We start from the raw sequence: 56,256 nt of genomic DNA, 5'->3' as shown, positions 1-56,256 counted from the left end.
GAACTGCGCGAGCTGCGCCGCGGCGATCATGCCCGCGGGCCCCGCGCCGACGATCAGGACGTCCATCTCGTCGGGAAGCTCCGGCGAGCGGTCGAGCCCGATGCCCTCGGCCGGCTGCACGCGCGGGTCGCCGGACACGTAGCCGTGGTGGTGGAACTGCACGCGATCTCCCTCGATCCTCGCCCTGCGCCCGCGTCGTCGCGGGTAACGCCCGTGATCGCATATCGAACACGCTGTTCGCTTATCGATCACGGAAAGTCTACGAATGCCTAAGGACGACCGCAACCGATTAGGATCGTGCCCGTCCGGCCGACGATGTTGAGGCCGGTGCTCGAAAAAGGGGCACGAAGCACTGCCGATGACGGCGGCGAGACACATACGGAGTATCTGACCCGGTGCCGCACGCACGGCGCCTGCCGGCTCGTCCACCCCGTCTCGAAAGGCATCCGATGCCGTCTGTCTCCGCGCATGTCGCCGCCGCCCTCTCCCGCCACATCGACCAGGTGTTCGGTCTGATGGGCAACGGCAACGCCTACTTCCTCGACGCCCTGCTGCGCGACACCGGCACCGCCTACACCGCCGTGCGGCATGAGGCCGGCGCCGTCGTCGCCGCCGACGCGCACTTCCGCGTCTCCGGCCGGATCGCCGCGGCGAGCACCACCTACGGCGCCGGGTTCACCAACACGCTCACGGCACTGGCGGAGTCGGCCCAGGCCCGCATCCCGCTGGTGCTCGTCGTCGGCGACCAGCCGACCGCGGGACCGCGCCCCTGGGACGTGGATCAGATCGCGCTCGCCTCGGCCGTGGGAGTGCGCACCTATACGGTCGGCCGCCTCGACGCGGCGGCCACTACGGTCATCGCGATCGAGCACGCGCTCGCCAACCGCACCCCCGTTGTGCTCGCGCTTCCCTACGACACCCCGACGCTCGAGGCGGGTCCCGTCCCGGACCTGCCCGAGCCGCGCCTCCCCCGGCCGATCGCCCCGACGCCCGACGGCCGGGCGGCGATCCGCCGCGCGGCACTCGCCCTCGCCGGCGCCGAGCGGCCCGTTCTGCTCGCCGGGCGCGGCGCCTGGCTCGCCGGAGCCGGCGACGCGCTCGGGCGCCTCGCGGACGCGGCGGGGGCTGTGACGGCCACCACCGCACTCGGACGGGGAGTGTTCCCGGATCACGCCCACGACCTCGGCGTCACCGGCGGCTTCGGCGCGCCCGCGGCGATGGAGCTCATCCGCACCGCGGACGTCGTCGTCGCGATCGGCGCGAGCCTCAGCCCCTTCACGATGCGCTTCGGCGAGCTGCTCGCCCCGGAGGCGCGGCTCATCCAGGTCGACATCGCCCCGACCGCCACGCACCCTCGCGTGGGCGAGTACGTCCGCGGCGACGCGCGCGTCGTCGCCGAACTGCTCGCGGACGAGGTCGCGGCCGCGCACGCGACGGCGACGTGGCGCGACGGTCTCGACGTGGCGGCCCTGCGCCGCCAGGTCGTCGAGGGCGAGTTCGCCCCCGACGGCCGCCTCGATCCGCGTGCCGCCGCGGCCCGCATCGGCGAGCTGCTGCCCGAGAACCGGGTGGTGGTGAGCGACGGCGGGCACTTCATCGCCTGGGCGAACATGTTCTGGCCGGTGGCATCGCCGGGCCGGATGATCATGATCGGCACGGCGTTCCAGTCGATCGGGCTCGGCTGGCCGAGCGTCGCTGGCGCGGCCCAGGCGGACCCGGACGCCGCGATCGTCCTGACCACGGGCGACGGCGGCGGGCTGATGGCGCTCGCCGACCTCGAGACCGCCGTGCGCAGCGCGGCCGGTCGCGGCCTCGCCGTTGTCTGGAACGACGCCGCCTACGGCGCCGAGGTGAACCTCTACGGTCTCAAGGGCCTTCACGAGGGGCCCATGCGGATCCCTCAGGTCGACTTCGCCGCGCTCGGTCGCGCCGCGGGCGCCGAGGGCGTCGTCGTCGAGCGCCTCGCCGACCTCGACCGGCTCGCTGCGTGGGCGGCCGAGCCCGTCGCGACGCGCCCGTTCCTCGTCCTCGACCTCCGCATCTCCGGATCGGTCATCGCCCCGTACCAGCACGAGGTCATCCGCTTCAACAGCTGACCCGCGCACGAGAAGGCCGCCCCGGCAGAGCAGCCGGGGCGGCCTTCACGTGGAGCACTGCGCGAGCGCGGAGGCGCCCCCGCCGTCACTTCCAGATGTAGATGCGCTTCTCCTGGTTCGCCTCGTTCGCCGGCGAGAGGTCGATCCCCTTGCGGTCACGCAGCAGCAGCGTGCCGAGCATCGACACCGCGACGGTGCCGAGGAGGTACCAGGTGATGCCCGTGGTGGAGCCCGTCGACCCGAGGATCGCCGTGGCGATCGTGGGGGCGAACGCGCCGCCGAAGATCGAGCCGATCGCGTAGGCGATCGAGACGCCCGAGAAGCGCACGGAGGCGGGGAACAGCTCCGAGTACCAGGACGACTGCGCGCCGTAGGTCAGGCCGAGACCGAGGCCGAGCAGCACGACACCCGCGGTCAGCCCGCCGATCGTGCCGGTGTTGACCAGCGGGAACAGCGCGACGACCGTGAGGGCCAGCACGATCCAGCCGCCGATGTAGACCGTGCGCCGGCCGAAGCGGTCGGACAGGATGCCCGCGGCGAGGGTCGTCACGAGCCAGGCGACGGCCGAGGCGACGATCGCCCACTGCACGGCGGCGGGGTTCAGCGCGAGCGGACCGTCGGGGTTGCTCGCGTAGTTCTGGATGAAGCCGCCGGTGGTCATGTAGCCGACCGCGTTGTTGCCGACGAACACGAAGGCCGCGAGGAGCACAAGCGGCGCGTACCGGGCGAAGAGGCGCACGACCGGGATCTTCGCCTGCTCGCGACGCTCGGCGATCTCCTCGAACACCGGGCTCTCCTCGACCCGCCGACGCACCCAGTAGCCGACGAAGATCAGCACGAAGCTCAGCAGGAAGGGCACGCGCCAGCCCCAGGCGAGGAAGCTCTCCTGGTCGGGGGTGATGAGGCGCATGACGCCGACCACGGCGCTGGCGAGCAGCAGGCCGATCGGCACGCCGATCTGCGGCATCGCGCCGTACAGACCGCGGCGGTTCTTGGGCGCGTGCTCGACGGCCATAAGCACCGCGCCGCCCCACTCGCCGCCGGCCGACAGGCCCTGCAGGATGCGGAGGAACACGAGCATGATCGGGGCCGCGACGCCGATCGCGGCGTACGTCGGAAGCATGCCGACGAGCATCGTCGCGCCGCCCATCAGGATGAGCGTCGCGACCAGCATCGGCCGGCGGCCGATCTTGTCGCCGAAGTGCCCGGCGAGGAACGCCCCGAGCGGGCGGAACAGGAAGCTCACGCCGATCGTGATCGTCGACCAGATCGGGGCGAGAGACTCGCCTGCCGGCTGGAAGAACAGCACCGCGAAGACCGAGCTGGCGGCGAAGGCGTAGGTGAAGAAGTCGTACCACTCGACGGTGGTGCCGACGACGGTGGCGACGACCACGCGACGACGGTCGACGGGACTGGCGATGGTGCCGGTGGGGGTGAGCGTGCCGGGGGCTGCGTCTCGGGATGACATCTGACCTCCCTTGGTCAAAGGCATGCGGCGCATCGTCGCGCCGGTTCGAGGGAAGGACTCCGCGAACGGGCTGTTCGCATATGGAACACCCTGTTCGCATACGGAATCGGGCGATCCGGATGCGACGCTACACCACGCGCGACCGCGGAGCCAGCACAAAGCGACCGATCGGTCAGTATTGTTGCCTGAGGTCCTCAGCGCCGTCGCGAGCGTGCCAGCCGCGCGCGAGCGAACGGAGCGAACCCGTGCGAGCGAAGCGAGCGTGCCCCGGATGGGGCCCCGCAGCGCGAAGCGCTGCCGGCGATGGAGCGAAGCGACAGCGCCCTCGCTCGCGAGTGTCCGGCGCGCCAGCGCCGGCGCGAGCGTGCGAGCCGCGAAGAATCAGAAACCCTCGCCGATGAGCTCGATGAGCTCCTCGCGCTCCTCGATGGGCAGGAAGGCCGCCGCCGCGGCGTTCAGCTGGAAGGTCTCGAGGTCGTCGAGGCCGTAGCCGAAGGCGGCGACGAGCTGGGCGAGCTCGCGCGTCAGCGAGGTGCGGCTCATCAGGCGGTTGTCGGTGTTGACCGTCACGGCGAAGCCGAGCTGGTACAGCAGGTCGAACGGGTGGTCGTCGAGCTGCTTCCCCCACGCCGCGATGGCGCCGGTCTGCAGGTTCGACGACGGCGACAGCTCGAGCGGGATCTCGCGGTCGCGCACCCAGCGCGCGAGGTCGCCGAAGCGCACGCGCACCTCCTCGCCCTCGCGGGCGACGACATCCAGGTCCTCGGCGATGCGGACGCCGTGGCCGAGCCGCAGGGCGCGGCCGTCGAGCAGCGCGGAGCGGATCGAGTCGAGGCCCGCTCCCTCCCCCGCGTGGATGGTCGTCGGCAGGAACGCCCCGCTGACGATGTCGATCGCCTCGCGATGGCCGGAGGCCGGGAAACCCTCCTCGGGGCCGGCGAGGTCGAAGCCGACGACGCCCTCGTCGCGGAAGTCCACGGCGAGGCGGGCGATGTCCGCCGACCGGCCGTTGTGGCGCAGCGCGGTCAGCAGCTGCCCCACCCGGATGCTGCGGCCGGCGTCATCCGCGGCGTCCTCGCCCTCCTCGATGCCCTCCTGGACGGCCTCGACGGCCTCCTCGAGGGTCAGCCCGCCCTGCAGGTGCTGCTCGGGCGCCCAGCGCACCTCGCCGTAGATCACGCCGTCCTCCGCGAGATCCTCGACGAACTCGCGCGCCACGCGCGTGAGGCCCTCGCGGGTCTGCATGACGGCGGTCGTGACGGCGAACGTCTCGAGGTACTTCTCGAGCGAGCCGGCCTCGCTCTGCCGCCCGAACCAGGCGGCGAGCCGCGTCGGGTCGGTCTCGGGCAGATCGATTCCCGCCGCGTCGGCGAGCTCGACGATCGTGTCGGGCCGCAGGCCGCCGTCGAGGTGGTCGTGCAGCGACACCTTCGGCAGGCTGCGGATCGACACGCCCTCCACGCGGGCGTCTCCGAACGGATCGATCATTGTGCGCTCCTCGCGGTCGGTGTCCGCCCCGGCGAGCCGGCGGCGAGTCGAGAGCCCCCTCGGGGACCGTCGGTGTTCAGGATGTGGCCGCGATGCGCTCGCGCACAAGCGGAGTGCCCTCGGGCGCGGCGTCGCCGAGCTCCCACGCGCCGTCGAGCGCGTCGAGGGCGCGGGTGAAGCGGCTGTCGTCCGGCCCGCCCAGGGTGAACAGCGGCTGGCCCGCGGCGACGCGGTCGCCGGGCTTGGCGTGAAGGTCGATCCCCGCCGAGTGAAGCACCGGATCCTCGGCGCGGGCGCGGCCGGCGCCCAGGCGCCACGCGGCGACGCCGAAGCCGTAGGCGTCGAGGCGGGTGACGTACCCGTCGCGCGGCGCCACCACCGTGTGCGTCTCGTTCGGCACGGGAAGCGCGGCATCCGGATCGCCGTCCTGCGCCTGGATCATCCGGCGCCACGCGTCCATCGCGCGGCCGTCGCGCAGCGCGGCCGCCACGTCGGCGTCCGGCTGACCCGCGAGGGCGAGCATCTCGCGCGCGAGCGCCACGGTCAGCTCGACCACGTCGGCGGGGCCGCCACCGGCGAGCACCTCGACCGACTCGCGCACCTCGTTGGCGTTGCCGATCGCGAGCCCGAGCGGCGTGTTCATGTCGGTCAGCAGCGCCGTGGTGCGCACGCCCGAGTCGGTGCCGAGCTCCACCATCGTGCGGGCGAGCTCACGCGCCCGGTCGAAGTCCTTCATGAATGCGCCGGATCCGAACTTCACGTCGAGCACGAGCGCGTCCGTGCCCTCGGCGATCTTCTTCGACATGATGCTCGACGCGATCAGCGGGATCGCCTCGACCGTGCCGGTCACGTCGCGCAGCGCGTACAGGCGCTTGTCGGCGGGCGCGAGGCCCGAGCCGGCGGCGCAGATCACCGCGCCGATGTCGCGCAGCTGCGCGGTCATCTCGTCGTTCGTGAGCGCCGCGCGCCACCCGGGGATCGACTCGAGCTTGTCGAGCGTGCCTCCCGTGTGGCCGAGGCCGCGGCCCGAGAGCTGCGGCACGGCGACGCCGAACGCCGCCACCAGCGGTGCCAGCGGCAGGGTGATCTTGTCGCCCACACCGCCGGTGGAGTGCTTGTCGACCGTCGGCTTGCCCAGCCCGGCGAAGCTCATCCGCTCCCCCGACGCGATCATCGCATCGGTCATCACGCGGATCTCGTCGCGGTCCATGCCGTTGAGCAGCACGGCCATCGCGAACGCGGCCATCTGCGAGTCGGCCACGTAGCCGCGCGTGAACGCGTCGATCATCCAGCGCAGAGCGTCCTCGTCGACCCGGCCGCCGTCGCGCTTCGCGCGGATGACGTCGACCGCGTCGAAGGGCTCGACCGCCGCCGTCCCGGTGAGGGTGTCGCTCATCGTCCTGCCTCCTCGAGGTCGCGGGGCCCGAAGGCATCCGGCAGCACCTCGTCGATCGTGCGGATGCCCGAGACGGTCTCGAGCAGCATGCCGGGGACCGCGTGCTCGAACAGCAGCTGGCGGCACCGGCCGCAGGGCATGATCGTCGCGCCCGTGCCGTCAACGCACACGAAGGCGACGAGCTGGCCGCCGCCGCTGCGGTGGAGCTCGGACACGAGCCCGCACTCGGCGCACAGCGTCACGCCGTACGCGGCGTTCTCCACGTTGCAGCCGGACACGATCCGGCCGTCCGACGCGATCGCGGCGGCGCCGACCTTGTAGCGCGAATAGGGGGCGTAGGCGTGGTGCATGGCCTCGGTGGCGACGGCGCGGAGCTCGTCCCAGTCGATGTCGCCCGACCACGCGGTGGCGTCTGTCATCTCATCCCTTGATATACGGCTTGCCCGCGGCGGCGGGGCCCCGCGACTGTCCGACGAAGCCCGCGACCGCGAGGATCGTCACGACGTACGGGAGCATCTGCATGAACTGGCCGGGGATCGGTGATCCCAGCACGGTGAGCAGGTTCTGGAGGTTGGTGGCGAAGCCGAACAGCAGGGCCGCCAGCGCCGCGCGGATCGGGTCCCACCGGCCGAAGATGACGGCCGCGAGCGCAATGAAGCCGAGGCCGTCGGTCATGTCCTCGCCGAACTGCGGCACCGACACCAGCGTGAAGTACGCGCCGCCGGCACCGGCGATGACGCCCGCGAGGCTGACGTTCCAGAACCGCGTCGCGTTGACCTTGATGCCGACGGTGTCGGCGGCCTGCGGGTGCTCGCCGACCGCGCGCAGGCGCAGTCCCCAGCGCGTGCGGTACAGGCCCCACGCGACGAGGGCGACCGTGATGAACATCAGGTACACGATGAACGGCTGGTTGAACAGCACCGGCCCGAGCACGGGGATCTCCACCAGGCCGGGGATCGGCAGGCGCGGGAACGTCGCGGGGCGGTTCAGCAGCTCCTCATTCGGCACCAGCAGGATGCCGTAGAGGAAGCCGGTCAGGCCCATCACGAGGACGTTCAGCACGACGCCGACGATGACCTGCTCGACAAGGTACTTGATCGCGAACACAGCGAGCACCAGCGAGACGAGCACGCCGCCGATCATGGCGCCGATGAGTCCCACGTAGGGGTTGCCGGTGAGGCTGCCGAGCACGGCGGCGCTGAACGCGCCGAGCAGCAGCTGACCCTCGATCGCGACGTTGACGACGCCCACGCGCTCGCCGATCACGCCGCCCATGGCGCCGAACACGATCGGCACCGAGATCGAGAGCGCACCCGCCAGCAGGCTCACGACGGGCACGAGCCCGCCCGCGCCGGCCCAGGTGAGGAACGCGAACAGCGCGAGCACGCCGAAGGCGAGCGCGACCCAGACGCGGGGCGTCCGGTAGCGCCACGCCTGCACGGACGCGTATGCCGTGAGCGCGAGCAGGAGCACCACGACGACCCAGACCGTGGGCCCGGCGGGAACGCTCACGTCGCCGAGGGCGAGCAGCGCCTCGCCGCCGCTCAGGCGGAACGTGGTCACGCCGTCGCGTGCGCCGAACAGGAACAGCGCCGTGAGCAGAGCCGTCGCGATGCCGAGGGTGACGGGCACCTTCGGATGCCGCACGCTCACCGCGGCGGTCGCGGCGCTCTCGGGGATCGTGGTCACGGCACTCACTGGGCCACCGCCTTCCGCAGGGCCTTGGCTCGCGCCTTGGCGCTCTTCTCCGCGTCGTCCTTCGGCAGGAAGAAGATCGTCCGCACCAGCGGCGGCGCGGCGACGAACAGCACAACGAGCGCCTGCACAACGAGCACGAAGTCGACGGGGATGCCGGCCGCCTGCATCTGGTACGCGCCCGCCTTCAGCGCGCCGAACAGCAGGCCCGCCGCGAACGTGCCCCACGCGCGGCTGCGGCCGAGCAGCGCGACGGTGATCGCGTCGAAGCCGAAGCCCGCGTCGATGTGCTGGTTGAAGCCGCTGGTCACGGCGCCCTGCACCTGGTTCATGCCGGCGAGACCGGCGAGGCCGCCGGCGAACAGCATCGCGTAGATGTAGATGCGCGGCACCGAGATGCCCGCCGCGCGCGCCGCGTGCGGGTTCTCCCCCACCGCCCGCATCCGCAGGCCCAGGCTCGAGTGCTCGAGCAGCCACCACACGAACACGGTCGCGAGGATGACGAACAGGAAGCCGAGGTCGAGGTTCGGGAAGGCCGGCCCGAGATCGGGGAAGACGGCGCCGGACGGAGTGGGGTTCGAGATCGGCTGCGTGGTGCCGGCCTTCTGCAGCACTCCCTGCGTGCTGACCATCCACTCGACGAACAGCACGCCGACGTAGTTGAGCATGATCGTGAGGATCACCTCGTGTGCACCGGTGCGCGCCTTGAGCACTCCCGCGATGCCGGCCCAGATCGCGCCGCCGATGATGCCGCCGAGCAGCGTGATGGGAAGCTGCAGCGCGAGCGGCAGGTCGAGGCGGAACGTCATCAGCGCGGTGAACGCGACGCCGAAGACGATCTGGCCCTGGGCGCCGATGTTGAACAGGCCGACGCGGAACGCGACCGCGACGCCGAGCCCGGCGGCGATCAGCGGGGCGGCGGCGCCCAGCGAGTTCGTGAGCGAGCGGATGCCGCCGACGAAGTCGTCCGCGCGGGTGTTGAAGATCGCGCCGCGGAACAGCGCCTCGTAGCCGCCGGCGACGGCGGACCAGATCGCGGCGAGCGTGTCGCCGGGCCGCGCGAAGAAGTACCCGGCCGACTCGGCCACGTCCTCGTCCGTCACCGCGATGAGGATGCCGCCGACGACGAACGCCGCGACGAGCGCGAGCACCGTCGTGACGACGCTGCCGCGCAGGATCTCGCGGAGGACCGTGTTCGACCTCGGCGCCTCGGCCGCGGTGTGGGGCTGTGGCGCCTGGGGCGCCGGAAGGGTCTCGCTCACTTCGACTCGCTCCGCTCGCGCAGTGCGTCGCCTGCGGCGTTCTCGTTCTCCTGTGCGCCGGCCATCATCAGGCCGAGTGTGTCGCGCGGTGTGTCTGCCGGGACGATGCCGACGATCCTGCCCCGGTACATCACCGCGATCCGATCGGCGAGCGCCGTGACCTCGTCGAGCTCGGTCGACACCACGATCACCGCCACTCCCGCGTCGCGCGCGGCGACGATCCGGGAGTGGATGAACTCGATGGATCCGACGTCGACGCCGCGGGTGGGCTGGGAGGCGAGCAGCAGACTCAGCTCGCGGCTCATCTCGCGAGCGACGACCACCTTCTGCTGGTTTCCGCCGGACAGCGTGCCCGCGGGGGTCAGCGGTCCCTGGGCGCGGATGTCGAACTCCTCGATCCGATCGCGCGCGAATCCGTCGAGCGCGCGGCGCATCAGTGTGCCGGCCCTGACGAACTCCGGCGACGACGAGCGGTCGAGCACGAGGTTCTCGGCGATCGACATGCCGCCGACGAGGCCGTCGACCTTGCGGTCCTCGGGGACGAAGCCGACGCCCGCGTCGAGGATGTCCTTGACCCCCTCGCCGACGAGCTGGCGGCCGTCGAGCGTGATCGATCCGGTCACGTGGGACTGGAGCCCCATGAGGGCCTCGGTGAGCTCGGTCTGGCCGTTCCCCTGCACGCCGGCGATCGCGAGGATCTCCCCTGGCCGCACGTCGAAGCTCACGTCGTCGACGACCACCGCGCCGGAGGCGGTGCGCACGTGCAGATCGCGCACCTCGAGCCCGCCCTCGCCGGGCGAGGCGGGGCCCTTGTGCACCGTGAGCTCGACCGCGCGGCCGACCATGAGGGCTGCGAGCTCGGCGTTCGTCGACTGCGGGGACGCCTCGCCGACGACCGTGCCGCGGCGGATGACGGTGATGCGGTCGGCGACCTCGCGCACCTCGCGCAGCTTGTGGGTGATGAAGACGATGCCCGTGCCGCCGTCGCGCAGCTGGCGCATCATCGCCATCAGCTCGTCCGTCTCCTGCGGCGTCAGCACGGCCGTCGGCTCGTCGAACACAAGCACCTCGGCGTCGCGCGCGAGCGCCTTGATGATCTCGACGCGCTGCTGCACGCCCACCGGCAGGTCCTCGACGAGCGCATCCGGGTCGACGTCGAAGCCGAAGCGGTCGGCGATCTCGCGCACGCGCGCACGCGCGGCGTCGAGGTCGAGCCGGCCGAGGCGCGTCGACTCGTGACCGAGCGCGACGTTCTCGGCGACGGTGAAGACCGGCACCAGCATGAAGTGCTGGTGCACCATGCCGATGCCGGCGGCCATCGCGTCGCCGGGGCCGCGGAAGCGCTGCGGCTGGTCGTCGAGGAGGATCTCGCCCTCGTCGGCCTGATAGAGGCCGTACAGGACGTTCATCAGCGTCGACTTGCCGGCGCCGTTCTCGCCGAGAAGCGCGTGGATCTCACCCGGTTCGACGGTCAGGTCGATGTGGTCGTTTGCGACGAGGCTGCCGAATCGCTTGGTGATTCCGCGGAGCTCGAGCTTCATGTGGGCACCCTACCGTGCGGGTCTGGATGGGAAACGGAAGCAGGCACAGCACGAGGGCGACCGGACCGTGGCGGCCCGATCGCCCTCGTCGCACCTGCGGATTACGGGGAGTTCGGCGACTCGACGGTGATCTCGCCGGCGACGATCTGCTCCTGCAGCGCGGCGATCTCGTCGAGCGTGCCCTCGGGCAGCTCGGCCTCGAAGTCGTGGAAGCTCGAGAGCGCGACGCCCTCGTTCTCCAGCGTGCCGACGTACGGCGTGACGTCGAACTCGCCACCGGCGGCGGCGACGGTGGTGTCGAACACCGCCTGGTCGATCGCCTTCAGGATCGACACGAGCGTCAGGTCGGCGAGCTCCGGGTCCTTGACGGCGAGGTCGCTGTCGACGCCGAGGAGCTTGACGTCCGCTCCACCGTCGCGGATCGCGGCCGCGGCGCTGGTGTAGATCGGGCCGCCGACGGGAAGGATCACGTCGACACCCTGGTCGAGGATGCCCTGCGCGGTCTGGCGAGCGACGTCGTTGGCCTCGAAGCCGCCCGTGAACGAGCCCTTCTGCGCCTCGACGTCCCAGCCGACGACGCCGACCTCGGCGCCCTTGTCCTCGTTGTACTTCTCGACGCCCAGCTGGAAGCCGTCCATGAAGACCTTCACCGAGGGGATCTCGCCGCCGCCGAAGGTGCCGACCTTGTTGCCGCCGGCCTGCGCCGACCAGGCCGCCGCGGCGTAGCCGCCGAGGTAGGCGGCCTCCGCCGTGTTGAAGACGAGGGGCTTGATGTTCGGCGCGTCCGTCTCGCCGTCGAACTCGAGGTCGGCGTAGTCGTCGATGATCGCGTACTCGACGTCGGGGTTGGCGAGGGCCGACTCGACCGTGGCGGCCGCGAGGTTGAAGCCGACCGAGATGATCAGGCTGCAGCCGTTCGAGACGAGCGTCTCGAGGTTCGGCGCGTAGTCGTTCGCGGTCGTCGACTCCATCTCCTGGGCCTCGATGTCCAGCTCCTCGGCGGCGCGGTCCATGCCCTCCTTGGCGGACTGGTTGAACGAGCGGTCGTTCCAGCCGCCCTCGTCCGAGATGAGGCAGGGGATGAAGTCGTCGGCGGGCTCGGGTGCACCCGAGCCGCTGCCGGCGGGCTCCTCCTCCGGGGCGGTGCCGCAGCCGGCGAGAAGGATCGCCGACGAGACGATCGCGAGACCGGCGAGCGCGGCCTTCCGGGTGGTCCTGATCACACTGTCCTCCATGAAAGAGCTTCGGCCCGGCGTTGAGCGGGGCGTGCGCGACCCCGTTAGGGTGCGGGGCGATACGCACACGGTACAGAACGACAACCGCGCATATTGCACGGAGGGCACCGCTGAAACGCGATAGTTACAAACCCGTCTCAGAGGGATGCCATCCGCCTCGCAGGGCGGAAGTCCGCCGCGGGCTCAGAGCACGCGGTCGTCGCCGCGCGACTGCAGAGTGCCGACCACGCTCTTCACACGCTGCGCGTGCTCGCTGGTGGTGACGAGCAGCGCGTCCTCGGTGTCGACGACGATGAGTCCCTGCACGCCGACCACGGCGATGACACGGTTGGTCTGCGAGACGACGAGCCCCGTCGACTCGTCGGCGAGCACCATCTCGTTCCGGCCGAGGATCGACATGCGATCCGGACGCCCGCCGGAGATCAGCTTGGCGAGGCTCGCGAAGTCGCCGACGTCGTCCCAGTCGAAGTGGCCGGGCACAACGGCGAGGCGGCCCTTCTCGGCCGCGGGCTCGGCGACGGCGTAGTCGATCGCGATCTTCTTGAGCCCCGGCCAGATCCGGTCGGTGACCTCGGCGCGGCGGTCGGTGTCCCACGCCTCGGCGATCTCGAGGAGCCCGGCATGCAGCTCCGGCTCGTTCGCCGCGAGCTCGGCGAGCAGCACGTCGGCACGGGATATGAACATGCCGGCGTTCCAGAGGAAGTTGCGATCGGCGTAGTACTTGCGGGCCGTGTCGAGGTCGGGCTTCTCGACGAACTGCTCGACGATCGCCGCCATCGGGGCGCCCTCGACGTCGATCTCGTCGCCCTTCTGGATGTAGCCGAATCCGACGGACGGCTCGCTCGGTGCGATGCCGATGGTCGAGATGTAGCCGGCCCGCGCCAGCGCCACCGACTGGCGCACCGCGAACTCGAACGCGCGCTGGCGGGAGATGTGGTGGTCGGCCGCGAAGGATCCGATGATCACGTCCGGCTCGCGTCGCTGCAGGATCGCCGCCGCCAGCCCGATCGCCGCGGCCGACTCGCGCGGCGACGACTCGATGAAGACGTTGCCCTCGGGGATGTCGGGCAGCTCGTCCTCGACGCGATGCTCGTGCGCCTTGCCGGTGACGACGGCGATCCGGTTCGGTCCGGTCAGCGGCAGCAGGCGATCCCACGTGTTGCGCAGCAGCGAGACGCCCGACCCCGTGAGGTCGTGAAGGAACTTCGGCGCCTCGGCACGGGACAGCGGCCAGAGCCGGGAGCCGACGCCTCCCGCGGGGATCACTGCGTAGAAGTCCTCGATCGGCTCAGCCATGACAGCGAGATTATCTTCTCCGCGCGTCCCGCATGGTCCCCTCGGCGGGGACGACGGTTTATCTCGACGTCGAGATAGTTAGGTTCCCCTTCATCGCGGCGTTCGCCGAGGGCGAAGTAGAGTTGGTGGGCCCACGGACGCTCCGCGTGCCATCCGGGCGAGAGACCTCGCAACGACAGGGAGGAACGACGTGTCCGCTCCTACGCGCACGACATTGTCGGTCAAGGAGACCACTTCGAAAGTCCCCCGAGGAACCCTTTACCGGGGTCGCGAGGGAATGTGGTCGTGGGTCCTGCACCGCATCACCGGTGTGGCGATCTTCTTCTTCCTCCTTGTGCACGTGCTCGACACCGGCCTCATCCGCATGGCCCCCGAGGCGTACGACGCCGTGATCGGCACGTACAAGAACCCGATCATGGGCCTCGGCGAGATCGCACTGGTCGGCGCGATCCTGTTCCACGCCTTCAACGGGCTGCGGATCATCCTCGTCGACTTCTGGGCGAAGGGCGCGATGTACCAGCGCCAGCTCTTCTGGGGAGTCATCGCGATCTGGGTCGTGCTGATGGCCGGCTTCGTGCCGCGTCAGCTGATCAACACGTTCTCGCACATCGGAGGGGGACACTGATGACCGCCGACACGCTCGCCGCGCCGCGCGCGCCGCACCGGGCTCCCCGCAAGGGCGTCAACCTCGAGAAGTGGGGCTGGATCTACATGCGCGTCTCCGGCGTGCTGCTGGTCGTGCTCATCCTGACCCACCTCATGGTGAACCTCGTCCTCCCGGAGAACGGCGTGCACGCGCTCAACTTCGCGTTCGTGACGGGCAAGTTCTCCACGCCGTTCTGGCAGTGGTGGGACGTGCTCATGCTCTGGCTGGCGCTCATCCACGGCGGCAACGGAATGCGCACGATCATCAACGACTACGTGCACAACCAGAAGGTGCGCACGACGCTGGTGGCCGTCGTCTGGATCGTCGTGGCCTTCATGGTGCTCGGTGGCACGTGGGTCGTCTTCTCGTTCGACCCGTGCTTCGACGGCCTGGGCAACCCGTTCCAGCACGAGGCGGGCAGCATGCTCGCCGAAATGTGCGCCGCTCAGTAACCGTCGTCCGACGAAGAGATCCAGGAATATGACGATCCAGACCAGCGAGTCCGTCGTGCGCGACGGCGTCCACTACCACCAGTTCGACATCGTGATCGTCGGCGCCGGCGGCGCCGGCATGCGCGCGGCGATCGAGGCGGGCCCCGGCGCGAAGACCGCGGTGATCACGAAGCTCTACCCGACCCGCTCGCACACGGGCGCGGCGCAGGGCGGCATGGCCGCGGCGCTCGCGAACGTCGAGGAGGACTCCTGGGAGTGGCACACCTTCGACACCGTCAAGGGCGGCGACTACCTCGTCGACCAGGACGCGGCGGAGATCCTGGCGAAGGAGGCCATCGAGGCCGTCATCGACCTCGAGAACATGGGCCTTCCGTTCAACCGCACCCCGGACGGCAAGATCGACCAGCGCCGCTTCGGCGGGCACACCGCCGAGCACGGCAAGACGCCCGTGCGCCGCGCCTGCTACGCCGCGGACCGCACCGGCCACATGATCCTGCAGACGCTGTTCCAGAACTGCGTCAAGCTCGGCATCAACTTCTTCAACGAGTTCTACGCGCTCGACCTGATCACCGTGAAGGACGCCGACGGCAAGACGCAGATCGCCGGCGTCGTCGCCTACGAGCTGGCCACCGGTGAGCTCCACGTCTTCCACTCGAAGGCCGTCATCTTCGCGACCGGCGGCTTCGGCAAGATCTTCAAGACCACCTCGAACGCGCACACGCTCACGGGCGACGGCGTCGGCATCGTGTGGCGCAAGGGCCTGCCGCTCGAGGACGTGGAGTTCTTCCAGTTCCACCCGACGGGCCTCGCCGGGCTCGGCATCCTGCTCACGGAGGGCGCCCGAGGCGAGGGCGCCATCCTGCGCAACGCGTCAGGTGAGCGCTTCATGGAGCGCTACGCCCCCACCATCAAGGACCTCGCACCCCGCGACATCGTCGCCCGCTGCATGGTGCAGGAGGTGCGCGAGGGACGCGGCGCCGGCCCGAACAAGGACTACGTGCTTCTCGACTGCACGCACCTGGGCGCCGAGGTGCTCGAGACGAAGCTCCCCGACATCACCGAGTTCGCGCGCACCTACCTCGGCATCGACCCCGTGGTCGAGCCGGTGCCCGTGATGCCGACCGCGCACTACGCAATGGGCGGCATCCCGACCAACAACGCCGGCGAGGTGCTGGCCGACAACGAGACCGTCGTGCCCGGCCTGTACGCCGCCGGCGAGTGCGCCTGCGTCTCGGTGCACGGCGCCAACCGCCTCGGCACCAACTCGCTGCTCGACATCAACGTCTTCGGCAAGCGCTCCGGCCGCAACGCGGTCGAGTACGTCAAGACCGCCGACTTCGTGCCGCTCCCCGAGGACCCGGCCGCCGGCGTCCGCGAGATGATCGAGGGCATCCGCAACTCGCAGGGCACCGAGCGCATCGCCGACATCCGCAAGAAGCTGCAGGACGAGATGGACGACAAGGCGCAGGTGTTCCGCACCGAGGAGAGCCTGACGGACGTGCTCGGCACGATCGCCGAGCTGCGCGACCGGTACCGCAACATCTACGTCGACGACAAGGGCAAGCGGTACAACACCGACCTGCTTGAGGCCGTCGAGCTGGGCTTCCTGCTCGACATCGCCGAGATCGTCGCCTACGCCGCGCGCAACCGCCGCGAGAGCCGCGGCGGCCACATGCGCGAGGACTACCAGACGCGTGACGACGAGAACTTCATGCAGCACACGATGGCGTACCTCACGGGCGACCCGCACTCGTCCGACCCCGAGGACCACATCAAGCTCGATTGGAAGCCCGTCGTGTTCACCAAGAACGACAAGGGCGAGTTGAACTACCCGCCGCTGGAGAGGAAGTACTGATGGCCGCCACCGCCGTCGTCGCCGACACCACCGAGACCGCACCCGCCGAGTCCGCGGACCCGGCGATCCAGTCGTACCTCGTCACCTTCATCATCCGGCGCTTCGACCCGGAGAAGGACAGCGAGCCGCGCTGGGTCGACTACGACGTCGAGATGTACTCGACCGACCGCGTGCTCGACGCCCTCCACCGCATCAAGTGGGACCAGGACGGATCGCTCGCGTTCCGCCGCTCGTGCGCCCACGGCATCTGCGGCTCGGACGCCATGCGCATCAACGGCCGCAACCGCCTCGCCTGCAAGACGCTGATCAAGGACCTCGACATCTCGAAGCCGATCTACGTCGAGGCGATCAAGGGCCTGCCGCTCGAGAAGGACCTGATCGTCGACATGGACCCGTTCTTCGACGCCTACCGCGAGGTGCAGCCCTTCCTGCAGGCGTCGTCGAAGCCCGAGAAGGGCAAGGAGCGCCTGCAGACGGTCGCCGACCGCGCGATCTTCGACGACACCACGAAGTGCATCCTGTGCGCCGCGTGCACCTCGTCGTGCCCCGTGTTCTGGACCGACGGACAGTACTTCGGCCCCGCCGCGATCGTGAACGCGCACCGCTTCATCTTCGACTCGCGCGACGACGCGGGCGACGCGCGCCTCGAGATCCTCAACGACAAGGAGGGCGTCTGGCGCTGCCGCACGACCTTCAACTGCACCGAGGCCTGCCCCCGCGGCATCGAGATCACGAAGGCCATCGCCGACGTGAAGCAGGCAGTGATGCGCGGCACCGAGAGCCAGAAGAAGTCGCTCAAGCTGCTGCACGCGTCTTAATCGCTCACGCCTCCCGCATCCGCTCGGGCACCCTTCGGGCGCCGCTCGCGTCTGCGGACGCTGTCGCTCACGCTCCATCGGCGGGCGTGAGGTGGCGGGCGCACGAGCGCCCGCACGCTCGCGCGCTGAGCGCGCTCTCACAGGCGCTGCAGTCGTTCGTTGTGCACAACACCTGGTCGTTGAGCGGATCTTCGCGAGTCGACGCCCTGGGAACCTCGCCGGCGCCCCGTGCCTCTCGTCCACAACCCCGGTTTTAGCCGATCTGATTTCACACCCCTGATCTGCGGTTTTGAGTCCGTTGAATGTCGGTGGCCCCTGCAAGACTGGTCCCATGACAGCTCAGGTGATCGCCCCGGCCCCGTGGATCCCCACGGCCGAGGAGAACGCCCGCGCGTCCGCCCTGGTGGATGAGTACGTCGAGGCCGAGGCGCAGATCGCGCGGCTGCGCGCCCGCCAGGCAGAGATCCTCGTCGGCCTGACGGAGATCGCCGCCGCCCAGGGCCACCGCAGCGGCTCCGAATCCGACTACGACTTCGCCACCCGCTCCATGGCCGCAGAACTCGGCGTCGCCGCGAGGATCCCGGACGGCACCATCCGCAGCAGGATGGCCGGTGCCACCACCCTCGTCACCGAGTTCCCCGGCACGTTCGCCGCCCTCCAGGACGGCCGGATCAGTGAAGGCCACGCGCGCACCATCGTCACCGCGGGCGAACGGCTGGACGATGACTCCCGCGCCGAATACGAGCACATCGTCCTGCCCCGTGCCGAGGTCATGACCGTGGGCCAGCTGCGCGCCCTGGCCAAGGCGGTGGCCGAGCGGATCGACCCGCTCCCGATCGCCGCACGCCATGAGGAGGCGATGGCCACCCGTGGCGTATGGGTCTCCCCGTTGGAGGACGGGATGGCGCAGTTGCTGATCATCACCCCCGCCACCGCCGTCTACGCCATGCACGACCGGCTCACCCAGATGGCCACGCGGAACAAAGCCATCGCCCGCGCCGCCTGCGCCGGAGACGACCGCACGCTCGACCACCACCGGGCCGACCTCATCGTCGACCTCGTCCTGACCGGCACCCCCACCGCCGGCGAGGGTCTGGACGCCATCCACGCGGTTGTCCAGGTGACGATCCCGGTGGACACGGTCACCGGGATCGGAGAGGACGCGGCGTTCCTGGCCGGATACGGGCCCATTCACCCCGACACCGCCCGCCGGCTCGGGGCACGAGCCCCCACGTGGGTGCGGCTGTGGCAGAACAAGCAGACGGGTGCCCTCGAAACCGTCGACGCGTACACCCCGACCGCGGCGCAGCGGAGGTTCCTGGCAGCGAGGGATGAGCACTGCCGGTTCCCCGGCTGCCGGCAGCCCGCACGAAGATGCGACGTCGACCACACCGTCCCGTACTCCGAAGGCGGACCCACCGCCGTCGGCAACACCGCCCACCTCTGTGAAGCCCATCACCGGTTGAAGCACCACTCCCCGTGCGGCATGCGGCAGGGGCCGGACGGGCTGATCGAGTACATCAGCCCGCTGGGACGCGTGCATGCGTACAAGCCGACCCCCGTCGTCCGGTTCGAAGCCGAAGCCGAGGTCGTGATGCCCGACCTGCGGATCGGGGAGGATGCGCCGTTCTGAGCGGGGCTCGGACTCGCCACACCGGAGGGAATGTCGGGGGGCCTTGTTACCGTGAGAGCATGCCTCGCTCGGTTCGCATCGCCTCTGTCAACGTCAACGGGATCCGGGCCGCCGCCCGCAACGGGATGGCCGCGTGGGTCGAGGCCGCGCAGCCCGACATCATCACGCTGCAGGAGGTGCGGGCCGAGCTCGAGCACCTCGAGGCCGCCCTCCCCGGATGGCGCGTCGTCGCCGACGCCTCGCTGCAGAAGGGACGAGCGGGCGTCGCGATCGCGAGCCGCGAGGAGTGCTCGATCTCGCGCGTCGAGCTCGGCGACGACGGGCTCGAGTCGAACGGCCGCTGGATCGAGGCCGACTTCGAGTTCGGCGACGAGACACTGACGGTGGTCAGCGCGTACGTCTTCACGGGCGAGGCCGAGACCCCGGCAAAGCAGGACCCGAAGTGGGCGTTCCTCGACGCGATGGAGCGACGCCTTCCCGAACTGTCGGCCGATGGCGGGCTCGCGCTCGTCACCGGCGACCTCAACGTCGGCCACCGCCCGCTCGACATCAAGAACTGGCGGGGAAACGTCGCCAAGGCCGGATTCCTCGCCCGCGAACGCGCCTACTTCGACCGCTTCCTGACGCCCGAGGGCGAGCCGGTCACCGGCCAGGAGGGCCTCGGGCGCGGCAAGGTGGCCGAGCTCAGCGACACCCGCGCCTTCAGCGAGGGCGCCACGGGCCTCGGCTGGGTCGACATCGGTCGCGCGGCCGCCGGCGAGGTCGACGGCCCGTACTCGTGGTGGTCGATGCGCGGCAAGGCGTTCGACAACGACTCGGGCTGGCGCATCGACTACCACCTTGCCTCTCCGGCCCTGGCTCCCCGCGCCTCGGGCTACCGCGTCGACCGCGCCCCGTCGTACGACACCCGGTGGAGCGACCACTCCCCCGTCGTCGCCGACTACACGGTCGGCTGAGCAGAAGCGAGCAAATAGGATCAAGTGGTGACGAAACAGCGCCTCTACTCCGGAATGCAGCCCTCCGCCGACTCCCTCCAGGCCGGCAACTACATCGGGGCTCTCCTGCAGTGGCGCAAGATGCAGGACGAGTACGACGCGTTCTTCTCGGTCGTCGACCTGCACGCCCTCACCCAGCCGAACGACCCGGCCGAACTGCGCGAGAAGACGCGCCGCACCGCCGCGCAGTACATCGCGGCGGGCATCGAGCCGTCGCGCTCGACGCTCTACGTGCAGTCGCACGTGCGCGCGCACGCAGAACTGGCGTGGATCCTGTCGACCATCACGGGCTTCGGCGAGGCCGGGCGGATGACGCAGTTCAAGGACAAGTCGCAGCGCTACGGCGCCGACGCCACCAGCGTCGGGCTGTTCACCTACCCGGTCCTGATGGCGGCCGACATCCTGCTGTACAAGACGGACGTCGTGCCCGTGGGCGACGACCAGAAGCAGCACGTCGAGCTGACGCGCGATCTGGCCGAGCGCTTCAACGGGCGCTTCGGCGAGACGTTTGTGGTGCCCAAGCCGGTGATCCAGGCCGAGACCGCCCGCATCTACGACCTGCAGGAGCCGACGTCGAAGATGTCGAAGTCGGCCGAGTCGCAGGCAGGCGTGCTGTGGCTGCTTGACGAACCGAGCGTGACCGCGAAGAAGATCATGCGCGCCGTGACCGACAGCGACGGCACGGTGCGGTACGACCGCGCCGAGAAGCCGGGTGTCTCGAACCTGCTGACGATCTACTCGGCGCTGACGGGCCGTCCGGTCGCCGAGATCGAGGACGAGTACGCGGGCCGCGGCTACGGCGACTTCAAGAAGGGCCTGCGCGACGTCGTCGTGGCCGAGTTCGAGCCGGTGCGCGCCCGCGCGCTCGAGCTGCTCGACGACCCGGCCGAGCTCGACCGCGTCCTCGCCGCGAACGCCGACCGCGCGGCCGAGGTCGCCGACGCGACCCTCGCCACCGTCTACGAGCGCGTGGGTCTTCTCCGTCGTGGGTGAGCCGGTCGTCCTCCGGACCGCCCGCCTCACCCTCTCGCGCCCCGTCGACGCGGATGTCGACGCGATCTTCGACGCCTGCCAGGATCCGCTGATCCAGCAGTACACGACGGTCCCCTCGCCATACGCGCGCGATGACGCCGAGAAGTTCGTCGCGCTCGCGGCCCACTGGTGGGACGTCGGATCCGAGCTGGTGTGGGCGATCCGCGACGCCTCGGGGCTCGCGGGGATGATCGGGCTGCACCGGATCAAGGACGGCGCCGCCGAGCTCGGGTACTGGCTGGCACCGCAGGGCCGCGGTCGCGGCTACATGGGCGAGGCCGCGCGCACCGTCGTCGACTTCGCGTTCGGACCGCTGCGGCTCGAGCGCCTCGAGTGGCACGCGGTCGTCGGGAACACGGCGTCGGCGCGGGTGGCGCAGGACCTCGGCTTCCGGCTCGAGGGCATCCGCCGTCGCGGCCTCGCCGGGCACGGCCCGCGTGTCGACGGCTGGATCGCGGGGCTCCTCTCCACCGATCCCCGCACGCGCCAGGCCTGGCCGATCTGACCCGCAGCCAGGGCATTCCGCGCCCCGATCGGCACGATACCCCCGCCTGGGCGTTCACGTATGCCCCCTTGACCCGCTTCCGCGGGCTCGGTAGGCCGGGATGCACGACCCGGCGCAGGTGTCGCCGGGCGTGCACCTCAGGGGAGGTACTGATCATGGATCTGCCTGGTATCGGAGCCGGGCTCGGTGCGACGCTCGCCGGAGTCGGCGCGTTCGTGCTGCAGCTCATCGTGTTCCTGGTCATCCTGCTGATCGGATGGCTGATCGCGAAGGGCGTCGTCAAGGCGCTCACGTTCCTGCTGAACAAGATCGGGTTCCAGCGCGTGCTCGACAGGTCGGGCCTGACGAAACTGCTCGCCCCGACGGGCATCAGCGCGATCGATCTGCTGCTGAAGCTGATCTACTACTTCATCCTGCTCATCACGCTGCAGCTGGCACTCGGCGCGTTCGGCCAGGACAACCCCGTCTCTCAGATCGTGAACGACATCGTGGCGTTCATCCCGAGCGCCCTCGTCGCGGTCGTCATCGTGATCGTCGTCTCGGCGATCGCGAACGTCGTCGGCGATCTGCTGCGTCCGGTCCTGTCGAGGTTCTCGTTCGGGCCGCTTCTGACGCGGATCGTTGTGATCGCGATCATCGCGCTCGGGGTCATCGCCGCGCTGAACCAGATCGGCGTCGCCGTCACCGTCACGATGCCCATCCTCATCGCCGTGCTCGCCGCCATCGTCGGCGTTGTCGTCGTGGGTGTCGGCGGTGGGCTCATCAAGCCGATGCAGTCCCGCTGGGAGGGCTGGCTCGGCGCGCTCTCGCATGAGGCGGCGAAGGCCCCGGCCCCGGCGGCTGCCACCCGGGCCACCACCCCGGGTGCTGCCACCCCGACGACTGGCGCCCCGCCGGCCGGCGCCCCGAGCGACCCGGCCACCGCGCCGACCCGCCCGAACCCGGCCGCGCACGACGTTCCCCCGGTCCCGCCTGTGCCGCCGACGCCGCCGCTCACGCGCCCGGGCGAGACACCGCCGGCCTGACGCGCTCCGCGACGCGGCCCGCACCGGTCTCGGTGCGGGCCGCGTTGTGCGCGCGACCCACGGCGAGGCAGGATGGTCCGCATGCCGGAGATGCCCGAGGTCGAGGGTCTCGTCGAGTTCCTGCGCGCCAGGATCGGCGGTCTCGAGATCGCCTCGGCGCGGCTCGCGCAGATCGCCGCGCTGAAGACGTTCGATCCGCGGCTCGACGCGCTCGTCGGCAGCGCGGTGAGCGGAGTCGAGCGGCACGGCAAGTTCGTCGACGTCGCTGCCGGCGACCTCCACCTCGTCTTCCACCTTGCCAAGGCAGGGTGGCTGCGGTGGCACGACGCACTGCCCGCAACGGTGATCAAGCCCGGCCGCTCGCCGATCGCGCTGCGCATCGGATTCGCCGACGGTTCCGGCTTCGACCTCACCGAGGCGGGCACGAAGAAGTCGCTCGCGGTGTATGTCGTCCGCGACCCCGCCGAGGTGCCGGGCGTCGCGCGGCTCGGCCCCGACCCGTTGGACGACGCCTTCACCCGCGACACCCTCGCCGGCCTGCTCGCCGGGCGCCGCACGCAGATCAAGGGCGTGCTGCGCGATCAGCAGACGGTCGCCGGCATCGGCAACGCGTACTCCGACGAGATCCTGCACGCCGCGCGGATGTCGCCGTACGCCCTGGCGGCGAATCTCGCCCCCGAAGACGTCGACCGGCTCTACACCGCGATGCGCGAGACGCTGACCGAGGCGGTCGCCGCCGCCCGCGGTCGTCCGCCGGCCGAACTGAAGGACGCAAAGCGCCGCGGGATGAGCGTGCACGCGCGGGCCGGCGAGGCCTGCCCCGTGTGCGGGGACACGGTGCGCAGCGTGTTCCTCGCCGACCGCAGCTTCGAGTACTGCCCGACGTGCCAGACGGGCGGCAAGGTGCTCGCGGACAGAAGACTGTCTCGCCTGCTGAAGTGACGGCCGCGCAAGCCGAGGACGGCGGATCCGCACGCGTCATCGGATGACGGGAATGGATCCGATCTGTATGCGTTCGGATAACCTGAGTGCAGCAACACGTGCTCCGGGGTCGGTGAGAATCCGAACCGGCGGTGACAGTCCGCGAGCCGAAGCGCCCCCACGGGCGCCACGCTGATCCGGTGGAATTCCGGGACCGACGGTGATGTGCGACGACAATCGCACGAGTCCGGATGGGAGGCAGCACGGAGGTCTGTCGCGGTCAGCCGACCGCGCGATCTCCCGAGCATCGGCGATGTTCGACCCCGGGTTTCATCGAGGAGGGTCGGATGGCGCACAGCCCCGTGGAGGAGCGCGCGATGAGCCGCGCCCTCGAGCTCGCGCAGCGCGGGCCCCGCAGCCGCAATCCCCAGGTCGGCGCCGTCATCCTCTCCCCCGAGGGCGAGATCCTCGCCGAGGGCTGGCACCGCGGCGCCGGCACGGCGCACGCCGAGGTCGATGCGCTGAGCCGGCTTCCCGAGGGCGGCGCCCAAGGCGCGACCGCGGTCGTCACGCTCGAGCCGTGCAACCACACCGGCCGGACGGGCCCCTGCGCCGAAGCGCTGATCCGCGCGGGTGTCGCGCGGGTCGTGTACGCGCTCGACGACCCGGGTGAGGTCTCGGGCGGGGGTGCCGAGCGCCTTCGCGCCCACGGCGTCGACGTCGAGGCGGGCGTGCTGCGCGACGAGGCGGCCGACCTGATCGGCCCGTGGCTCACCGCCACCCGCCTCGGCCGTCCGCACGTGACGGTGAAGTGGGCGCAGAGCCTCGACGGCCGCGCCGCCGCCGCGGACGGCTCCAGCCAGTGGATCACGGGGCCGCAGGCGCGCGCCGACGTCCACGCCCGTCGGTCCCAGGCGGACGCGATCGTCGTCGGCACCGGCACGGTGCTCGCCGACGATCCGGCGCTCACCGCCCGCGACGGCGACGCGCTGCATCCCGAGCAGCCAGTGCCCGTGGTGATCGGCGCGCGCGAGACGCCGGCCGAGGCGACCGTGCGCTCGCACCCGCGGGAGCCCCTGTTCTACGACACCCACGACCTCGACTTCGTGCTCGCCGATCTGTGGGACCAGGGCCTTCACCGTGTGTTCGTCGAGGGCGGACCGACGCTCGCCAGCGCCTTCATCGCCGCAGGCCTCGCCGACCGCGTCCTCGCCTACGTCGCCCCCGTCATCCTCGGCGGCCCCCGCGTCGCGCTCGCCGATGTGGGCGTTCCGTCGATCGACCGCGCCCTGCGGCTGCGGGTGACCGAGACCGTCGCCCTGGGCGACGACATCCTCTACGTCGCGGAGCTCCGCGACTCCGCCGAGCACAACACGAGAGAACACCCCGTCGCGGAGCAGCACCCGCCCGCAACAGCACCGACAGAAGGAGCCGCCTGATGTTCACCGGGATCATCGAGGAGATCGGCCGCATCACGGCCATCGAGCCCTCCGGCGACGGCGTGCGCCTCACGCTTCACGCGCCGCGTTCGGTCGAGGGCGTGCAGCACGGCGACTCGATCGCCGTGAGCGGTGTCTGTCTGACGGTCGTCGACTGGACCGCCGACGGCTTCACCGCCGACGTCATGCGCCAGACGCTCGACATGTCGACGCTCGATGCCGCGCGGGAGGGGACGCCGGTGAACCTCGAGCGCGCGACCGCCGCGGGAGGCCGCCTCGGTGGGCACATCGTGCAGGGCCACATCGACGGCACCGGCGTGGTCCGCGAGGTGCGTCCCGGCGCGCAGTGGCGCGTCGTGCGGATCGGGCTGCCGGGGCACCTCGCCCCGCTCGTGGTCGACAAGGGCTCGATCGCCGTCGACGGCGTCTCGCTCACGGTCAGCGCCGTCAGCGCGGCCGGCGTCGCCGACCCGTGGTTCGAGGTCTCGCTCATCCCCGAGACGCTCACGGCGACGACGCTCGGCGAGCGCCTCGCCGGAGACCGCGTCAACCTCGAGACCGACATCCTCGCCCGCCACGTCCAGCGCCTGCTCGCCTTCGGTGCGAGCGCGCCCGAGGACCCGCGCCCGTGGTCGTTCGCGACCACCGAGGTCCCCGCCGCCGACTATTCGATCCTCGACCCGACACTCGCCCCGGCTCCGGCCGTGGGCAGCCGCACAGAAGGAGGCTCCCGATGAGCCTGAACACCGACGACACGGTGAGCACGAGCTCGCTCGCCTCGATCGACGAGGCACTGGATGCGCTCCGCGCGGGACGTCCGGTGATCGTCGCCGACGACGAAGACCGCGAGAACGAGGGCGACGTCGTGCTGTCCGCCGAGCTCGCCTCGCCCGAGTGGGTCGCGTGGGCCGTGCGCTGGTCATCCGGCTTCCTCTGCGCACCCATGCCCCAGGAGTATGCGGACCGCCTCGATCTGCCGCCGATGGTCGAGCACAACGAGGACGCCCGCTCCACCGCCTACACCGTGAGCGTGGACGCCGCCGTGGGCGTGACGACGGGCATCAGCGCGGCAGACCGCGCGCGCACCCTCAACGTGCTCGCCGACCCGTCGTCGACCGCCACCGACCTGATCCGTCCGGGCCACGTCCTGCCGCTGCGCGCGGTTCCCGGAGGCGTGCGCGATCGCGCCGGCCACACCGAGGCATCGGTCGAGCTGATGCGACTCGCGGGTCTCGCGCCGGTCGGCGTGATCGGCGAGCTCGTCGCCGAGGACGGCAGCATGATGCGGATGCCGGGGCTCGTCGAGCTGGGACGCCGCGAGGGGATCCCGGTCATCACGATCGAGCAGCTCATCGCCTACCTGGATGAGAAGGAGCCCCGCGACGGCGACCACCCGGTGGCGCGACGCCAGGTGAGCCTTCGGGCCGATGCGACCGTGCCGACGGCGCACGGGACCTTCCGCTTCCTGGCGTACAAGGACCGGCAGACCGGCACCGACCACATCGCCGTCGTCTCGGGCGACCTCTCGGCCGAGGCCCCGCTCGTGCGCGTCCACTCGGAGTGCCTGACGGGCGAGGCCTTCGGGTCGCTCAAGTGCGAGTGCGGCCCGCAGCTCGAGGCGGCGCTCGACGCGATCGAGCAGGACGGCGGCGTCGTCATCTACATGCGCGGTCACGAGGGGCGCGGCATCGGCCTCATCAACAAGCTGCGCGCCTACGCGCTGCAGGAGCGCGGCCTCGACACCGTCGACGCCAACACGGCGCTCGGGCTCCCCGCCGACGCGCGTGACTACGCGGCGGCTGCGGGAATCCTCGCCGACCTCGGGATCGACAAGATCCGCCTGCTCACGAACAACACGGATAAGGTGGCTCAGCTGCGTGGTTTCGGGCTCGACGTGGTCGAGCAGGTTCCGCTGATCGTGGGCGTCGGCCCGAACAACCACCAGTACCTGGAGACGAAGCGCGACCGGATGGGTCACATCATCGGCGAGGAACAGCTCGCCGACGCGATCGCCCGCATGACCGACGGCGGGCAGCGCTGATGGGGATCGGCGCCGACAAGAGGGGGAACAGCAGATGAGTGGAACAGGATCGCCGGAGAAGGCGACCGTCGACGGATCGGGACTGGATGTCGTGATCGTCGCGGGAACGTGGCACGAGCAGATCACGAACGGCCTCATCGCCGGCGCGCAGCGCGCGCTCGACGCGGCCGGCGCGACGCATCACCTCGTGCGGGTGCCGGGATCGTTCGAGCTCCCCGTGGTCTCGAGGGCGGCGCTCGATGCGGGCGCGGACGCGGTCGTGGCGCTCGGCGTCGTGATCCGGGGCGGCACGCCCCACTTCGACTTCGTGTCCTCGGCCGCGACGGACGGCCTCACGCGGGTCGCCCTCGACACCGGCAAGCCGGTCGGGTTCGGCGTGCTCACACTCGACGACGAGCAGCAGGGCCTTGATCGCGCCGGCCTCGAGGGCTCCAAGGAGGACAAGGGCGCCGAGGCCGCGGACGCCGCGATGCGCACGGCGCTGGTCCTCAAGGAGCTCCGCACGCTGCGCCTCGCGGACGACATCGACGACGAGGCCTGATCGGATCGGATCCGCCCGACAACGGGGACTCGGCATTACGCCGGGTCCCCGTTGTCGTCTGTCATCAGATTGCGAGATGCGCAGGCGAGCGGAACAGCGAAGAGCGCAACTGCGCAATTGTCGTCATTCTCGGCGAATAGACTTGCAACCTGCCATGCCGGCCACGCCGGCATGAGTCCCCCTTTTGTTGTTCCCCAGACAGGCATCACATGACCAACGCTGTTCAGCGCCCCACGAGCGCTGCCGCTCAGCCCGCCAACTCACGCTCGCGCGTGATCACGGCGAGCCTCATCGGCACCACCATCGAGTTCTACGACTTCTACGCGTACGCCACCGCGGCCGTGCTCGTTTTCCCGGCCCTGTTTTTCCCCACCGGGAACGACACCACCGCCCTGCTCGCGTCGTTCGCGACGTTCGGCGCGGCGATGGTCGCCCGCCCCATCGGCGCGGTCGTCTTCGGCCACTTCGGCGACAAGTTCGGCCGCAAGGCCACGCTCGTGGCGTCGCTGCTCACGATGGGAATCGCGACGTTCCTGATCGGCGTGCTGCCGACCTTCCAGAACATCGGCTGGTTCGCGGCCTTCCTGCTGCTGATCCTCCGCCTCGCGCAGGGCTTCGCCCTCGGCGGCGAGTGGTCGGGCGCGGCGCTTGTGGCCACCGAGAACGCCCCGGCGGGCAAGCGCGCGCTGTACGGCACGTTCCCGCAGCTGGGCGCGCCGATCGGCTTCATCATCGCCAACGGCCTGTTCCTCATCATCAACTTCTCGATGCCCGGCGAGAACGGCGCACCCTCCGAGGCGTTCCTCGCCTGGGGCTGGCGCATCCCGTTCCTGTTCTCGGCCGTCATGGTCATCATCGGCCTCTGGGTGCGCCTCAAGCTCGTCGAGTCGGCGAGCTTCGAGAAGGCTCAGGCGACCGGCGCGATCAAGCGCTTCCCCCTGGGCGAGGCATTCCGCCGCTACTGGAAGCAGCTCATCCTCGGCACGTTCATCATGCTCGCGACCTACGTGCTGTTCTACCTGCTGACGAGCTTCATGCTCTCGTACGGCACGAAGGCGCCGGTCGCGCCCGAGGGCTACGACGCCGCCGCCTCCGGCCCGTGGGTTCCCGGCCTCGGCTTCACGTACGTCGAGTTCGTGCTGATGCAGATCGTGGGAGTGGTGTTCTTCGGCATCTTCACGATCCTCGCCGGTCCGATCGCCGACCGGGTGGGCCGCCGCAAGCTGCTGATCGGCGTCACCATCGGCATCATCGTCTTCGGCACGCTGTTCCCCCTGTTCCTGCAGCCGCAGGGCGCCGCGACCGGCACCCTGATGGTGATCTTCCTGATCCTCGGCTTCGCGCTGATGGGCTCGACCTTCGGCCCGATGGGAGCGCTGCTTCCCGAGCTGTTCCCGACCCACGTGCGCTACACCGGATCGGCCGTCGCCTACAACGTGTCGTCGATCCTCGGCGCCGCGCTCGCGCCGCTCGTTGCCGTCGTGCTGTGGGCGTGGGGCGGCGGCAACCCGTGGCTCGTCGGTCTGTACCTCTCCGCGGCGGGTGTCCTGACGCTCGTGTCGCTGATCCTGTCGCGCGAGACGAAGGACGTCGACTACGACGCCACGGAGCACTGAGCCCCGCGCTGATCCACGACGAGGCCCCCGGAGCGATCCGGGGGCCTCGTCGCGTTCGGATCAGAGTCCGTACTCCTCCAGCAGGCGCAGCCAGAACTCGCTGAGGGTCGGGTAGGACGGCACCGCATGCCACAGGCGAGCGAGCGGCACCTCGCCCGCGATTGCGATCGTCGCCGCGTGGATCTGCTCGCCGACGCCGGGGCCGACGAGCGTGAGACCCACGAGCACGCCGCGATCCTCGTCGACGACCGCGCGGGCGCGTCCGGCGTAGTCGTCGGCGATCAGGCCGGCGCCGGCGACGTGGGACAGGTCGTAGTCGACGACGCGGATGCGCATCCCGCGCTTCTCGGCCTCGGCGGCGGTGAGCCCCGCGGACGCGACCTCGGGGTCGGTGAACACGACCTGCGGCACCGCCGCGTGGTCGGCCGTCGCGACGTGACGGCCCCACGGGGCGTCGTCGACCGGCTCGCCCTTCGCGCGCGCGGCGATCGCGTCGCCGGCCGCGCGGGCCTCGTACTTGCCCTGGTGCGTGAGCAGCACGCGCCCTGCCGCGTCGCCGACCGCGTAGAGCCACTCGGTCCCGGCGACGCGGAGGGTGTCGTCCACGTCGAGCCCGTGATCGCCGAGCAGGTCGTCGACGCCGATGCCGCGAACGCGCGGCGCGCGGCCCATCGCCACCGCGACCTCGTCGGCGAGGATCTCCTCGCCGCCATCGAGCAGGATGCGCACGGAGCCGTCGTCGTGTCGCGTGACCTCGGCGGCGCTCGCGTCCTCGCGCACCGTGACGCCGCGGGCGCGCAGCGCATCGCGCACGGCCTCGCCCGCGAACGGCTCGAGCGACCGCAGCAGGGGGCTGCGCGAGAGCAGCGTCACCTGGCTGCCGAGGTCGGCGAACATCGTCGCGGCCTCCACGGCGACGACGCCGCCGCCGAGCACCGCGAGCCGCCGCGGGATGGTCTGCGCGGACGTGACCTCGCGGCTCGTCCACGGCTTCGCCGCGCGCAGGCCGGGGATGTCGGGGATGCGGGCCTCGCTGCCGGTCGCGATGACGACCGCGTGGCGCGCGACGATCTCGGTCTCGCCGTCCTCGCCCTCGACAATCACGCGGCGCTCCCCCGCGACGCGGCCGCGGCCGCGCACGAGCGAGATGCCGGCCGAGTCGAGCCACTGCACCTGGCCGGAGTCGTTCCAGTTCGCCGCGAACCCGTCGCGTCGCTTCAGGACGGCCGCCGGATCGAGGACTCCGCCGGTGACACCCTCGACCGCCTGCGCGGCCCGCAGCGCGGCCCCCGGACGCAGCAGCGCCTTGGAGGGCATGCACGCCCAGTAGGAGCATTCGCCGCCGACGAGTTCGGCCTCGACGATCACCGCCTCGAGCCCGCCCCGCACGGCACGGTCGGCAACGTTCTCGCCGACCGGCCCCGCCCCGATGACAACGACATCCGTCTCGATCTTCGTCATGAGGCGAACGTACTGCCGCCTGGATCGCACGCGGTAGCGTGGGCGGCATGGAAACCCTGCGCGACATCGTCATCGTCATCCACCTGATCGGATTCGCCATCCTGTTCGGCTCGTGGGTCGTCGAGGCGGTGGCCCGCCGCTACCAGGCGACGCGCCTGATGGACCTCGGGGTGCTCGTCGCCGGCGTCGCGGGGCTGGCGCTCGCGGCTCCGTGGGGTCTCGACGGCGGCGAGCTCAACTACGTGAAGATCGGCATCAAGCTCGTTGTGCTGATCGTCATCGGCGGCCTGATCGGCGCCAGCACGGGCCGCGCCAAGAAGGGCCGCCCGCTGCCGTCCTGGGTCTTCTGGCTGATCGGCGGCCTCACCCTCTTCAACGCCGCCCTCGCCGTCATCTGGTAACCCGCAGTACGGCTTCGACTCCGCTTCGCTCCGCTCAACGACCAGTGCTTCAGGTCGCTCGCGACATCCGCGTGCACCCGCGGGCGAGCGGAGGCGGAGGGATCGGGTCCCGACGGCGCATCAGGGTGTCTGGTCGGCTCGTCCGCTCTGCGGGCGAGCCGGCCAGACGGGTCCCCTGCGAGCGCCGGAGGGACCCGATCCCGCAGCCGCAGCGCAGGGACCCACAGCGCTAGCTACACAACCGGCGTGCCGTGGGTGTGGAACGTCTCGATGGTCTTCATGCCCCAGGCCTGGCCCTTGCGACGCTCGGCCTCCGACCATTCGACGACCGGCTGGTCGGGGTCGAGCAGAAGGCGCGCGCCGGCGTTGGCGAACTCGATGCGGTTGCCGCCGGGCTCCCACACGTACAGGAAGAACGTCTGGTTGATCGCGTGCTTGTGCGGGCCCGACTCGATGTGGATGCCGTTCTCGAGGAAGATGTCGGCGGCCTTCAGGATGTCCTCGCGCGTGTCGGGCGCGAACGCGATGTGGTGAAGGCGGTTGCCGTGCTTGGTCCAGTCGTCCGAATACACGACGTCGTACGACTTGAGCGAGAAGTGGAACCACCACGCCGCGAACCTGCCGTTGTCGAGCCGGATCCGCTCCGACTCGCGCATGCCGAGCGCCTTCGCGAGGAACTCGCCGTTCGCCTCGACGTCCTTCGCGAGGTAGTTGATGTGGTCGATGCGGCGGGCGTTCACGCCGCGGCCGGGGAACCGCGACGCCTGGTTCTTCAGCGCGGGATGGTCCTCGTCCGAGGCGACGTATCGCTCGGTCTCGTAGTAGATCGCCATCTCGTGCCCGTCCGGGTCGTGGAAGCGGAACGTCGGCCCGGTGCCGACCTCGCCGTCGACCCAGCCGTCACCGAGGCCCATCTCCTCGATCGCCGCGACGCGGCGCAGCAGCGCCTCCTGGCTCGCGGCGCGGAACGACGTGCGACCGACTCCCGCGGCCTCGCGACGCGTGAGCTTGATCGTGTAGAGCTCGTAGTCGTCCCAGGTGCGCAGGTACACCGAGTCGCCGTGCTCGGCGACGACCCGCATCGCGAGAAGATCGCGGAAGAACCACAGGCTCCCCTCGAAGTCCGGCGTGAACAGCTCGACGTTCGCGAGATGCGCGACGTCGAAGGCGGTGGAGTCGGTCATTGCGGTCCTCTCTGACAGCGACGTTTCAGGTGCGGGGGCGCGGAAAGACCGTGCCGTCCATGATCTTTCGCGCCGTCCGCAGGGCGGCGGAGCGCTCGACGACCAGGCCGTCGCCGCGACCGGCGATGGCGACGTCCACGTCGAAGTGCCCGGTCGGGTGCTCGATCGCGAACGGATCACCCGGGGCCGGGAGCCGTGCCAGGTCGCGTCCGACCGATCCGTCGGCGAGGACGCCCGCGGCGACCGTGAGCGCGCCGAGCACACCGATCGACGTGTGCACGCGGTGCGGCAGGAAGCTGCGGGTCGCGATGGCACCCCCGCTCCGCGGCGCGCTCAGCAGCACCATCTTGGGGACCGTCGCCTCGCTCACGTCGCCGAGCCCCATCCGCTCGCCGGCGGCGAGCCGGATCCGCTCGAGCCGCTCCGCGAGGGCTTTGTCGGCCTCGAGCGCCTCCGGGTCCTCGTCCCCCTCGAGCCCGAGATCGGACGCCCGGATCAGCACGCTCGGCATTCCGTTGTCGACGCAGGTCACGCGGATGCCGTCGACGTCGTCCGCGGTGGCGCCGGTCGGGAACAGGGCGCCCGTGGACGATCCGGCGGTTCCCTCGAAGTCGAGCGAGATCGCGCCCGCGGTGCCGGGCACGCCGTCGATGGCGGTACCGCCGTCGTAGTCGACGGCGCCGCCGGGCGTGGCGAACTCGGCCGTCGCGATTCCGCCCGTGTTGACCATCCGGATCCGGACGCGCGTGCGATCCTGCGCGGCGGTGACAAGGCCCCGCTCGACGGCGAACGGCCCGATCCCCGCGAGGATGTTGCCGCAGTTCTGGCGGTCGGTGACGACCGCCTCGTCCACGACGACCTGCAGGAACAGGTAGTCGACGTCGATGTCCGGGTCCGTCGACGGCGAGACGACCGCGACCTTGGAGGTGAGCGGATGCGCGCCGCCGAGCCCGTCGATCTGCCGCGGATCGGGCGAGCCCATGATCCGCAGCAGCAGGTCGTCGCGCTCCGCAGGGTCGGCGGGCAGGTCGGACGCGAGGAAGTAGGCGCCCTTCGAGGTGCCACCCCGCATGAGCATGCAGCGGATGCCGTCAGCGGTCATGCTCGTCCTGACGGACGTATCGGACGCCGAGGTCGGACAGCAGCGCGCGCAGCCCCTTGCGGTCGAGGCTGAGCTCGACGCCACTTCCGTACGCCGCGCGATCCGCATCCTCCTTGGCGACGCGCGCGTCGGCCGCGGCGAGCGCGCCCTCCGCTTCGAGCCGCGGCACGCACACGACCCCGTCGTCATCCGCGATCACAACGTCCCCCGGATGCACGAGCATTCCGTCGATGATGACCGGGACGTTGACGGATCCGGCTGTCGCCTTGACGGTTCCCTGCGCGTGAACGCCGTTCGACCAGACGGGGAAGCCCATCTCCCGCAGGTCCTGTGTGTCCCGTACGCCGGTCGCGGTGACGAGGCCCCGCACACCGCGGGCCTTCAGCGCCGTGGCGAACAGGTCGCCGAACGCCCCATCCGTCGAGGGCGAGGTCGTCGCTACCACCAGGATGTCGCCGGCCTCGCACTGCTCGATCGCGGCGTGGATCATGAGGTTGTCGCCGGGCCAGCTCAGCACCGTCACGGCCGTTCCCGCCACGCGCGCGCCCTGCTGGACCGGCCGGATCGACGGCCCGGCGAGGCCCCGGCGTCCCATCGCCTCGTGCACGGTCGCGACGCCGTGGGCCGCCAGGGCGTCGACCGTCGCGCCGTCCGCGCGCGCGATGTCGGTCACGACGATGCCGAGCTCGCTCATCCGGTCTCCCTCATTCAAGGACGGAGGTGACCTGCGGGTAGTACCGCATGTACGCCTCGCCCATCGTCTCGTGGGGCAGGCCGAGGTTGGGGCCCGCGTTGCGCGTGAGCTGCACCCCGCGGCGCACGGCGAGCGACGTGTAGTACTCCCACATGTGCTTCTGGGCCGGCAGGCACTCCATCGCGGCCTTCTTGCGTGGGAACGCCTCCGTGATGTCCAGCAGCAGATCGGGCTTGAAGTCGGACTGCTCGGGCTGGTGCGGCTCGAAGAAGAACACCGGCGGCGCGCCGATGATGTCGTCCTTCGTCGGATACGAGCCGTCCGAGTTCGCCACACCGATCGCCTGCGCGAGAACGCGCGCCTGCAGCGCCATGCGCGCGGCGGCCGGGTGGTCGCCGTTGTACGGATCGGCGAGCGGATGCGTCAGCACGACCGTGGGCCGCACGCGGCGGTACACGTCGACGAGCCGCTGCACTGCCTCCGGGCTCTCGAGAAGGGGGTAGTCGCCGAGGTCGAGGAACTCGATCTCGGCGCCGAGCGCATCGGCCGCGGCCTGAGCCTCCGCGCGCCGGATCTGCTTGATCTCGTCCAGCGGCTTGCCGGCAAGCCACTGGCTCGCAGACTCGCCGCGCTCCCCGTACGACAGGCACACAACGGTCGCCCTGTCGCCGCGCTGAGCGGCGGCGGCGATGGCACCGCCGGCGCGCCACACGAAGTCTCCGGCGTGCGCGCTCACCACGAGGAGCGACGGCGGGGTCTGCGCCATGAGGTCATCCGTTCGTCATGGGCTCGTCCGGCGGTGGGCGGCCCCTGTTGCAGTGGCCACCATTATGTCTACAATTCTGGCGACGATGCAATGACGCTCGATTGAGGAAGAGGATCCGATGGCGAACAACCTGCAGGAGCTGCTGGACGAGCACGGCGACACCGTGGGGATGCTCCGCAACTCCCGCCTCGGCACGTACATCTATCCCGTGGTGCCGACGGAGTTCACAAACTGGCGGCGCGAGCAGAAGGCCTGGCGCGAGACTGCCGTCCTCTACGACCAGACCCACCACATGGTCAACTTCTTCCTCTCGGGCCCGGATGCGCTGACGCTGCTGAGCGACACCGGGATCAACGGCTTCGCGGACTTTCCCGTCGACACCGCCAAGCAGTTCGTGCCGACAGCCTCGAACGGCGGAGTGATCGGCGACGGCATCCTGTTCCACGAGGCAGACCTCGATTACGTGTACGTCGGCCGCGCTCCCGGCGCGAACTGGCTGCAGTTCCACGCGGAGACCGGCGGGTATGACGTCGAGTTCCGCTACGACGACCGCTCGCCGTCGCGGCCCTACGGCCAGGCGGTTCACCGCGACTACTACCGCTTCCAGATCCAAGGCCCGCGCGCCTGGGACATCATCGAGAAGCTCAACGGCGGGCCGCTCGAGAAGGTCCGCTTCTTCCGGATGGGCCACCTGGGGATCGCCGGCCGGCAGGTGCGGACGCTCCGCCACGGCATGGCGGGAGCCCCCGGGCTGGAGCTGTGGGGCCCGTACGAGGACCACGGCCTGATCCGCGACGCCATCCTCGAGGCGGGCGCCGAGTTCGGGATCGAACCGTGCGGGTCCCGCGCGTACTCGTCCAACACGCTCGAGTCGGGATGGATCCCCTCTCCCCTCCCCGCGATCTACTCGAGCGACGCGGAGCGGGCCTACCGCGAGTGGCTGCCGACGACGAGCTACGAGGCGATCAACGCGATCGCCGGATCCTTCGTGTCCGAGAACATCGAGGACTACTACCTGAACCCGTGGGAGCTCGGCTACGGCTCGTTCGTGAAGTTCGACCACGACTTCATCGGGCGCGACGCCCTGGAACGGATCGAGCCGGAGCGGCAGCGCCGCAAGGTCACGCTCGCGTGGAACGACGAGGACCTCGGCCGGATCCTGACCTCGGTTCTCGACCGCGAGAGCGAGGGATACCAGTTCTTCGACCTGCCGAATGCGAACTACGGCTCGAGCAACTTCGACGCGGTGATCGACGCCGACGGCAGGAACATCGGCCTGTCGCTGTTCACCGGGATCACGGCGAATGAGAAGCGGGGCCTGTCACTCGCGACCGTGGACCGGGATGTGCCGGAGGGCGCCGAGGTGCGCGTGATCTGGGGCGAGCCGGACGGCGGATCGGGCAAGACCACGGTCGAGCCGCACACGCAGATCGAGGTGCGGGCGATCGTCAGCCCCGTCCCCTATGCCACCGTCGCGCGCGAGACGTACCACGGCGGCTGGCGCTCGTCCGGGCGGGTCTGAGGCCCGCCCGTCAGCGGCTCTCGGCAAGGATGCGAGCGAGCCATGCGTGCGTGGCTCGCGTCATGTCTGCCGGGGTGCCCGCCTCGTCCAGCACGCTCAGCACGTCGCGCAGCTCGTGCTCCCGGCGCTCGACGTGCATGTACGTGCCGGCCACGAGCCGCTCGACCGCCGTGTCGCCGTCGGCACCGAGCTCGGCGGCGATCTGTGCACGCAGCCACTCCTCGGCGCCGGTGGCGCGGGCGGCCTCCAGACCCTCGATGACGAGAGCGGCGAGGCCCTTCATGAACACTGCGCGCAGCAGCTTCAGCCGTGCCGCGTCGCCGATGCCGCCCGGGGCGACATCCACGGGCACGCCGAGCGGGCGCATCCGCCGCGCGAACTCCTCGGCGGCGTCGCCGCTGGCAAGCAGCGGCGTCCGGTGCCCGGCGCGGGGCACCGGCGCGAGCACGGCGACATCCGCGACGGCCATCCCGGCGCCGCGCGCGAGCGCCGCGACCTCCCGCTTCGTCGCCGGTGCGGCGGTGTTCAGGTCAGCGAGAAGGGCGCCCGGCGCCATCCGCTCCACCGCGTCGCGCGCCGCGTCGACGGACGCCCTGGCGCCGACGAGGCTCAGCACGAGCTCTGCGCCCTCGAGGCAGTCGGCGAGCGTCTGCCGCTGGGCGATGCCGAGCGCGGACACATCGACGTGCGGGTCGTATCCGGTCACCTCCGCGCCGGCATCGGCGAGGCCCCGCGCGTAGAGCGCGCCGGCCTCGCCCAGCCCCATCACCGCGATCCGCACCATGGCGGCCACCCTACGACGACGCCGCGATTCACGCCACGATTGTTGACACTTCGTACCTCTGTCCATAGCCTTCCGGTACGGGAGCACCGGCGCTCCACCCGACGCGGGTCCATCCGCGGGCGCGCCGGTCTCCACCGACCGCGATGACGCACGGAAGACTGGGGCGATGGCCGCTCGACTGACCCTGCAGGATGTGAACCTCCGCTTCGGCGGGGTCACGGTGCTGCACGACGTCGGCTTCGCGGTGGAGCCCGGCGAGATCCTCGGACTCGTCGGCCCCAACGGAGCCGGCAAGACCTCGCTGTTCAACTGCATCAGCGGGCATTACCGCCCCACCTCCGGATCCATCCGCATCGACGACACCGAGGTCAGCGGCCTTCACCCCGCGCGGCTCGCGGGGCATGGACTCGCCCGGACCTTCCAGCACCCCGCGCTGCAGCTGCACGAGACGGTGCTCGAGAACGTGCTGCTCGGCGGCCACACGCGCCTCGCCGGCGGCCCCCTCGCCTGGTCGCTGCGCGTGCCGCCCACCGGCCGCCGCGAGCGCGAGCTTCGCGCCGAGGCGCTCGAGCTCCTCGATGCCCACGACCTCGGCTGGGCCGCCCACCTCGCGGCCGACGAGCTGTCGCACGGCCTCCACAAGGGCGTCGAGCTGTGCCGCGCCCTGCTGATGCGTCCCAGCCTGCTGCTGCTCGACGAGCCCGCCGCCGGCCTCTCGCACGGCGAGGTCGAGCGCTTCATCCAGACCGTGCGGGCGCTGCGCGCCGACGCCGACATCACGGTCGTGATCGTCGAGCACCACATGGGCCTCATCTCGGCGCTGACGGATCGCGTCGTCGTCCTTGACCACGGCCGCAAGCTCATGGAGGGGACGGCCGCCGAGGCGCAGTCGGATCCTCGAGTGATCGAGGCGTACATCGGCAAGGAGGCGGCGGATGACGCTGCTTGAGCTCGTCGACGTCACCGCGTCCTACGGCCCCGTGCAGGTGCTCGAGGGCGTCTCGCTGAGCGTCCCCGACGGCGGCGCGGTGGGCATCCTGGGCGCCAACGGAGCCGGCAAGACCACCACGCTGCGCGCGATCAGCGGCGTCGTCCGCACGGGCGGCCGAATCGTGTTCGACGGCAAGGACATCAGCGGCCTGCGCCCCGACCAGGTCGCCGCCCGCGGAATCGCCCACGTGCCGGAGGGCCGCGGCACGCTGCCCAATCTCACCGTGCGCGAGAACCTGATGGTGGGCGCCTATCTGCGCAAGGACCGCCGCGCCCTCGCCGCCGACGTCGACTACCTGATCGACCTGTTCCCGAACCTCGGAGAGCGGATCGGATCGAACGCCTCTGCATTGTCGGGCGGCGAGCAGCAGATGCTCGCCGTGGGCCGCGCGTTCATGGCCCGGCCCCGCCTGCTGCTGCTCGACGAGCCGTCGCTGGGCCTCGCGCCCAGCACCGCCAAGAACGTGTACGACGCCATCCGCCGGCTCCGCGTCGAGTCGGGCATCGCGATGCTCGTCGTCGAGCAGAACGCCACTCTCGCCTTCAGCATCGTCGACACCGCCACGGTGCTCGAGACCGGTCGCAGCGTGCTCACGGGCAGCTCGACCGAGCTGAAGGGCCGGGACGAGATCCGACGCGCATACCTGGGAGGCTGACGTGGGCACCTTCATCCAGCTCGTCATCGACGGCCTCGCCATGGGATCGATCTACGCAGCCCTGGCGCTCGCGATCGTGCTCGTGAACCAGTCGACCGGCATGATCAACTTCGCCCAGGGCGGCATGGCCGTGCTGTCCGCCTACGTGTCGTATGCGTTCCTCGGCATGGGAGTTCCGCTGATCCTCGCCATCGCGATCGCCGTCGTGATCTCCTTCGCGCTCGGCGCGGTCGTCGAGCGCCTGCTGATGCGCAGGTTCGAGGGAGGCGATCCAGACACCGCCGTCGTTGTGACGGTCGGCCTGCTGACGCTCATCACGGGCGTGTGCGGAATGATCTGGTCGTACAACAACCTGCAGTTCCCCTCGCTGTTCCCCGGCGACTCGTTCCCGTTCCTCGGCGCGGCGATCAGCTGGCGCTCCCTCGGCACGTTCCTCGTCATCGCGGCGATCATGGTCCTTCTGCAGCTGCTGTTCCGGAAGACGAAGATCGGTCTCGCGCTGCGCGCCGTCGCGGACAACCCGCGCTCGTCGTCGTTCTCGGGCCTGCCGGTGGGGCGCCTGCTGATGGTCGGCTGGGGTCTCGCCGCCGCGCTCGGCGCGGTCGCGGGAGCGCTCGTCGCTCCGCGGCTCTCGCTCACGCCCGGCATGCTGGACGGCGCGCTCGTCTACGCGCTGGCGGCGGTCATCCTGGGCGGCGCGTCGAGCCCGATCGGGGTCGTCGTCGCCGCGTGGCTCATCGGCGTGCTCGAGAACCTCGGCGCTGTGTACGTGCCGTTCATCGGACACGACCTGAAGATCGCCGTGCCGTTCATCCTGCTGTTCGTTGTGCTGCTGATCCGCCCGCAGGGCCTGTTCGGCCGCAAGACCGTGGTGCGTGTGTGATGGCCCGGCAGAAGGTGAGCGGCGCGATGTTCTGGAGCAATCGCTGGGTGCGCGTCGGCGTCGCCGTCGTGATCGCGCTTGTGCTCGTGTTCGCGCCATGGAACCTGGACGTGGCGACGAACCAGGCCCTCGCTCGCGTCGGGGTCTTCGCGGTGGCGGTGCTCGGCCTGAACGTGATCATGGGGTACGCGGGCCAGGTGTCCCTCGGCCAGATCTTCTTCCTCGGGCTCGGCGCGTACGTCACCGCGTACGGCGTGAACGAGGGATGGAACGTCGCCCTCGTGTTCGTGCTCGCGGTGCTGATCCCGGGGCTCGCGGGCTACATCGTCGCGCTGGCCGCGGCCCGCCTCGGCGGGCTCGCGATCGCCATGGTCACGATCGCGCTGCCGATCATCGGCGTCCCGCTCGCCAAGCGCCTCGCCGACTGGACGGGCGGATCCCAGGGAACGTCAGCGCGGTTCAGCTCGGCACCCGACTGGTTCGGCAGCGACCTCGACGACATCTGGCAGTACTACATCGTGCTCGCCGTCGCGTCGGTCGTCTTCGTGCTCGTGCACAACCTCGTGCGCGGCAAGTTCGGCCGCGCACTCGCGATCGTCAAGGAGAACGAGGCGGTCGCGTCGTCGATGGGAATCTCGCCGTACCGCTACAAGGTCATGGCGTTCACGATCGCGGCGATGATCGGCGGGGTGAGCGGGTTCCTGTACATGGTGGTGGTGCAGTACACCTCGCCCGAGACGCTTGCCTTCCACCACTCGATCAGCCTCCTCGCGTCGATGGTCGTCGGCGGCGCGGCGAGCATCGTCGGCTCGCTCATCGGCGGGGCGTATTACGTGCTCGTGCCGAATGTGACGAACGAGATCGACGCGACGTTGACCGCGGTCATCCAGGGCGTCATCCTGCTCTTCGTGCTGTTCGTCCTGCCGGGCGGCATCGCGAGCCTCCCCCGTGTCCTCCGCCGCCTGTTCCGCGGCCGCAGCGGCACGCCGCGATCGGATGCAGATCGGGCACGCGCCGCGCAGACCCCCACCACAGAGTGATCACCAGAGAGAAGGTCAGCATGAACACGCGCAGCAAGACCGCCGGCATCGTCGCCGTCGGATCGATCATCGCGCTCACGCTCGCGGGCTGTTCGCGCGGCGCCGAGGCAGGGCCCGACCCGTCGGGCGACGGCGAGGTCGCCGCGAGCCCCGGCATCACCGACGACAGCATCACGCTGGGCGTCACCACCCCACTCTCGGGCGGCACCGCCGGCCCCGGAAACTGCACTGTCGCGGGCCTCGTCGCCTACTTCGGCGAGGCGGGGCCGATCGAGTTCGGCGACGGCAAGACCCGTGAGGTCACCGTCGAGGCGTACGACGACACGTACGACCCCCAGAAGGCGCTGACCAACTTCCAGCAGAACCAGGCGAACGTGTTCGCGTTCACCTCGGGCCTCGGCACGCCGACGAACCGCGCCTACCGCGACGCGGCGATCGAGGAGGAGGTGCCGCAGGTGCTCGTCATGACCGGCGACCCGCTCTTCAGCGACCGCGAGCAGAGCCCCTGGCAGCTCGGCTTCGTGCCGATCTACCAGAACGAGGGCGCGGCGTTCGGCGAGCTGCTCGCCGCCTCGACCGAGGAGCACAAGGTCGCGATCCTGTCGCAGAACGACGACTACGGCAAGGGATACGTCGAGGGCTTCAAGGAGGCCATCGAGGGAGCCGCGAACATCGAGGTCGTCGAGGAGCTCACCTACGAGGCGACCGACACCTCGGTCGACGCGCAGCTGACCGAGCTCGCCGCCAGCGGAGCCGACGTGTTCTTCAACGCCATGTCGATCACGCCGCTCACGATCAGCACCATCGAGAAGGCGCGCGAGCTGTCCTGGTCGCCGAGCTGGTTCCTGCCGTCGAACACCTCCAGCCCCGGTGCGATCCTGGGCCCGGCGGGCGCGAACCCCGACGACGGGTTCTATTCGGTGTCGTTCGCGAAGGCCCCGCAGAGCCCCGCGTTCGCGGAGGACGAGGACGTGACGACGTTCCTCGCCGCGCTCGAGGAGCACTCGGGCGACTACACCACGACGCCCGACTTCCCTCACTGCATGTGGAGCTACATGGTCGGCGCCACGCTCGAGGAGGCCTTCGCGGCGATGGAGGAGCCGACGCGCGAGAGCTTCATGGAGGCCCTCGGCGGCATTTCGGGCTTCACCGCCCCGCTGATGCTGGAGGGCACGTCGATCGACACCACGCAGGACGGCCAGCCCGCCGTCTCGTCGGTCGTCGTCCAGCGCTACAACGGTCAGGGCTACGCGAACGCCGACGCGTTCGAGTGAACCCCACCCGCGGAGGGGCTCGGTCCGACCGAGCCCCTTCGCGGAGCGGGCCGCGCAGCAGCCCCTGTGCGAGCGAAGCGAGCGTGCCGCGAAGCGGCCCCGCAGCGCGAAGCGCTGCCGGCGATGGAGCTTGCGACAGCGCCCTCGCTCGCGAGTGTCCGGCGCGGAGCGTCGGCGCGAGCGTGCGAGTCGCGAGCGAAGCGAGCTATAGACCAGCTATAGACCAGCCAGCAGCGTCACGATCCCCTGTAGGTGGCGGCGGGTCGCCTCGGCGGCCGCGTCGGGATCGCGGGCGAGCACCGCGTCGATGATCGCGATGTGCTCGGGCGCCGACTGGTTGATGCGCCCCGGGTGGTATGCGAGCCGGAACTGGTGGCGGGCCGACTGGGCGAGCAGCCGCTCGAGCAGCTGTGTGGCGGTCGCGTGCCCGCTGAGGTCGCGGATGCGGCGATCCATCTCCTGATTCAGGGAGGCGTAGCCGACGAGGTCTCCCCCGTCCGCCGCCGACCGGATCCGCTCCCGCAGCTCGGCGAGCTCGACCGCGTCCTCGTCCGAGAGGTTCTGGGCCGCCTTGCGTGCGCACAGCTCCTCGAGCCCCATGCGCACCTCGACGATCTCGATCGCCTCCTCGACGCTGATCGCCCTCACCCGGGCGCCGCGGTTCGGCAGGCGTTCGACGAGCCCCTCGCCCGCGAGGTTCATGAGCGCGGTGCGCACCGAGGCGCGGCTCGCCTCGAACCGGTCGCTGAGGTCGGCCTCGATCAGCCGCTGATGGGGCGCGAAGTCGCCCCGCAGGATCGCGTCGCGGATGCGGGCCGTCAGATCCTGCTGGGTCACGTCGATTGTCGCCTCGGTCGTCGTCGACACGCGTATCCCCTCTCGGCAGGCCCACCGGGCGGCGGGCTGAGGCCTATTCTGCAAGACCTGTGTCGGATTGTCGCGGATCCTGTGTACAAAGCGGGCGGTGTCGCGCACACTTGTCGCATACCCGCGCATACACGGGGCCGGGACGCCCGGACCGGGACCCGAGGCGCAGAACCCCGGCCACAGCCCTGGCACACACACAGAGAGGTGAGTGATTCCATGACGGACACCCAGAACGCGGTCGTGAGCACCGACGCGGCATCCGGAGAGGCCTCGGACACCGAGGTCGGATCGGCCGCCGAGGCCGCCGTCCGCACCGGCCTGTTCATCGGCGGCGAGCAGCGCTTCACCGACGAGGTCGTGAAGATCACCGACCCGGCCAAGCCCGGCGTTGTGGTCGGCGAGGCGGCCTCCGCCTCGCCCCAGGACGTCGCGGATGCGGTCGCGGCCGCGAAGGCCGCCTACCCCGCCTGGTCGGCACTGTCGGCCGCAGAGCGCGCCGCGAAGATGGCCGAGGCCATCGCCGGCATCGCGGACGACCGCGACACGGACGCCGCCATCCTGTCGCAGGAGAACGGCAAGATCCGGATGGAGGCGTGGATCGACGCGCTGGTGTTCGAGATCCGCTGGAACCTCGCCCTCGCCGTCGCCGACCAGGTCGATGAGGTCACCACGCTCGAGCCCGCGCCCGGCCTTCCCGTGACCACGAAGGTCGCGCACTCGCCGCTGGGAGTCGTCTCGATCATCGTGCCGTTCAACTGGCCGATCGCCATCCTCGGCGCCGGCCTGCCGTACGCCCTGCTCGCGGGGAACACCGTCGTGGTGAAGCCGCCGGCATCGGCGCCCCTCGCGACGGCGCGCCTCGTGCAGCGCGTGGCGGAGAAGCTCCCCGCCGGCGTGCTGAACATCGTCACCGGCAAGGACGAGAACATGTCCGCCTTGATCCAGAACCCGGATGTCGCGAAGGTGTCCTTCACGGGCAGCGTGAACGGCGGCAAGCGGATGATGGAGATGGCCTCGAGGACGCTGACCCGTGTCACGCTCGAGCTCGGCGGCAACGACGCCGCGGTGCTCGCCGAGGACGTCGACCTGAGCGATGCGCACCTCGACCGACTGTTCGGCGCGATCTACGACACCACGGGCCAGATCTGCATGAACGCCAAGCGCGTGTACGTGCACCGCTCGCGCCTCGACGAGCTGGTCGCGGGCCTCGAGGCGCGGCTGCAGAACGTTGTGATCGGCTACGGCCTCGACGAGGGGACGACGATGGGCCCGCTGCACCAGCCGGCGCAAAAGGCGTTCGTGGAGGAGATCATCCAGGAGGCGAAGGACGCCGGCGCCGAGGTGCGCGAGTACGGCGAGCTGCCCGGCGGCGAGCTGGCGGGAGGCAACTTCCTGCGCCCGGCGCTCGTGATCGATCCGGATCCGTCGCTGCGCGTCGTGACGCAGGAGCAGTTCGGCCCGGTGATCCCGATCATCCCGTTCGACAGCGAGGACGAGGCGATCGCCGCCGCCAACGACACGTGGGCGGGCCTCGGCGGCTCGGTCTGGACCTCCAGCCCCGAGACCGCGCAGCGCATCGGCTCGCGCCTTCAGTGCGGCTACGTCTGGATCAACGACCACGGCGCCAACCGCCTCGACCTCCGCGCCCCCTTCGGCGGCGTGAAGCAGTCGGGGATGGGCCGCGAGCAGGGGATCCACGGCGTCCGCGACTTCCAGGACACCCACTCGATCGCCACCCTCGACGAGGAGGCCCTCACGGCGATGGCCCACTGATCGCCGCGAGAATCCACCGCCGCGCCGAGAATCCCGGCACCCCGGGATTCTCGGCGCGCTGCTGGATTCTCGGCCGGGATGTCAACTAGAGTTGACGCATGGTCGAGACCGCACACGCGACGGATCCGGATGAGCCCATCGCACAGCTGTTCCGCATCGCCGAGCAGCGACGAGCGCTGAACCGCGAGGAGGAGGCGCAGGTGCGCCGCGCCCGCGTGCGCGGATACTCGTGGGAGGCCATCGCGACCGCCCTGGGGATCAGCAGACAGGCCGCACACAAGAAGTTCGGCCGAAAATGAACACCGTGCCAGAACCCCGCACCCGCCGCAGCCCGTTCGCGCGTCCCTCGAAGGACGACGGCCCCCGCGCCACCTTCCGGCAGCTGCTGCCGTTCGTCTTCGAGCACACGCGCGTGCTCGTGTGGGTGTCGCTGCTGAGCGTGCTCGCGGCGGTCGCGACGCTCATCCAGCCGCTCCTGATCGGGCAGGTGATCGAGCGCGTCCAGACGGGCGAGACGCTCGGCCTGCTTGTGTGGGCGCTCGTGCTGTTCGTCGTCATCTCCTCGGCGATCAGCGCGTACCAGCACTTCCTGCTGCAGCGCACGGGCACCGCCGTCGTGCTGTCGAGCAGACGCCGGCTGATCTCGCGCATCCTGCACCTGCCGATCGCCGAGTTCGACGGACGCCGCACCGGCGACCTCGTCTCCCGCGTCGGCACCGACACGACGATGCTCTACGCCGTGCTCACGCAGGGCCTCGCCGACAGCGTCGGCAACGTGCTGCTCTTCATCGGCGCGCTGATCGCGATGCTGGTGATCGACCCGCTGCTGCTGCTCAGCATCGTCGGTGTGCTCGCGGTCAGCGTCCTCGCCGTCGTGTCCCTCAGCGGGCGGATGCGCCGCGCGACGAGCCTGCAGCAGACGCGCGTCGGCGAGCTGACGAGCGGCATCGAGCGCGCGATCGGCGCGGTCCGGACGATCCGCGCCGCCGGTGCCACCGAGCGCGAGGAGCGCGCCGTCAGCGAGAAGGCGACCCAGGCCTACGAGGCGGGCGTCGAGGTCGCGAAGGCGTCGGCGCTCGTTGTGCCCATCGCCGGCATCGCGCTGCAGGCGTCGATGCTCGTTGTGCTGGGCGTCGGCGGCATGCGCGTCGCCTCGGGTGCCGTGGAGATCTCGAGCCTCGTGACGTTCGTGATGTTCCTGTTCCTGATGGTCATGCCCCTTGCCTCCGCCTTCGGGGCGATCGCGAGCGTCGGCCAGGCGCTCGGCGCGCTCGGGCGCATCCAGGAGGTCCTCGACATCCCCGCCGAGACCGCGGAGGACGCCGCCGCGCGTCCCGCCACGCCGGTGGAGGGCGCCCCGGCGATCGCGTTCCGCGACGTGCGCTTCCGCTACCCGGAGGCCGTCGTCGCCGCCAGGGAGCAGGCGACGCGCGAGGCGATCGAGGCCCACGTGCCGCTCGGCGACGAGGAGCCGTCGGCCGACGACGTGCTGCGCGGCGTCTCGTTCGAGGTGCCGCGCGGGGCGCGCGTCGCGCTCGTCGGCCCGAGCGGGGCGGGCAAGTCGACGATCCTGGCGCTGCTCGAGCGGTTCTACGACCCGACCTCGGGCAGGATCGAGCTCGACGGGCAGGATGTCCGCGAGCTGTCTCGCGACGAGCTGCGGGCGCGCTTCGGCTATGTCGAGCAGGATGCGCCGACGCTCGCCGGCACGATCGCCGACAACCTGCGCCTCGCCTCGCCCGACGCGACCGACGCCGACTGCGAGCGCGTGCTGCGCGCCGTGAACCTCGGGTCGGTGATCGACCGCTCCCCCGCGGGGATCGACACCCCGGTCGGCGAGGACGGTGTGATGCTCTCGGGCGGCGAGCGTCAGCGCCTCGCGATCGCGCGCGCCCTGCTGGCGGCGCCGCCGATCCTGCTGCTCGACGAGTCGACCTCCTCGCTCGACGGCCTCAACGAGCAGCTGATGCGCGACGCGATCGACGCCGTCGCCCACGGCCGCACGCTGCTCGTGATCGCGCACCGCCTCTCGACCGTGATCGACAGCGACCGGATCGTCGTGCTCGACAAGGGGGAGGTCGTCGGGCAAGGCACGCACTCCGAGCTCGTGGAGAGCGTCCCCCTCTACCGCGACCTCGCCCGCCACCAGCTGCTCGTCTGATCCGCACCGGCTGCCGAGCGAGCGCCGGAGAGCGATGTCGGACCCCCGCGCGACACTTGGCGCCATGACGAAGCTCACGTACTACACGGCGACGACGCTGGACGGGTTCATCGCCGACCCGGACGACTCGCTCGCCTGGCTGCTGCGGCAGCCCCTGGATGAGAAGGGCGCCCTCAACTACGACGACTTCATCGCGGGGATCGGCGCAATCGTGATGGGCTCGACGACGTACGAGTGGGTGCTGCGCCATGACCCCGAAGGCTGGGCCTACGCGATGCCGACCTGGGTGATGACGACCCGGGACCTGCCGGAGCCGCCGACGCAGGGCACGGATGTGCGCTTCGCCTCGGGGGATGTGGCTGACGTCCACGCCCAGATGGTCGCGGCAGCGGGCGGCAAGGACCTCTGGGTCGTGGGAGGCGGAGAGCTCGCGGGGCAGTTCGCGGACGCCGGGCTGCTCGACGAGGTGATCGTGAGCATCGCGCCGGTCACCCTCGGCGCGGGACGCCAGATCCTCCCCCGCAGGCTCGACCTCGAACTGCTCCAGGTCTTCCGGAACGGGGCGTTCGTCGCGGCACGCTACAAGTACGTCGGCGCGCTGGCGGAGGACCGCACGGCCTGACCGACGCCGCGGGCCCCGGCTGGCACGATTGACGCATGACCAGCGAGACGATCCAGTTCCCCTCGACGTCCGGTCCGATGCTCGCGGGCGTGCTCGAGATCCCCGAGGGCGAGGTGCGCGGCTGGGGAGTCTTCAGCCACGGCCTGACCCTCGGCAAGGACAGCCCCGCGGCGTCGCGCATCTCGAAAGCGCTCGCGGCCTCGGGGATCGGGATGCTCCGCTTCGACAATCTCGGCCTCGGCGACTCCGGCGGCGACTGGGCCGACAGCTCGTTCTCGCTTAAGGTCGCCGACACCGTCGCCGCGACCCGGGTGATGGCCGAGCGCGGCACCCCCGCTTCCCTGCTCGTCGGCCACTCGTTCGGCGGGGCGGCGGTGCTCGCCGCCGGCCCGCAGTGTCCGGATGTGCGCGCGGTCGCCACGGTGGGCGCGCCCTACGAGCCGAAGCACGCCGAGCACAACTTCGACCACATCGTGGATCTGGTGATGGCGCAGGGCGAGGCCGAATGGCGCATCGGGGGCCGGGAGCTCACCCTGCGCCGCGGGTTCATCGAGGACCTGCGCCGCACCGATCTCGACGACGTGATCGAGCGCCTCGGCAAGCCGCTGCTGATCCTGCACGCCCCGGACGACGACATGGTGCCGATCACGAACGCGCAGGAGATCTTCTTCGCCGCGCGTCATCCCCGCAGCTTCGTGGATCTCGATGGCGCGGGCCACTTCCTCACCGGCAAGGGACAGGCCGCCCGCGCCGCGCGCATCATCGCAGGCTGGGCCGACAGCTACCTGCAGGGCTGACCCCGTCCGGCCGGCGCCGTGGCGGGGACAAGGTGAACGGCCCGCCCCCGGATCGGAAGACGGGGGCGGGCCGTTTCTGGTTCGCGGCTGATCCGGGCGTGTGCGGCGCCTGATCGGATCGTTCGCGGCGAGGGACCGCTGTGCGGTCAGTCCCTCGCGGTCTGGAGGCGGGTGCGCAGCTCCTGCAACTGCACCCGCAGTTCGGCGGGGGTCCTCTCGCCGAACAGGTCGTAGAACTCCTCGGTGAGGTCTGCTTCCTCGAGCCACGCGTCGACATCGATCGCGAACAGCTCATCGAGATCCTGCCGCGAGACGTCGATCCCGTCCAGGTTCAGCGAACGCGGGGCGGGGACGAGCCCGATCGGCGTGACGACGGCCTCCGCCTCGCCCTGGAGGCGCCGGATGATCCAGTCGATGACGCGCGAGTTGTCACCGAACCCGGGCCACAGGAACCGGCCGTCCGAGCCACGGCGGAACCAGTTCACCTGGTACACCTTCGGCAGTTCCGAGGCGAGATCTCCCATCTCGAGCCAGTGCGCGAAGTAGTCGGCCATGTTGTAGCCGCAGAACGGCATCATCGCGAAGGGGTCCCGGCGCAGCTCACCGACCTTTCCCTCGGCGGCGGCGGTGCGCTCGGACGAGATGTTCGAGCCGAGGAAGACACCGTGCTCCCAGTCGAAGGCCTCGACGACGAGCGGCACGTTCGTCGCGCGGCGTCCACCGAACAGGATGACGTCGAGCGGCACCGCCTCTTCCCAGTCGTCCGCGATGGATGGCGCCTGGGACGCCGAGACCGTGAACCGGGAGTTCGGATGCGCCGCCGGGCGGCCCGCATCCGGGGTCCAGTCCTCGCCGCGCCAGTCGATCAGGTGCGCGGGAGGCTCCTCCGTGAGCCCCTCCCACCACACGTCGCCATCGTCCGTCAGGGCGACGTTCGTGAACAGGACGTTGCCCCAGAGCGTCTCGACCGCCGTGACGTTGGTCGCCTCGCCCGTGCCGGGCGCGACGCCGAAGAACCCGGCCTCCGGATTGATCGCGTACAGGCGGCCGTCCTCTCCCGGCCGGATCCACGTGATGTCGTCGCCGAGGGTCTCGACCCTCCAGCCCGGGATCGTCGGACGCAGCATGGCGAGGTTGGTCTTGCCGCAGGCCGAGGGGAACGCGGCGGCCGCGTGGTAGGCGCGCCCCTGCGGGTCGATCACCCGGATGAGCAGCATGTGCTCGGCGAGCCATCCCTGGTCGCGCCCCAGCACCGAGGCGATGCGCAGCGCGTAGCACTTCTTCGCCAGGATGGCGTTGCCGCCGTAGCCGGAGCCGAACGACCAGACTTCGAGCGTGTCGGGGAAGTGGACGATGTACTTCTCGTCGTTGCTCGGCCAGGCGACATCCTCGTCGCCGGCGCGCAGCGGGGCCCCGACCGAGTGGACGGTGCGCACCCAGGGCGCGCCCTGCGCGATCCGCTCGGTCACGGCGATCCCGACGCGCGTCATGATCCCGATCGAGGCGACGGCGTAGGGGCTGTCGGTGATCTGCACGCCGAGCTGCGAGATGGGGCCGCCGATCTTCCCCATCGAGAACGGCACCACGAACATCGTGCGCCCCCGCATCGAGCCCTCGAACAGGGGGCGCAGGGTCGCGCGCATCTCGGCCGGCTCGGCCCAGTTGTTCGTCGGCCCGGCGTCCTCCTGCTTCTCTGAGCAGATGAAGGTGCGCGACTCGAGGCGGGCGACGTCGCCTTCGTCCGATCGCGCGAGGTACGAGCCGGGGCGCTTGTCGTGGTTCAGCGGGATGAGCGTGCCGTCCGCGACCATCTGGGTGAGCAGGGCCTCGTTCTCCTCCGGCGAGCCGTCGACCCAGTGGATGCGGTCGGGCCGTGTGAGGGCGGCGATCTCCTCGACCCAGGCGACGAGCGCAGCCATGCCGGGCCCCTGGATCTCGGGCCGGGCACCGAACGCGGCAAGGGGCGATGCGGCGCGGGCGGTGGGGCTTTCGATGATGGCCATGAGGAGGTTCCTAACCGTCTTTCCCGAGGGAGAGGTGCGGGGTCTTCTCCAGGATCACCCTGCGGAGGTGGCCTTTTCGGCGACCCCGGCGCAAAAGAATCCGCATTCTTTAGATACGATCAAGGAATGACCCCGCGGGACGACAAGACCGGCATCGAGCTCAAGACCCTCGGCCACCGCATCCGGCACTACCGCCTGCAGAAGGGCTTCACCCTCGACGAACTCGGCGCCGCGGTCGGCGTCGCGGGAAGCCAGCTGAGCCTGATCGAGAACGGCAAGCGCGAGCCGAAGCTGTCGCTGCTGCAGGCGATCGCCGCGGCGACGGACGCCGCGGTCACCGATCTCATCTCCGGCGAGCCGCCGAACCGCCGCGCCGCCCTCGAGATCGAGCTCGAGAAGGCGCAGTCGAGCTCGCTGTTCCGCAGCCTCGGGATCGCCCCCATCAAGGTCACGAAGACGCTCCCCGACGAGACGATCGAGGCCATCCTCGGGCTTCATCGCGAACTCCAGCGCCGAGAGAGGGAGGCGATCGCGACGCCCGAGGAGGCACGCCGGGCGAACACCGAGCTGCGCCTGCGGATGCGGGGCCTCAACAACTACCTGCCCGAGCTCGAGCAGCTCGCCGAGAAGCAGCTGCGCGCGGCCGGGCACACGCAGGGCGCGCTGACGCACCGCACGGTGAGCATCATGGCCGAGCAGCTCGGCTTCGAGCTGATCTACGCCAACGACCTGCCGCCGTCGACGCGCTCGATCACCGACCTCGAGAACGGCCGCATCTACCTGCCTCCCGCCTCGATCCCCGGCGGTCACGGCCTGCGCTCGATGGCGCTGCAGGCGATGGCGCACCGCCTGCTCGGCCACAAGCCGCCCACCTCGTACGCCGATTTCCTACAGCAGCGCCTTGAGATCAACTACTACGCGGCGTGCTGTCTGATGCCCGAGGCGAACTCGGTGGCCTTCCTGCAGCAGGCGAAGAAGGACCGCAACCTCGCGGTCGAGGACTTCCGCGACGCGTTCGGCGTCACCCACGAGGCCGCCGCGATGCGCATGACCAACCTCATGACCGAGCACCTCGGCATGCCGCTGCACTTCCTCCGCGTGGGAGAGGCTGGCCAGATCGAGCGCGTCTACGAGAACGACGCGCTTCCGCTTCCGGAGGACGTGACCGGATCCGTCGAGGGCCAGATCGTGTGCCGCAAATTCGCCGCACGCGACGCGTTCGACCAGCAGAACCGCACGACCGAGCACTACCAGTACACCGACACCCCCGCCGGCACCTTCTGGTGCTCCACGCAGACCGGCACGAGCGACCGCGGCGGTTTCTCGATCACCGTGGGCGTGCGCTTCGACGACGCCAAGTGGTGGCGCGGGCGGGAGACGCAGAACCGCGAGACGTCCACATGCCCCGAGGAGAGCTGCTGCCGCCGCGCCCCCGCCGAGCAGTCGGCCCGCTGGAGCGGGCGGGCGTGGCCGAGCGCCCGCGTGCACACGCACATCTTCGCCCCGCTCCCCCGCGGCGCCTTCCCGGGCGTCGACGAGACAGCGGTGTACGAGTTCCTCGACCGCCACCACGAGGCCTGACCCGGCTCAGCCGGGCAGGTGGCGGGACTCCCAGCCGTCCGCGCTGCGCGCGTACTCGAGGCGACGGCTCGCGGCTCGTCCGGTCGACGCCCAGAACAGCATCCGATGCGGGGTGACGGCGAAGCCGGTCCACCCGTGCGGCTGCGGCGGATCGGGGCGTTCGCGGGCGAAGTCGGCCCACCGCCGCTCGCGCTCGGAGCGCGGGAGCGTCGCGTGCTCCGCGGTGTTCAGCCACGCGAGCTGCTTCAGGTACGGCGGCAGGGCCGCGTAGGCGCGCGCCTTCTCCTCGTCGGAGGCGGCGCACGCCGTGCCCTGCACCACGAGCTGTCGCGTGCCCTCCGGCCAGAGGATCGTCAGCGCGACCCGGGGATCCGCCGCGAGCTCCGCGACCTTGCGGCTGCGCGCGTCCGTGTGGAACAGGAACCGCTCGCCGTCGAAGCCGGTCAGGCGCACGGTGCGCGCCCGGGGATACCCCTCGCCGTCCACGGTCGACACGGTCATCAGCAGCGTGTCGGCATCCTCGCCCGGGAGCCACGACCGCACCAGGTCGGCCGGATCGGCGGGCGGCGCGTCCGCGTGCACGGCGTCGCCTCCGCGCGCGGTGGCGGGATCCGGCGTGCTGTCCATCGTCCCCTCCTACGCGAACTCGAAGCGATCGATCTCGGCGAGCGCCTCGCTCACGAACGCGACGCCCTGCTCGAACAGCACCTTGCCGTGCGCCGCGTTCGCGCCCGTGGGGTCGCCGATCACACCCGTCGGGCCGAAGTCGTCGCTCGTCCAGCCGAACATCACGGGCTTGCGGTTGAAGCCGATGTGCGTCATGCCGGCGATCCTCTCGGGCACGTTCCGCGGCGGCAGGTCCGGCGCCACCAGGTGCGGGGCGAGATGCATGACCACCGAGGTCTCGCCGAACCCGGCGTGGATCCCCTGCCCCAGCTCGTCCGGTCGGCCCTGCAGGCCGTCCCCCGCGGCTCCCGCTCCGGCGGGCATGGAGAACGAGCGCAGCCCGTAGCGGCGCCGCAGCTCCCGGTTCGCCCAGCCGAGCAGCATGACGTTCCCTCCGTGGCCGTTCACGAACGCGAGGGTCTTGACCGGCGTCATGGCGATCGAGCGGCCGAGTTCGATCAGCTGATCGAGCAGCGTCGTGCCCTCGATCCACAGCGTTCCGGGGGCCCAGTGGTGCTCGTCGGACTTCGCGTAGGTGATGGTCGGCAGCAGCCACGCGTCGATCCCCGCCGCGGCGGCGCGCTCGACCGCGGCGGTCGCCACGGCCTCGGCCACGAGCGCGTCCGTCCGCAGCGGCAGATGCGGACCGTGGTGCTCGATCGCGCCGATCGGCACGACGGCGATCGAGCGCTCCGACGTGGCCGCCACGAGCGACGGGCCGGCGAGGTCGTCCCACCGGCGGGTGTCCGGCACGAAGGCGTCGGTCATCGGATCGCTCCCTTCGCAGGGCCTCGGTAGTCGGGGTTGAGCTTGCCGGGGTTCAGCAGGCGCTGCGGGTCGGTGCGCGCGGCGAGGTCCAGGGTCTCGGCGAGGCGGAAGTCGACGTTCCACTGGTGCGGGCTGTGGACGCCCACACCGAGCTCCGTGAGGCGCTCGATCCCGGCGTATACGGCCTCGGGGCTCTCGTACTCGCCCGCGAGCATCCCGATCGGGGCGGCGTGACCGGCCTCGATGTGCAGCATGCCGCCGGGGTAGACGCCCTGCACCTCGTCGATGCGGTCGACGAGGGCGTCGCCCGACACCTCGACGTGGAAGTACACGCCCGGCTCCGACTTCTGCAGCCACTCGATCGGGTGGTTGTAGCTCAGCACCGACAGCGCGGCCGAGACACCGGGTCCCTCCCGCACGTCTTCGATCCGGCCTCCCGCCTCCTGGATGATCGCCCGCGCCTGGGCGACGGTCGCGGCGTCGGCGATCATGCGCAACGACGCGCGCCCCTCGGGGAGGGCCGGATCCGGCGGCAGCTGGGCCGCGATGTGCGGCGGATCCGCGGAGACGAGCCGTGGCGTGGGGCTGAGCCGTCCGAGCATGCGCAGCGCGGGGAGGGCCTCTTCGAAGGCGTCGAACGACGCGTACACGCCGCGCCAGTCCTGCAGCGGCTCGACCCGGACCGTCGCGCGCGCGATGATCCCCGCGGTCCCGTAGTTGTGCACGAAGCCGAGGGCCTCGTCCCCCTCCACGTGCGCGAGCTCGCCTCGGGACACGGGGGTCACGACATCCAGCGCGACGACGAAGCCCATGTGGTTGCTGCCGTGGGCGATCGTCCCCGTGCCGCCCGAACCGCCCGCAAGGAAGCCGCCGATCGTGGAGTGCACGGTCGAGGGGTACATCCACAGCTGACGCCCGGCCGCGCGCGCGGCCTGCTCGAGAGCCGACATCGTCGCGCCGGCCTCGGCGGTGATCGTGTCGTCGCCGACCTCGAGGATCGCACGCGCCCGAGAGGTGTCGACCACCAGGCCGCCCGACATCGGGATGCCCTGCCCGTAGTTGCCGGTGCCCTTGCCCCGCGGGGTGATCGGCGCTCCGTGATCGGCGGCGAGCCTCACGACGGCGGCGATCTCGTCGGCCGTCGTCGGGAAGGCCACGAGGTCGGCGACACCGAGCGGCAACAGCTCCGCGATGATCGGCGACATCCGGGCGCCGTCGACCGAGGCCTTCTCCCGCTGCCGCAGGTCGCTGCTGACGCCGCGCGGGCCGAGCAGGCGGGCGAGATCGGCTTCGAGGGCCGTGTAGTCGGGTGGGGTCATGCGTGTCCTCCTTGGCGGTGGGGCGGCCGGTAATCTTCAGCCATGACAGACGCGACCGAGGGCTCGGCGGCACCGAGCCGGGCCACGGACGTGGACGAGACGGCGCGTGCCCTGGGGGCGCGGATTCGGGCACTGCGTCAGCGGCGCGGAATGACGCTCACGCAGGCCGCGGCGGAAGCGGAGCTGTCGCACTCGTTCCTCAGTCAGGTGGAGCGCGGGCTCGAGCGGCTCAGCATGGCGTCGCTGTTCCGCATCGCGCGGGCGCTCGGGACGACGCAGCAGGATCTCCTGACGGAGGATCCGCCCGACCGCCCCGAGGGGGCGTTCCATGTCTACCGCCGGGAATCCGGATCGCCCGTCGACGCGGGCACTGGGCCCGTGGCCGTTCTCGCGCAGCATCGTGCTCGCTTCCTTCCGATGGTCTTCTCGGGCTCGTTCGAGGACGGCGCCTGGTGGCAGCACGACGAGGAGGAGTTCCTGTACGTGCTGGAGGGCCAGGTCATCGTGTCGCTCGGCGACACGGAGGTCCTGCTGGAGGCGGGCGACGCGACGTATTACGAGAGCAGCATCCGCCACCGGTGGCGCACCCCCGAGGGCGTGAGCTGCCGCGTGCTCGTGGTGAAGGAGCAGCAGCACAGCCGCTGAGGGATGCGCCACGGGCGTGTCACTGGATGGAGATCGCGGTGTCGAGGAAGTCGTTCGTGTAGAGCGAGTCCACCTCGATCGCGTCGGCATCCGACTGGCTGATGCTCCCGGCGTCGACGAGGAACGGCGCGAAGTCGTCGACGATCGTCTGCATGCGCTCCGGGTCGAACGCGCCGAAGACGCCCGACGCGCGGTCGTCCTCGACGAGCCCGAGCGCGAGCTGCTGCTCGACCGAGTACTTCGCGACGCCCTCGGAGTACGTCCAGCCGGTGTCGTACTGCTCCACGAGGTCGAGGATCAGCGCGATGCCCTTGTCCGGCTCCTCAAGGAAGTCCAGCTGCGACTGCTGCATGATCGGGATGAGCTTCTCGAGGCAGTCGCCGTGCTCCTCGATCGCCTCGGGCCGCACGGCCAGCGGCTCGGGGTACACCGACCAGCCGATCTCCGAGAGCAGCTGGTAGCCGACGGGCTTGCCCCACTCCGGGATCTCGTTCTCGTAGATGTACGGCTCGGCCGTCGCGAAGCCCTGCTGCAGGATGCTCGGGTCCGACACGAACCGCTGCGGGGTGCCCTCGTAGCTCGTGTCGACCTGCGAGTCGTCGATCAGGTCCTGGGACTTCAGCAGCGACGGGATCACGTCGCCGGCCGTCACGACGATCGCGCCGTCGGCGGTTGCCTCCTCGATCGTCTCCGCGCCGTCGTGGCTCTCGGGATCCCACATCAGGATCTGCGGGCTCCACGTGAGCTGCGACGCGACCGCGACGGTCGGCTGATCCGCGGACGCCACGATGGCGGCATCGGTCGTGACCGCGCCGAGCAGGATGTCCGGGTCGAGGTACATGAGCGCCGGCACCGGCTGGAAGTTGACGTTCGGGCCGCCGGGGCGCACCTCGATGTCGACGCCGGTGTCCACGCCCTGCGCGACGAGCGATCCGGTCACGGTCTTGGCGTCGGTGTCGACCGTGTAGTCGTCCCCCACGAGGTTGTACATGGCGCCGTGCTCGGCCTCGGGTTGCCAGTCCTGCTGCATCACGACGGTCGCGGGGCAGACACCCGACAGATCGAGGGCGCTTCCCGCCTCGGCGGCCGGGGCGCTGCTCGCGGAGTCGGCACTCGGCTCGGCGGCCGGGGCGGCGCCTGCGCACGACGCGAGCACGGTGGCGGCGGTCAGGACGATTCCCGCGGTGAGCGCGCGGCGCATTCGCGGGTCGACGGATGATGTGGGCACGGGTTCCTCCAGATGCGTTGGCTGTGACGTCGGTGGGACGGGATCGGGTGGGACGGGGCGCGGAGACGGGCGG

The 56,256-nt window shown here is 70.7% G+C and carries 52 protein-coding genes and 1 riboswitch (1 of these 53 only partly in view); of the genes, 30 read left to right on the top strand and 22 right to left on the bottom strand.

Features of this window, described 5'->3' with window-relative positions:
- Positions 1–162, bottom strand: the 5' portion of a protein-coding gene (locus tag IR155_RS07350) for an FAD-binding monooxygenase (protein WP_135114199.1). 1,758 nt of this gene lie to the left of the window's left edge; only the first 162 of its 1,920 coding nucleotides appear in the window; it begins with the start codon at positions 160–162; the stop codon falls past the left edge of the window.
- A gap of 287 nt (positions 163–449) precedes the next feature.
- On the opposite strand from IR155_RS07350, the gene IR155_RS07345 reads away from it, so the two are divergent.
- Positions 450–2,096 (top strand): thiamine pyrophosphate-binding protein, encoded by a 1,647-nt coding sequence (locus tag IR155_RS07345; RefSeq protein ID WP_135114198.1) that lies wholly within the window; start codon positions 450–452, stop codon positions 2,094–2,096.
- Between the two features lie 85 nt (positions 2,097–2,181).
- On the opposite strand, the gene IR155_RS07340 is transcribed toward IR155_RS07345, so the two are convergent.
- From IR155_RS07340 to IR155_RS07300, 9 genes are all read right to left on the bottom strand, one after another.
- Positions 2,182–3,564: an MFS transporter gene (locus IR155_RS07340; RefSeq protein WP_135114197.1), complete on the bottom strand. Its 1,383-nt coding sequence runs from the start codon at positions 3,562–3,564 to the stop codon at positions 2,182–2,184.
- A 381-nt stretch (positions 3,565–3,945) separates the two neighbouring features.
- Positions 3,946–5,052, bottom strand: a complete 1,107-nt coding sequence (locus IR155_RS07335) for an adenosine deaminase (protein WP_135114196.1) — start codon at positions 5,050–5,052, stop codon at positions 3,946–3,948.
- Between the two features lie 76 nt (positions 5,053–5,128).
- On the bottom strand, positions 5,129–6,448 hold the full coding sequence (locus IR155_RS07330; RefSeq protein WP_135114195.1) for a thymidine phosphorylase: 1,320 nt from the start codon (positions 6,446–6,448) through the stop codon (positions 5,129–5,131).
- Positions 6,445–6,867, bottom strand: a complete 423-nt coding sequence (locus IR155_RS07325) for a cytidine deaminase (RefSeq protein ID WP_135114194.1) — start codon at positions 6,865–6,867, stop codon at positions 6,445–6,447. The genes IR155_RS07330 and IR155_RS07325 overlap by 4 nt, the downstream gene beginning before the upstream one ends.
- A gap of 1 nt (position 6,868) precedes the next feature.
- Positions 6,869–8,146, bottom strand: coding sequence for an ABC transporter permease (locus tag IR155_RS07320; protein ID WP_135114193.1), 1,278 nt, complete (start codon positions 8,144–8,146; stop codon positions 6,869–6,871).
- Positions 8,143–9,405, bottom strand: a complete 1,263-nt coding sequence (locus IR155_RS07315; RefSeq protein ID WP_135114192.1) for an ABC transporter permease — start codon at positions 9,403–9,405, stop codon at positions 8,143–8,145. Before IR155_RS07315 ends, IR155_RS07320 begins: the two co-directional genes overlap by 4 nt.
- Positions 9,402–10,946 carry an ABC transporter ATP-binding protein gene (locus tag IR155_RS07310; protein WP_135114191.1) on the bottom strand — a complete coding sequence of 515 codons (1,545 nt, stop codon included), beginning with the start codon at positions 10,944–10,946 and terminating at the stop codon, positions 9,402–9,404. Before IR155_RS07310 ends, IR155_RS07315 begins: the two co-directional genes overlap by 4 nt.
- Before the next feature lie 101 nt (positions 10,947–11,047).
- Positions 11,048–12,181: a BMP family lipoprotein gene (locus IR155_RS07305; RefSeq protein ID WP_135114190.1), complete on the bottom strand. Its 1,134-nt coding sequence runs from the start codon at positions 12,179–12,181 to the stop codon at positions 11,048–11,050.
- 183 nt (positions 12,182–12,364) lie between these two features.
- Positions 12,365–13,477 carry a mannose-1-phosphate guanylyltransferase gene (locus tag IR155_RS07300; protein ID WP_135114189.1) on the bottom strand — a complete coding sequence of 371 codons (1,113 nt, stop codon included), beginning with the start codon at positions 13,475–13,477 and terminating at the stop codon, positions 12,365–12,367.
- A 190-nt stretch (positions 13,478–13,667) separates the two neighbouring features.
- Between IR155_RS07300 and sdhC the strand changes: the two genes are divergently transcribed.
- The 15 genes from sdhC to IR155_RS07225 all read left to right on the top strand — a co-directional run bounded on the left by sdhC (position 13,668) and on the right by IR155_RS07225 (position 28,996).
- The gene (sdhC, locus tag IR155_RS07295; RefSeq protein WP_135114188.1) at positions 13,668–14,102 is read left to right on the top strand and encodes a succinate dehydrogenase, cytochrome b556 subunit; all 435 of its coding nucleotides are present in this window, start codon (positions 13,668–13,670) and stop codon (positions 14,100–14,102) included.
- Positions 14,102–14,575: a succinate dehydrogenase, hydrophobic membrane anchor protein gene (gene sdhD / locus IR155_RS07290; RefSeq protein ID WP_135114187.1), complete on the top strand. Its 474-nt coding sequence runs from the start codon at positions 14,102–14,104 to the stop codon at positions 14,573–14,575. Before sdhC ends, sdhD begins: the two co-directional genes overlap by 1 nt.
- A 28-nt stretch (positions 14,576–14,603) precedes the next feature.
- Positions 14,604–16,430, top strand: a complete 1,827-nt coding sequence (gene sdhA, locus IR155_RS07285) for a succinate dehydrogenase flavoprotein subunit (RefSeq protein ID WP_135114186.1) — start codon at positions 14,604–14,606, stop codon at positions 16,428–16,430.
- Positions 16,430–17,248, top strand: a complete 819-nt coding sequence (locus IR155_RS07280) for a succinate dehydrogenase iron-sulfur subunit (protein WP_228066794.1) — start codon at positions 16,430–16,432, stop codon at positions 17,246–17,248. Before sdhA ends, IR155_RS07280 begins: the two co-directional genes overlap by 1 nt.
- A 331-nt stretch (positions 17,249–17,579) precedes the next feature.
- Complete coding sequence (locus IR155_RS07275; protein WP_135114185.1) at positions 17,580–18,881, top strand: HNH endonuclease signature motif containing protein; 1,302 nt, start codon at positions 17,580–17,582, stop codon at positions 18,879–18,881.
- 59 nt (positions 18,882–18,940) lie between these two features.
- Positions 18,941–19,837, top strand: coding sequence for an exodeoxyribonuclease III (locus IR155_RS07270; RefSeq protein ID WP_135114184.1), 897 nt, complete (start codon positions 18,941–18,943; stop codon positions 19,835–19,837).
- A gap of 27 nt (positions 19,838–19,864) precedes the next feature.
- Positions 19,865–20,869, top strand: a complete 1,005-nt coding sequence (gene trpS / locus IR155_RS07265) for a tryptophan--tRNA ligase (protein ID WP_135114183.1) — start codon at positions 19,865–19,867, stop codon at positions 20,867–20,869.
- Positions 20,862–21,413, top strand: coding sequence for a GNAT family N-acetyltransferase (locus IR155_RS07260; protein ID WP_135114182.1), 552 nt, complete (start codon positions 20,862–20,864; stop codon positions 21,411–21,413). The genes trpS and IR155_RS07260 overlap by 8 nt, the downstream gene beginning before the upstream one ends.
- Before the next feature lie 155 nt (positions 21,414–21,568).
- Complete coding sequence (locus IR155_RS07255; RefSeq protein WP_135114181.1) at positions 21,569–22,438, top strand: mechanosensitive ion channel family protein; 870 nt, start codon at positions 21,569–21,571, stop codon at positions 22,436–22,438.
- Between the two features lie 81 nt (positions 22,439–22,519).
- On the top strand, positions 22,520–23,380 hold the full coding sequence (locus tag IR155_RS07250) for an Fpg/Nei family DNA glycosylase (protein ID WP_135114180.1): 861 nt from the start codon (positions 22,520–22,522) through the stop codon (positions 23,378–23,380).
- A gap of 94 nt (positions 23,381–23,474) precedes the next feature.
- Positions 23,475–23,628, top strand: a riboswitch (FMN riboswitch).
- Between the two features lie 78 nt (positions 23,629–23,706).
- Positions 23,707–24,798, top strand: coding sequence for a bifunctional diaminohydroxyphosphoribosylaminopyrimidine deaminase/5-amino-6-(5-phosphoribosylamino)uracil reductase RibD (ribD, locus tag IR155_RS07245; protein ID WP_135114179.1), 1,092 nt, complete (start codon positions 23,707–23,709; stop codon positions 24,796–24,798).
- Positions 24,798–25,535, top strand: a complete 738-nt coding sequence (locus tag IR155_RS07240) for a riboflavin synthase (RefSeq protein ID WP_135114178.1) — start codon at positions 24,798–24,800, stop codon at positions 25,533–25,535. The genes ribD and IR155_RS07240 overlap by 1 nt, the downstream gene beginning before the upstream one ends.
- Complete coding sequence (ribA, locus tag IR155_RS07235) at positions 25,532–26,839, top strand: GTP cyclohydrolase II (RefSeq protein ID WP_135114177.1); 1,308 nt, start codon at positions 25,532–25,534, stop codon at positions 26,837–26,839. The genes IR155_RS07240 and ribA overlap by 4 nt, the downstream gene beginning before the upstream one ends.
- 34 nt (positions 26,840–26,873) lie before the next feature.
- A complete protein-coding gene (gene ribH, locus IR155_RS07230) occupies positions 26,874–27,380 on the top strand; it encodes a 6,7-dimethyl-8-ribityllumazine synthase (RefSeq protein WP_135114176.1) in 507 nt (168 codons plus the stop codon).
- Between the two features lie 209 nt (positions 27,381–27,589).
- A complete protein-coding gene (locus IR155_RS07225) occupies positions 27,590–28,996 on the top strand; it encodes an MFS transporter (RefSeq protein WP_135114175.1) in 1,407 nt (468 codons plus the stop codon).
- Between the two features lie 60 nt (positions 28,997–29,056).
- On the opposite strand, the gene IR155_RS07220 is transcribed toward IR155_RS07225, so the two are convergent.
- A complete protein-coding gene (locus IR155_RS07220; RefSeq protein WP_135114174.1) occupies positions 29,057–30,457 on the bottom strand; it encodes a dihydrolipoyl dehydrogenase family protein in 1,401 nt (466 codons plus the stop codon).
- Positions 30,458–30,504: 47 nt separating this feature from the next.
- Between IR155_RS07220 and IR155_RS07215 the strand changes: the two genes are divergently transcribed.
- Positions 30,505–30,858 carry a Fe-S protein gene (locus IR155_RS07215; RefSeq protein WP_135114173.1) on the top strand — a complete coding sequence of 118 codons (354 nt, stop codon included), beginning with the start codon at positions 30,505–30,507 and terminating at the stop codon, positions 30,856–30,858.
- Between the two features lie 233 nt (positions 30,859–31,091).
- Here the strand turns inward: IR155_RS07215 and IR155_RS07210 are convergent, their stop codons facing one another.
- The 4 genes from IR155_RS07210 to IR155_RS07195 are packed head-to-tail and all read right to left on the bottom strand — an operon-like array spanning position 31,092 to position 34,604.
- On the bottom strand, positions 31,092–32,042 hold the full coding sequence (locus tag IR155_RS07210; protein WP_135114172.1) for a VOC family protein: 951 nt from the start codon (positions 32,040–32,042) through the stop codon (positions 31,092–31,094).
- Positions 32,043–32,067: 25 nt separating this feature from the next.
- Positions 32,068–33,144 (bottom strand): 4-oxalomesaconate tautomerase, encoded by a 1,077-nt coding sequence (locus IR155_RS07205; protein WP_135114171.1) that lies wholly within the window; start codon positions 33,142–33,144, stop codon positions 32,068–32,070.
- Positions 33,134–33,838 carry a 4-carboxy-4-hydroxy-2-oxoadipate aldolase/oxaloacetate decarboxylase gene (locus IR155_RS07200; protein ID WP_135114170.1) on the bottom strand — a complete coding sequence of 235 codons (705 nt, stop codon included), beginning with the start codon at positions 33,836–33,838 and terminating at the stop codon, positions 33,134–33,136. Before IR155_RS07200 ends, IR155_RS07205 begins: the two co-directional genes overlap by 11 nt.
- Positions 33,839–33,848: 10 nt before the next feature.
- Complete coding sequence (locus IR155_RS07195; RefSeq protein ID WP_135114169.1) at positions 33,849–34,604, bottom strand: PIG-L deacetylase family protein; 756 nt, start codon at positions 34,602–34,604, stop codon at positions 33,849–33,851.
- Positions 34,605–34,722: 118 nt separating this feature from the next.
- Here IR155_RS07195 and ligM point away from each other — a divergent pair, with 118 nt between their 5' ends.
- On the top strand, positions 34,723–36,126 hold the full coding sequence (gene ligM / locus IR155_RS07190; RefSeq protein WP_135114168.1) for a vanillate/3-O-methylgallate O-demethylase: 1,404 nt from the start codon (positions 34,723–34,725) through the stop codon (positions 36,124–36,126).
- A 10-nt stretch (positions 36,127–36,136) separates the two neighbouring features.
- Here ligM and IR155_RS07185 read toward each other — a convergent pair whose 3' ends face one another.
- The gene (locus tag IR155_RS07185; protein WP_167760724.1) at positions 36,137–36,910 is read right to left on the bottom strand and encodes an NAD(P)-binding domain-containing protein; all 774 of its coding nucleotides are present in this window, start codon (positions 36,908–36,910) and stop codon (positions 36,137–36,139) included.
- A 166-nt stretch (positions 36,911–37,076) separates the two neighbouring features.
- Between IR155_RS07185 and IR155_RS07180 the strand changes: the two genes are divergently transcribed.
- Genes IR155_RS07180 through IR155_RS07160 form a run of 5 tightly spaced genes read left to right on the top strand, consistent with a single transcriptional unit; the run spans position 37,077 to position 41,753 of the window.
- Positions 37,077–37,859, top strand: coding sequence for an ABC transporter ATP-binding protein (locus IR155_RS07180; protein ID WP_135114166.1), 783 nt, complete (start codon positions 37,077–37,079; stop codon positions 37,857–37,859).
- The gene (locus IR155_RS07175; RefSeq protein WP_135114165.1) at positions 37,846–38,556 is read left to right on the top strand and encodes an ABC transporter ATP-binding protein; all 711 of its coding nucleotides are present in this window, start codon (positions 37,846–37,848) and stop codon (positions 38,554–38,556) included. Before IR155_RS07180 ends, IR155_RS07175 begins: the two co-directional genes overlap by 14 nt.
- 1 nt (position 38,557) lies before the next feature.
- Positions 38,558–39,439, top strand: coding sequence for a branched-chain amino acid ABC transporter permease (locus IR155_RS07170; protein WP_135114164.1), 882 nt, complete (start codon positions 38,558–38,560; stop codon positions 39,437–39,439).
- Positions 39,439–40,479, top strand: coding sequence for a branched-chain amino acid ABC transporter permease (locus IR155_RS07165; RefSeq protein WP_135114163.1), 1,041 nt, complete (start codon positions 39,439–39,441; stop codon positions 40,477–40,479). Before IR155_RS07170 ends, IR155_RS07165 begins: the two co-directional genes overlap by 1 nt.
- 20 nt (positions 40,480–40,499) lie before the next feature.
- Positions 40,500–41,753: an ABC transporter substrate-binding protein gene (locus tag IR155_RS07160; RefSeq protein ID WP_135114162.1), complete on the top strand. Its 1,254-nt coding sequence runs from the start codon at positions 40,500–40,502 to the stop codon at positions 41,751–41,753.
- Positions 41,754–41,969: 216 nt separating this feature from the next.
- On the opposite strand, the gene IR155_RS07155 is transcribed toward IR155_RS07160, so the two are convergent.
- Positions 41,970–42,620 (bottom strand): GntR family transcriptional regulator, encoded by a 651-nt coding sequence (locus IR155_RS07155; protein WP_233441145.1) that lies wholly within the window; start codon positions 42,618–42,620, stop codon positions 41,970–41,972.
- Positions 42,621–42,836: 216 nt separating this feature from the next.
- Here IR155_RS07155 and IR155_RS07150 point away from each other — a divergent pair, with 216 nt between their 5' ends.
- The 5 genes from IR155_RS07150 (at position 42,837) to IR155_RS07130 (ending at position 47,973) form a co-directional block, all read left to right on the top strand.
- On the top strand, positions 42,837–44,393 hold the full coding sequence (locus IR155_RS07150; protein WP_135114160.1) for an aldehyde dehydrogenase family protein: 1,557 nt from the start codon (positions 42,837–42,839) through the stop codon (positions 44,391–44,393).
- Between the two features lie 98 nt (positions 44,394–44,491).
- Positions 44,492–44,692 (top strand): AsnC family protein, encoded by a 201-nt coding sequence (locus IR155_RS07145; protein WP_135114159.1) that lies wholly within the window; start codon positions 44,492–44,494, stop codon positions 44,690–44,692.
- Positions 44,689–46,554, top strand: coding sequence for an ABC transporter ATP-binding protein (locus tag IR155_RS07140; RefSeq protein WP_135114158.1), 1,866 nt, complete (start codon positions 44,689–44,691; stop codon positions 46,552–46,554). Before IR155_RS07145 ends, IR155_RS07140 begins: the two co-directional genes overlap by 4 nt.
- A gap of 64 nt (positions 46,555–46,618) precedes the next feature.
- On the top strand, positions 46,619–47,176 hold the full coding sequence (locus IR155_RS07135; RefSeq protein WP_135114157.1) for a dihydrofolate reductase family protein: 558 nt from the start codon (positions 46,619–46,621) through the stop codon (positions 47,174–47,176).
- 35 nt (positions 47,177–47,211) lie between these two features.
- A complete protein-coding gene (locus IR155_RS07130; RefSeq protein WP_135114156.1) occupies positions 47,212–47,973 on the top strand; it encodes an alpha/beta hydrolase family protein in 762 nt (253 codons plus the stop codon).
- A gap of 146 nt (positions 47,974–48,119) precedes the next feature.
- Here IR155_RS07130 and IR155_RS07125 read toward each other — a convergent pair whose 3' ends face one another.
- A complete protein-coding gene (locus tag IR155_RS07125; protein ID WP_135114155.1) occupies positions 48,120–49,976 on the bottom strand; it encodes a phosphoenolpyruvate carboxykinase (GTP) in 1,857 nt (618 codons plus the stop codon).
- A gap of 126 nt (positions 49,977–50,102) precedes the next feature.
- Here IR155_RS07125 and IR155_RS07120 point away from each other — a divergent pair, with 126 nt between their 5' ends.
- Positions 50,103–51,557 carry an XRE family transcriptional regulator gene (locus IR155_RS07120; protein WP_135114154.1) on the top strand — a complete coding sequence of 485 codons (1,455 nt, stop codon included), beginning with the start codon at positions 50,103–50,105 and terminating at the stop codon, positions 51,555–51,557.
- 6 nt (positions 51,558–51,563) lie between these two features.
- Here the strand turns inward: IR155_RS07120 and IR155_RS07115 are convergent, their stop codons facing one another.
- From IR155_RS07115 to IR155_RS07105, 3 genes are read right to left on the bottom strand one after another with little or no spacing between them, the layout of a single operon-like run.
- Complete coding sequence (locus tag IR155_RS07115) at positions 51,564–52,184, bottom strand: pyridoxamine 5'-phosphate oxidase family protein (protein ID WP_135114153.1); 621 nt, start codon at positions 52,182–52,184, stop codon at positions 51,564–51,566.
- 9 nt (positions 52,185–52,193) lie between these two features.
- Positions 52,194–52,991 carry a creatininase family protein gene (locus tag IR155_RS07110; protein ID WP_135114152.1) on the bottom strand — a complete coding sequence of 266 codons (798 nt, stop codon included), beginning with the start codon at positions 52,989–52,991 and terminating at the stop codon, positions 52,194–52,196.
- A complete protein-coding gene (locus IR155_RS07105; RefSeq protein WP_135114151.1) occupies positions 52,988–54,310 on the bottom strand; it encodes an FAD-binding oxidoreductase in 1,323 nt (440 codons plus the stop codon). The genes IR155_RS07110 and IR155_RS07105 overlap by 4 nt, the downstream gene beginning before the upstream one ends.
- A 42-nt stretch (positions 54,311–54,352) precedes the next feature.
- Between IR155_RS07105 and IR155_RS07100 the strand changes: the two genes are divergently transcribed.
- The gene (locus IR155_RS07100) at positions 54,353–54,955 is read left to right on the top strand and encodes a helix-turn-helix domain-containing protein (protein ID WP_135114150.1); all 603 of its coding nucleotides are present in this window, start codon (positions 54,353–54,355) and stop codon (positions 54,953–54,955) included.
- Between the two features lie 19 nt (positions 54,956–54,974).
- On the opposite strand, the gene IR155_RS07095 is transcribed toward IR155_RS07100, so the two are convergent.
- Positions 54,975–56,183 carry a substrate-binding domain-containing protein gene (locus tag IR155_RS07095; protein WP_233441144.1) on the bottom strand — a complete coding sequence of 403 codons (1,209 nt, stop codon included), beginning with the start codon at positions 56,181–56,183 and terminating at the stop codon, positions 54,975–54,977.
- Between the last annotated feature and the right edge of the window lie 73 nt (positions 56,184–56,256).

Origin of the sequence: Microbacterium paludicola, from assembly GCF_015235415.1 — a bacterium.
In the GTDB taxonomy this organism is placed as follows: domain Bacteria; phylum Actinomycetota; class Actinomycetes; order Actinomycetales; family Microbacteriaceae; genus Microbacterium; species Microbacterium paludicola.
Note: the sequence above shows the minus strand (reverse complement) of the source record. Positions and strands in the feature narration are given on the sequence as shown.

What these genes read in the sequence shown, in the direction of transcription:
- IR155_RS07185 (WP_167760724.1), bottom strand. Translation starts at nt 36,910, where the DNA reads ATGGTGCGGATCGCGGTGATGGGGCTGGGCGAGGCCGGCGCGCTCTAC.
- IR155_RS07225 (WP_135114175.1), top strand. Translation starts at nt 27,590, where the DNA reads ATGACCAACGCTGTTCAGCGCCCCACGAGCGCTGCCGCTCAGCCCGCC.
- ribH (WP_135114176.1), top strand. Translation starts at nt 26,874, where the DNA reads ATGAGTGGAACAGGATCGCCGGAGAAGGCGACCGTCGACGGATCGGGA.
- IR155_RS07110 (WP_135114152.1), bottom strand. Translation starts at nt 52,991, where the DNA reads ATGACCGACGCCTTCGTGCCGGACACCCGCCGGTGGGACGACCTCGCC.
- IR155_RS07200 (WP_135114170.1), bottom strand. Translation starts at nt 33,838, where the DNA reads ATGAGCGAGCTCGGCATCGTCGTGACCGACATCGCGCGCGCGGACGGC.
- IR155_RS07250 (WP_135114180.1), top strand. Translation starts at nt 22,520, where the DNA reads ATGCCGGAGATGCCCGAGGTCGAGGGTCTCGTCGAGTTCCTGCGCGCC.
- sdhD (WP_135114187.1), top strand. Translation starts at nt 14,102, where the DNA reads ATGACCGCCGACACGCTCGCCGCGCCGCGCGCGCCGCACCGGGCTCCC.
- IR155_RS07275 (WP_135114185.1), top strand. Translation starts at nt 17,580, where the DNA reads ATGACAGCTCAGGTGATCGCCCCGGCCCCGTGGATCCCCACGGCCGAG.
- IR155_RS07330 (WP_135114195.1), bottom strand. Translation starts at nt 6,448, where the DNA reads ATGAGCGACACCCTCACCGGGACGGCGGCGGTCGAGCCCTTCGACGCG.
- IR155_RS07210 (WP_135114172.1), bottom strand. Translation starts at nt 32,042, where the DNA reads ATGACCGACTCCACCGCCTTCGACGTCGCGCATCTCGCGAACGTCGAG.
- IR155_RS07150 (WP_135114160.1), top strand. Translation starts at nt 42,837, where the DNA reads ATGACGGACACCCAGAACGCGGTCGTGAGCACCGACGCGGCATCCGGA.
- IR155_RS07175 (WP_135114165.1), top strand. Translation starts at nt 37,846, where the DNA reads ATGACGCTGCTTGAGCTCGTCGACGTCACCGCGTCCTACGGCCCCGTG.
- IR155_RS07145 (WP_135114159.1), top strand. Translation starts at nt 44,492, where the DNA reads ATGGTCGAGACCGCACACGCGACGGATCCGGATGAGCCCATCGCACAG.
- IR155_RS07280 (WP_228066794.1), top strand. Translation starts at nt 16,430, where the DNA reads ATGGCCGCCACCGCCGTCGTCGCCGACACCACCGAGACCGCACCCGCC.
- ribD (WP_135114179.1), top strand. Translation starts at nt 23,707, where the DNA reads ATGGCGCACAGCCCCGTGGAGGAGCGCGCGATGAGCCGCGCCCTCGAG.
- IR155_RS07130 (WP_135114156.1), top strand. Translation starts at nt 47,212, where the DNA reads ATGACCAGCGAGACGATCCAGTTCCCCTCGACGTCCGGTCCGATGCTC.
- IR155_RS07335 (WP_135114196.1), bottom strand. Translation starts at nt 5,052, where the DNA reads ATGATCGATCCGTTCGGAGACGCCCGCGTGGAGGGCGTGTCGATCCGC.
- ribA (WP_135114177.1), top strand. Translation starts at nt 25,532, where the DNA reads ATGAGCCTGAACACCGACGACACGGTGAGCACGAGCTCGCTCGCCTCG.
- IR155_RS07325 (WP_135114194.1), bottom strand. Translation starts at nt 6,867, where the DNA reads ATGACAGACGCCACCGCGTGGTCGGGCGACATCGACTGGGACGAGCTC.
- IR155_RS07255 (WP_135114181.1), top strand. Translation starts at nt 21,569, where the DNA reads ATGGATCTGCCTGGTATCGGAGCCGGGCTCGGTGCGACGCTCGCCGGA.
- ligM (WP_135114168.1), top strand. Translation starts at nt 34,723, where the DNA reads ATGGCGAACAACCTGCAGGAGCTGCTGGACGAGCACGGCGACACCGTG.
- IR155_RS07125 (WP_135114155.1), bottom strand. Translation starts at nt 49,976, where the DNA reads ATGGCCATCATCGAAAGCCCCACCGCCCGCGCCGCATCGCCCCTTGCC.
- IR155_RS07195 (WP_135114169.1), bottom strand. Translation starts at nt 34,604, where the DNA reads ATGGCGCAGACCCCGCCGTCGCTCCTCGTGGTGAGCGCGCACGCCGGA.
- IR155_RS07100 (WP_135114150.1), top strand. Translation starts at nt 54,353, where the DNA reads ATGACAGACGCGACCGAGGGCTCGGCGGCACCGAGCCGGGCCACGGAC.
- IR155_RS07160 (WP_135114162.1), top strand. Translation starts at nt 40,500, where the DNA reads ATGAACACGCGCAGCAAGACCGCCGGCATCGTCGCCGTCGGATCGATC.
- IR155_RS07105 (WP_135114151.1), bottom strand. Translation starts at nt 54,310, where the DNA reads ATGACCCCACCCGACTACACGGCCCTCGAAGCCGATCTCGCCCGCCTG.
- IR155_RS07300 (WP_135114189.1), bottom strand. Translation starts at nt 13,477, where the DNA reads ATGGCTGAGCCGATCGAGGACTTCTACGCAGTGATCCCCGCGGGAGGC.
- IR155_RS07165 (WP_135114163.1), top strand. Translation starts at nt 39,439, where the DNA reads ATGGCCCGGCAGAAGGTGAGCGGCGCGATGTTCTGGAGCAATCGCTGG.
- IR155_RS07135 (WP_135114157.1), top strand. Translation starts at nt 46,619, where the DNA reads ATGACGAAGCTCACGTACTACACGGCGACGACGCTGGACGGGTTCATC.
- IR155_RS07240 (WP_135114178.1), top strand. Translation starts at nt 24,798, where the DNA reads ATGTTCACCGGGATCATCGAGGAGATCGGCCGCATCACGGCCATCGAG.
- IR155_RS07140 (WP_135114158.1), top strand. Translation starts at nt 44,689, where the DNA reads ATGAACACCGTGCCAGAACCCCGCACCCGCCGCAGCCCGTTCGCGCGT.
- IR155_RS07215 (WP_135114173.1), top strand. Translation starts at nt 30,505, where the DNA reads ATGGAAACCCTGCGCGACATCGTCATCGTCATCCACCTGATCGGATTC.
- IR155_RS07310 (WP_135114191.1), bottom strand. Translation starts at nt 10,946, where the DNA reads ATGAAGCTCGAGCTCCGCGGAATCACCAAGCGATTCGGCAGCCTCGTC.
- IR155_RS07305 (WP_135114190.1), bottom strand. Translation starts at nt 12,181, where the DNA reads ATGGAGGACAGTGTGATCAGGACCACCCGGAAGGCCGCGCTCGCCGGT.
- IR155_RS07345 (WP_135114198.1), top strand. Translation starts at nt 450, where the DNA reads ATGCCGTCTGTCTCCGCGCATGTCGCCGCCGCCCTCTCCCGCCACATC.
- IR155_RS07220 (WP_135114174.1), bottom strand. Translation starts at nt 30,457, where the DNA reads ATGACGAAGATCGAGACGGATGTCGTTGTCATCGGGGCGGGGCCGGTC.
- IR155_RS07180 (WP_135114166.1), top strand. Translation starts at nt 37,077, where the DNA reads ATGGCCGCTCGACTGACCCTGCAGGATGTGAACCTCCGCTTCGGCGGG.
- sdhA (WP_135114186.1), top strand. Translation starts at nt 14,604, where the DNA reads ATGACGATCCAGACCAGCGAGTCCGTCGTGCGCGACGGCGTCCACTAC.
- IR155_RS07115 (WP_135114153.1), bottom strand. Translation starts at nt 52,184, where the DNA reads ATGGACAGCACGCCGGATCCCGCCACCGCGCGCGGAGGCGACGCCGTG.
- IR155_RS07205 (WP_135114171.1), bottom strand. Translation starts at nt 33,144, where the DNA reads ATGACCGCTGACGGCATCCGCTGCATGCTCATGCGGGGTGGCACCTCG.
- IR155_RS07270 (WP_135114184.1), top strand. Translation starts at nt 18,941, where the DNA reads ATGCCTCGCTCGGTTCGCATCGCCTCTGTCAACGTCAACGGGATCCGG.
- IR155_RS07120 (WP_135114154.1), top strand. Translation starts at nt 50,103, where the DNA reads ATGACCCCGCGGGACGACAAGACCGGCATCGAGCTCAAGACCCTCGGC.
- IR155_RS07340 (WP_135114197.1), bottom strand. Translation starts at nt 3,564, where the DNA reads ATGTCATCCCGAGACGCAGCCCCCGGCACGCTCACCCCCACCGGCACC.